Annotated in this window: 33 protein-coding genes, 1 tRNA gene and 1 pseudogene; 11 read left to right on the top strand and 24 right to left on the bottom strand. The window is 51.5% G+C overall.

Going from position 1 to position 40784, the window contains the following annotated elements; genetic code table 11:
• Positions 1–105: 105 nt before the first annotated feature.
• Positions 106–1020 carry a LysR family transcriptional regulator gene (locus tag WIH05_RS09220; protein WP_022272790.1) on the bottom strand — a complete coding sequence of 305 codons (915 nt, stop codon included), beginning with the start codon at positions 1018–1020 and terminating at the stop codon, positions 106–108.
• Between the two features lie 213 nt (positions 1021–1233).
• Between WIH05_RS09220 and WIH05_RS09215 the strand changes: the two genes are divergently transcribed.
• Genes WIH05_RS09215 through WIH05_RS09205 form a run of 3 tightly spaced genes read left to right on the top strand, consistent with a single transcriptional unit; the run spans position 1234 to position 4134 of the window.
• Entirely contained in the window at positions 1234–2667 is a 1434-nt protein-coding gene (locus WIH05_RS09215) for an amidohydrolase (protein WP_337425283.1), read from the top strand.
• 16 nt (positions 2668–2683) lie between these two features.
• Positions 2684–3403 (top strand): DUF5058 family protein, encoded by a 720-nt coding sequence (locus tag WIH05_RS09210; protein ID WP_022272792.1) that lies wholly within the window; start codon positions 2684–2686, stop codon positions 3401–3403.
• Between the two features lie 17 nt (positions 3404–3420).
• The gene (locus tag WIH05_RS09205; protein WP_022272793.1) at positions 3421–4134 is read left to right on the top strand and encodes a hypothetical protein; all 714 of its coding nucleotides are present in this window, start codon (positions 3421–3423) and stop codon (positions 4132–4134) included.
• Between the two features lie 55 nt (positions 4135–4189).
• Here the strand turns inward: WIH05_RS09205 and WIH05_RS09200 are convergent, their stop codons facing one another.
• The 5 genes from WIH05_RS09200 to WIH05_RS09180 all read right to left on the bottom strand — a co-directional run bounded on the left by WIH05_RS09200 (position 4190) and on the right by WIH05_RS09180 (position 8186).
• Entirely contained in the window at positions 4190–4381 is a 192-nt protein-coding gene (locus WIH05_RS09200) for a DUF951 domain-containing protein (protein WP_022272794.1), read from the bottom strand.
• Between the two features lie 31 nt (positions 4382–4412).
• Positions 4413–5405: an aldo/keto reductase gene (locus WIH05_RS09195; RefSeq protein WP_022272795.1), complete on the bottom strand. Its 993-nt coding sequence runs from the start codon at positions 5403–5405 to the stop codon at positions 4413–4415.
• A gap of 28 nt (positions 5406–5433) precedes the next feature.
• Complete coding sequence (locus WIH05_RS09190; RefSeq protein WP_022272796.1) at positions 5434–6156, bottom strand: NAD-dependent protein deacylase; 723 nt, start codon at positions 6154–6156, stop codon at positions 5434–5436.
• Positions 6157–6219: 63 nt separating this feature from the next.
• Positions 6220–7245 (bottom strand): GNAT family N-acetyltransferase, encoded by a 1026-nt coding sequence (locus WIH05_RS09185; RefSeq protein WP_215653700.1) that lies wholly within the window; start codon positions 7243–7245, stop codon positions 6220–6222.
• A complete protein-coding gene (locus WIH05_RS09180; protein WP_022272798.1) occupies positions 7242–8186 on the bottom strand; it encodes a phosphatidylglycerol lysyltransferase domain-containing protein in 945 nt (314 codons plus the stop codon). The genes WIH05_RS09185 and WIH05_RS09180 overlap by 4 nt, the downstream gene beginning before the upstream one ends.
• Before the next feature lie 353 nt (positions 8187–8539).
• Here WIH05_RS09180 and WIH05_RS09175 point away from each other — a divergent pair, with 353 nt between their 5' ends.
• Both WIH05_RS09175 and WIH05_RS09170 read left to right on the top strand, forming a co-directional pair.
• Positions 8540–9499 carry a bifunctional 4-hydroxy-2-oxoglutarate aldolase/2-dehydro-3-deoxy-phosphogluconate aldolase gene (locus tag WIH05_RS09175; RefSeq protein WP_022272799.1) on the top strand — a complete coding sequence of 320 codons (960 nt, stop codon included), beginning with the start codon at positions 8540–8542 and terminating at the stop codon, positions 9497–9499.
• A 14-nt stretch (positions 9500–9513) separates the two neighbouring features.
• Positions 9514–10539: a sugar kinase gene (locus WIH05_RS09170; RefSeq protein ID WP_022272800.1), complete on the top strand. Its 1026-nt coding sequence runs from the start codon at positions 9514–9516 to the stop codon at positions 10537–10539.
• Positions 10540–10640: 101 nt separating this feature from the next.
• Here the strand turns inward: WIH05_RS09170 and WIH05_RS09165 are convergent, their stop codons facing one another.
• The 8 genes from WIH05_RS09165 to WIH05_RS09130 all read right to left on the bottom strand — a co-directional run bounded on the left by WIH05_RS09165 (position 10641) and on the right by WIH05_RS09130 (position 20872).
• On the bottom strand, positions 10641–11321 hold the full coding sequence (locus tag WIH05_RS09165) for a GNAT family N-acetyltransferase (RefSeq protein ID WP_022272801.1): 681 nt from the start codon (positions 11319–11321) through the stop codon (positions 10641–10643).
• A gap of 9 nt (positions 11322–11330) precedes the next feature.
• The gene (locus WIH05_RS09160; protein WP_022272802.1) at positions 11331–13337 is read right to left on the bottom strand and encodes a M28 family peptidase; all 2007 of its coding nucleotides are present in this window, start codon (positions 13335–13337) and stop codon (positions 11331–11333) included.
• A 105-nt stretch (positions 13338–13442) separates the two neighbouring features.
• Positions 13443–14846, bottom strand: coding sequence for a L,D-transpeptidase family protein (locus WIH05_RS09155; protein ID WP_337425282.1), 1404 nt, complete (start codon positions 14844–14846; stop codon positions 13443–13445).
• A gap of 25 nt (positions 14847–14871) precedes the next feature.
• Complete coding sequence (locus WIH05_RS09150) at positions 14872–15750, bottom strand: SseB family protein (RefSeq protein ID WP_022272804.1); 879 nt, start codon at positions 15748–15750, stop codon at positions 14872–14874.
• A gap of 174 nt (positions 15751–15924) precedes the next feature.
• A complete protein-coding gene (locus WIH05_RS09145) occupies positions 15925–16863 on the bottom strand; it encodes a LysR family transcriptional regulator (protein WP_022272805.1) in 939 nt (312 codons plus the stop codon).
• 150 nt (positions 16864–17013) lie between these two features.
• On the bottom strand, positions 17014–18045 hold the full coding sequence (locus tag WIH05_RS09140) for an NAD/NADP-dependent octopine/nopaline dehydrogenase family protein (RefSeq protein WP_022272806.1): 1032 nt from the start codon (positions 18043–18045) through the stop codon (positions 17014–17016).
• A gap of 37 nt (positions 18046–18082) precedes the next feature.
• Positions 18083–19309, bottom strand: a complete 1227-nt coding sequence (locus tag WIH05_RS09135) for a Xaa-Pro peptidase family protein (protein WP_022272807.1) — start codon at positions 19307–19309, stop codon at positions 18083–18085.
• A 30-nt stretch (positions 19310–19339) separates the two neighbouring features.
• Positions 19340–20872: an AbgT family transporter gene (locus WIH05_RS09130; RefSeq protein ID WP_022272808.1), complete on the bottom strand. Its 1533-nt coding sequence runs from the start codon at positions 20870–20872 to the stop codon at positions 19340–19342.
• A gap of 221 nt (positions 20873–21093) precedes the next feature.
• On the opposite strand from WIH05_RS09130, the gene WIH05_RS09125 reads away from it, so the two are divergent.
• Positions 21094–22731: an AAA family ATPase gene (locus WIH05_RS09125; RefSeq protein WP_022272809.1), complete on the top strand. Its 1638-nt coding sequence runs from the start codon at positions 21094–21096 to the stop codon at positions 22729–22731.
• Between the two features lie 72 nt (positions 22732–22803).
• Here the strand turns inward: WIH05_RS09125 and feoB are convergent, their stop codons facing one another.
• Complete coding sequence (gene feoB, locus WIH05_RS09120) at positions 22804–25134, bottom strand: ferrous iron transport protein B (RefSeq protein WP_022272810.1); 2331 nt, start codon at positions 25132–25134, stop codon at positions 22804–22806.
• A gap of 214 nt (positions 25135–25348) precedes the next feature.
• The gene (locus WIH05_RS09115) at positions 25349–26050 is read right to left on the bottom strand and encodes an RraA family protein (RefSeq protein ID WP_022272811.1); all 702 of its coding nucleotides are present in this window, start codon (positions 26048–26050) and stop codon (positions 25349–25351) included.
• Between the two features lie 202 nt (positions 26051–26252).
• On the opposite strand from WIH05_RS09115, the gene WIH05_RS09110 reads away from it, so the two are divergent.
• Complete coding sequence (locus tag WIH05_RS09110) at positions 26253–27221, top strand: LysR family transcriptional regulator (protein ID WP_022272812.1); 969 nt, start codon at positions 26253–26255, stop codon at positions 27219–27221.
• Here the strand turns inward: WIH05_RS09110 and WIH05_RS09105 are convergent.
• Together WIH05_RS09105 and WIH05_RS09100 are read right to left on the bottom strand one after the other, a co-directional pair.
• Positions 27214–28176 (bottom strand): D-2-hydroxyacid dehydrogenase, encoded by a 963-nt coding sequence (locus WIH05_RS09105; protein WP_022272813.1) that lies wholly within the window; start codon positions 28174–28176, stop codon positions 27214–27216. The genes WIH05_RS09110 and WIH05_RS09105 overlap by 8 nt on opposite strands.
• A 19-nt stretch (positions 28177–28195) precedes the next feature.
• Positions 28196–29083 (bottom strand): sugar phosphate isomerase/epimerase, encoded by an 888-nt coding sequence (locus WIH05_RS09100; protein ID WP_022272814.1) that lies wholly within the window; start codon positions 29081–29083, stop codon positions 28196–28198.
• 298 nt (positions 29084–29381) lie between these two features.
• Here WIH05_RS09100 and WIH05_RS09095 point away from each other — a divergent pair, with 298 nt between their 5' ends.
• Positions 29382–30410, top strand: a complete 1029-nt coding sequence (locus WIH05_RS09095; RefSeq protein ID WP_022272815.1) for a hydroxyacid dehydrogenase — start codon at positions 29382–29384, stop codon at positions 30408–30410.
• A 57-nt stretch (positions 30411–30467) separates the two neighbouring features.
• Positions 30468–31793, top strand: a complete 1326-nt coding sequence (locus WIH05_RS09090; RefSeq protein ID WP_215653719.1) for a sodium/glutamate symporter — start codon at positions 30468–30470, stop codon at positions 31791–31793.
• 94 nt (positions 31794–31887) lie between these two features.
• Here WIH05_RS09090 and WIH05_RS09085 read toward each other — a convergent pair whose 3' ends face one another.
• The 4 genes from WIH05_RS09085 to WIH05_RS09070 all read right to left on the bottom strand — a co-directional run bounded on the left by WIH05_RS09085 (position 31888) and on the right by WIH05_RS09070 (position 37832).
• Positions 31888–32712, bottom strand: coding sequence for a hypothetical protein (locus tag WIH05_RS09085; protein WP_022272309.1), 825 nt, complete (start codon positions 32710–32712; stop codon positions 31888–31890).
• 189 nt (positions 32713–32901) lie between these two features.
• A complete protein-coding gene (malQ, locus tag WIH05_RS09080) occupies positions 32902–34401 on the bottom strand; it encodes a 4-alpha-glucanotransferase (protein WP_022272310.1) in 1500 nt (499 codons plus the stop codon).
• Between the two features lie 146 nt (positions 34402–34547).
• Positions 34548–36020, bottom strand: a complete 1473-nt coding sequence (locus WIH05_RS09075) for an MATE family efflux transporter (RefSeq protein ID WP_022272311.1) — start codon at positions 36018–36020, stop codon at positions 34548–34550.
• A 480-nt stretch (positions 36021–36500) separates the two neighbouring features.
• Entirely contained in the window at positions 36501–37832 is a 1332-nt protein-coding gene (locus WIH05_RS09070) for an AAA family ATPase (protein ID WP_337425280.1), read from the bottom strand.
• Between the two features lie 194 nt (positions 37833–38026).
• Between WIH05_RS09070 and WIH05_RS09065 the strand changes: the two are divergent.
• A pseudogene (locus tag WIH05_RS09065) lies at positions 38027–38329 on the top strand (IS110 family transposase); the annotation flags it as partial.
• 193 nt (positions 38330–38522) lie between these two features.
• On the opposite strand, the gene WIH05_RS09060 reads toward WIH05_RS09065, so the two are convergent.
• A complete protein-coding gene (locus WIH05_RS09060; RefSeq protein ID WP_022272314.1) occupies positions 38523–39818 on the bottom strand; it encodes an ATP-binding protein in 1296 nt (431 codons plus the stop codon).
• A gap of 461 nt (positions 39819–40279) precedes the next feature.
• Between WIH05_RS09060 and WIH05_RS09055 the strand changes: the two genes are divergently transcribed.
• Complete coding sequence (locus tag WIH05_RS09055) at positions 40280–40504, top strand: hypothetical protein (protein WP_215653723.1); 225 nt, start codon at positions 40280–40282, stop codon at positions 40502–40504.
• 113 nt (positions 40505–40617) lie between these two features.
• On the opposite strand, the gene WIH05_RS09050 is transcribed toward WIH05_RS09055, so the two are convergent.
• Positions 40618–40688 (bottom strand) — tRNA-Cys (locus WIH05_RS09050).
• Between the last annotated feature and the right edge of the window lie 96 nt (positions 40689–40784).

The following is a 40784-nucleotide window of genomic DNA, read 5'->3' as shown; positions in this document are numbered from 1 at the left end:
CCTTTTTTGTCTTAGGAATAGTTCCTATATTTGCCAATGATAATTATACACTAACCTTCTTGTTTTCCGCAATGTTTTTTCTCTTTCTGCATATTTTCTGTTTTTCTAGCCATCCTCCCCAAAATGCTCCCGTATCCGCTCCTTCAGATGCCGCACATATGCCTCACCTGCTTCTCCTAATCCCCGATCACGGGAATAGATATAGCCTAAGATCAGAGGATCAAAGGGCAGGGGGACCGTCACTACGCCATTGGCCTCGTTATACGCCCTGGAATGGGGAAATACAAGGCTGAAAGCGTTGGTATTGGCCACCAGGGAAATCCGTGAGGCGATGGACTGGACCCGGATCAGCTTGTCCGGATTGACCACGCTGGACCAGGGCGTCCAGTTTAAATTTCCTCCGTTCCCATCTGTATACGCCACATACGGGTAATTCTTGAGCTTCGCAAAATCAAAGGGCGTTTCCCTTAAAAGCGGATGGTTTCTGGAAAGCTGCACGGAAAAAGAGGCCTCCGCCACATCCCTGTACTCCAGGTGAAACAGATTGCAGTACCGGTTAAAATCCGCATAATGGCCTTTGGTGTCGATGGTGACCACCAGATCGCAGAGATCCTGGTGAAGGAGCTCCAGCGTTTTGACCCCGGTACCGGAAGCGCAGGACAGGTTCACCTTGTCGTATCCCTGGTAATCCCTGCAAAGATCCCGGAACGCCTCAAAGGCCGGGTAATACATGGGATAGACCAGACGGAACCGGCAGGCTCTTTCTGTATTTTTCCCCGCATCGGAGATCCCCTTTAAATGCTCCATGATCACCGACGCCTCCTTTGCCAGTCTGGAACCGGCAGGCGTCAGCTCCATCCCGGCAGAGGTCCTTTCAAAGATGGGAAAGCCCAGCTCCTGCTCCAGATTTTTTATGGCGCTGCTCAGATTTGGCTGGGACAGGAACAGGTTTTTTGCTGCCCTGGACGCGGAGCCGCACCGGGCGATCTCCAGAACGTATTGAAGCTGCTGTATGGTCATGATCCATCTCCTCCCTCTGTCTGCTGTGCTTCTTCTATGTACGGCATCAATCTCTTCCTGGTTCCAGCACCATTATATCTGTTTTTCTTTTTAAAGTCCATCGCTGGAATTTATAGCCGCCTATAAATAAAACATATTTGTGATCTATCCATCCAGACAGTATACTTATTTTCAAAATGATACAAGGTTTTATAGGAATAGGAGGTTATTCTTATGGATAATGCACAAATCATCCGCGATGCCGTCCGTGAAAAAGCACAGATCATCACCGGGCTCAACCGGGCCGTATGGGAATACGCCGAGCTGGGCTACCAGGAAACGAAAAGCGCGGCGGCCATCATAAAAGCCCTGGAGGACGACGGCTTTACAGTAACTAAGGAGCTGGCCGGGATCCCTACGGCGTTTAAGGCTGTCTGGGGAAGCGGTTCTCCCGTGGTCGGCATCCTGGGCGAATATGACGCCCTTCCTGGCTTGAGCCAGAAAGCCGGAACCGCCGAGCCTGTGCCGGACGAGGGCCATACCACTGGCCACGGCTGCGGCCACTGCGCCCTGGGAGCCGGAGCCGCAGGGGCCGCCATGGCTGCAAAGGCGTACCTGGAGCAGAGCGGAAAAACCGGCACTCTGGTATTTTTCGGCTGCCCGGCAGAGGAGCAGGGCTTCGGAAAGGGCTTTATGGCCAAGGCCCGCTGCTTTGACGGGGTGGACATGATGTTCACCTGGCATCCGGCAGACCAGAACGTTCCCATGGGGACCCGCATGGTGGCCAACTATAAGGTCCGCTTTGACTTCACCGGCATCTCCGCCCATGCGGGCGCAGCCCCGGAAAAAGGCCGGAGCGCCCTGGACGCCTGTGAGCTGATGAATGTGGGCGTCAATTACATGAGAGAGCATGTGATCAGCGATGCCAGGATCCATTACGCCTATCTGGACAACGGCGGCGAAGCTCCCAATGTGGTCCAGGACCATGCCTCCCTGCTGTATTTTATGCGCGCTCCTAAGCTGGCCCAGAGCAGCGAGATCCTGGCCCGGATCAAAAAGATCGCCCAGGGAGCGGCTCTTATGACTGAGACCGAGGTCAAGGTCAGAGTCCTGGGCGGCTTAAGCGACGTGATCCCCACCCCCACCGCCTTCCAGGTGCTTTCTGACGCCTATGTGGAAATGGGAGGCCCCGAATTTGACGAGGAGGATTACGCCATTGCCAGAAAATTCCTGGCCATCCTGCCGGAGGACGCCAAAAAGGCTATGGTACAGAAAATGGCTGTCCTCCACAAAATGACGCCGGAGGAGTTTGAAAAGCGGCCCTTAAATTCCGTTGTGATCCCTTACAGCCCCCTGATGCGCCAGAAGGTGCTGACCGCCTCCAGCGACGTGGGCGATGTAAGCTACCTGGTCCCCACCGCCCAGCTCACCGCCTCCGCAGCCATCCCGGGCACCGGCCACCACACCTGGCAGTACACCGCTCAGGTGGGCACCTCCATCGGCGGAAAAGCCTGTCTTGCAGCCGCAAAGGCCATTGGACTGGCCTGCACCAGGATCTTTGACGACCCGGCCCTGGCTGACCAGGCCAAAAAGGAGCTGCTGGAGGAGACCGGCGGCGTTTACGTATCCCCGATCCCCGACGACCTTACCTATGTGGACGCCATGTAATGAAGGAGGAACACAGATGACCTTTAATGAAATCATGAACAGTCCCCTGCTCTACGGACTAGTGGGGCTGGGAATCGCCTATATTATCCTGTTTTGTCTGATCACGCTGAAAAAAGCCTACAAACACGCCCTGGAGCTGGGGATCACCAGAGAAAAGCTCAAACTGGTGATCACCTCCTCCGCCATTTATTCTGTCGTTCCGTCCATTTCCATCGTCATCGGCCTTTTCAGCCTGGCGTCGGTCCTGGGCGTACCCTGGTCCTGGTTCCGCCTTTCCGTGGTGGGCTCTGTCACATATGAGCTGATGGCAGCCGACATGGTGGCCACCGGAACCGGCTATGAGTCCGTGGCAGCCTTAAACGCCGCCGGAGACGCCTCTGTGGTCGGCACCGTTATGTTCGTTATGAGCATCTGCATCATGGGCGGCCTCATTGCCATTCTTTTATTCGGCAAAAAGATCCAGATGGGACTTACCAAAGCCAGGAACAAGCACGGAGAGCTGGGGGCCCTGATCACCGGCGTTCTTTCCCTGGCCATCATCGAGGCCTTCCTTCCCATGCAGTTAATGAAGGGCAAGGTACACCTGGCCGTTGTATTTACGTCCTGCATCATCGTTCTGATCCATTTACAGATCATCAAGCGGTTCAAATGCCTGTGGCTCAGGAACTTTGTCATGGCAAACACCCTGCTCCTGGGCATGGCGTCCTCGCTGGTCTGGATCAGGATACTTGGTTAATTTAGGAGGAACACAATATGGATAAAAAATACGAAGACAGTATTCACCGGACCGGACGGATCGGCATCATCATCGGGATCATACTCATGCTGGGGATCCCGGCGGTCATTTCCAGCGTATACGACGTATGGCCGGAAAGCGCGGCCCAGGTCATCACCGCAGGCAGCGGCCTGCTGGCCGTGTTCATTCCCACCTGTATCGCCGAGGTATTCAGCTATACCCCGATCCTGGGCTCCTCCGCGTATATCACCTTTCTGACAGGCAATGTCATGAACCTGAAGGTCCCCGTTGTGGTAAATGCCCAGATCATGTCCGACACAGCCTCCGGTACAGAAGAAGGAGACGCAGTGGCCACCATCGGCGTAGCCGTGTCCTCCATCGTCACCACCCTGATCATCGCCGGCGGCGTGCTGCTCCTGGTGCCCTTACGTCCCATCCTCACCAGCCCCACGGTGCAGACGGCCACCACCTATCTGCTCCCGGCTCTGTTCGGCGGCATCTTTTTAAGCTTCGTGAACAACGACTGCGGCGACTATGTTGCCAAAGGAAAGCCGCTGACCATGATCCTCCCGCTCTTAGTGGTGTTCGGCGTCAACGCCGTGTTCCCTCTGGCAGGAATGGAGGGCTTTGTGGTGCTGATCTGTATGGTCCTCACGGTACTCTGCGCCGTTGTGCTCTATAAGGCCGGGATCATTAAGATGACTCCAAAGGAAAAGAAGAAAAAAGCCTGATGCAAAAGGGGCTGTTGTAAAGCCGAATCCGCGCTTTTACAACAGCCCCTCTTTTTTATTCCTTTTTCTCGGGCTTACGCAGGCCCCTGGTATTTTTCTCCACCAGCCGCCTGGTCACCATGACCATATGGCCGCAGCCCAGGCATTTCAGCCGGAAGTCTGCACCCACCCTCAGGATCTCCCATTCCTGGCTTCCGCAGGGATGGGGCTTTTTTAATTTGACGATATCTCCTACTTCATACTCCATCGGATCCCTCCCTATGTTTCCTGCCCGTCCTTTACTGCCCGAGCGCTGCACGGATCTCCTTCCGCACATCTTCTCCCAGAGGCGGGAGCTTCAGAGCTGCCAGGCTGCTGTCCAGCTGGGCCGTACTGCTGGCCCCGACCAGAACAGAAGTCACCTCCGGCCTCCGTAAGATCCAGGCCAGGGCCATCTGGGCCAGGGTCATGCCGCCCGCTCTGGCAATGTCGTTTAACTTCTTTATTTTTCCCAGCGTCTCCGCATCCAGATATCTGGCTGCCACGGTGCTCCCCTCCCGGGCCGCCCGGGAACCGGCCGGGATCCCCCGGAGGTATTTGTCCGTCAGCGCGCCCTGGGCCAGAGGCGAAAAGCAGATGCAGCCCACGCCATTCTCTGAAAGGACGGGAAACAGGCCGTCCTCCGCCTGGCGCTCCAGAAGGTTGTAGCGCACCTGATGGATCAGGCACGGCGTATGGTTCTCCCTTAAAAGCTTCACTGCCGCAGCAGTCTGCTCCGCATTATAATTGGAGATTCCCACATACAGAGCCTTTCCCTGGCGCACCATATCGCTTAAGGCCTCCATGGTCTCTTCCAGGGGCGTTTCCGGATCTGGCCGGTGATGGTAAAAAATATCCACGTAATCCAGGCCCATGCGCCTTAAGCTCTGATCCAGGCTGGCCATGAGATATTTCCTGGAGCCCCAGTTTCCATAGGGCCCCTGCCACATATCGTACCCGGCCTTGGTGGAGACGGCCAGCTCGTCCCGGTACGGTCCCAGACAATCCTTTAAGGCCCGGCCAAAGTTCTCCTCTGCCAGTCCCCTGGCCGGATGGCCGTAATTGTTGGCCAGATCAAAGTGGGTGATGCCCCGGTCGAACGCATGGCACAGGATCTCCTCCTGCTCCTTAAGAGTCTTTTCAGTCCCGAAATTCTGCCACAGTCCCAGGGACATGGCAGGGAGCTTAAGGCCGCTCCTTCCGCAGCGCTTATATTCCATTCCTTCATAACGCCGTTCTGACGGCTGATACATACCCGGTCACTCCTTTCTGTCCCGGAGCTTAAACTCCGGCCGCGTCTCCCAGGATCTCTCCAATGGGACCGCTGATCACCAGATCCGCCCGGCTGTCCATGGGCGTCACGGATTTATTGATCAGCACCAGCTTTTTTCCCCCATAGTAGTCGATGAGCCCGGCCGCCGGATACACCGTTAAGGAGGTTCCTCCGATGATCAGGACATCGGCATTGGAAATATAATAAACGGCCTTCTGGAGCGTATGCTGGTCCAGCCCCTCTTCATAGAGGACCACATCCGGCTTGATGACGCCGCCGCAGGTACATCTGGGAACGCCCTCTGACTCCAGGACCGCCTCCAGGCCATAAAATTTCCCGCATTTTGTACAGTAATTCCTGAGCACCGAGCCGTGCAGCTCCAGCACCTCCCGGCTCCCGGCCTTCTGATGGAGGCCGTCGATGTTCTGGGTGATCACTGCCCGGAGCCTTCCCTCCTGCTCCAGCTTTGCCAGGGCCTTATGGGCCCGGTTGGGCTCCGCATCGGGGAACAGCATCTTATTCCGGTAAAACCGGTAAAATTCCTCGGTTCTTCTCATATAGAAGGTGTGGCTCAGAATGGTCTCCGGCGGGTATGCATACTGCTGGTTATACAGACCGTCAGTACTCCGGAAATCCGGGATCTTACTCTCGGTGGACACGCCTGCACCGCCAAAAAATACGATATTCTCACTCTCAGAAAGCCACTGCTTCAAAGTTTCGCGTTCTGTCATCTCTGGCACTCCTTTCCCCGGGCTGAACACCCGAAATGGATCCCCCCGGCCCCGGAACGGCCCCTAAACCACCTCGTCCAGAAAAACTCCGTGGAACGGCTCGATATACTGGCCGTAAGGAACGTTTTCCACCTGCTCAGGCAGGGCATACCCGAACAGCCACTGGGTCAGCTCTGCGATGGTGAACACCTCCATTTTTCCCTTGGCAATGAACCGGGATTCCTGGATGATCTCAGAGCCGCTCTTATTTAACTTCCAGATCCATGCGCCCTGGTTCTGGGGAATAAACAGGTCATGGATCCCGATCTCAACGGTCACCTCATCCTCCGGACATGCCTCTGAAAGGCGGATATTTTTTACAAATTCCGGCATACATACGATCCGGGCCATGATGGCCGGCTTTGTACCCGCCAGGGTCCGGTAGCGCTCCCCTGTATACAGATACCGCAGCTCCCGTTCCTTAAGCCCCCATTCGCTTTCCATGCCGATGAACCAGTCGTCCTCATAGATCAGGTTCACAAAGCCGTTCTCACTCTTCAGCTCCTTTTCCATCCGTTCCAGGTAAGCCGGATCCCGGACGGCAAACACCTCATACTGGCGCTTCAGCCAGGCATTCTGCCAGTCGGCCAGCTCCTTATACAGGGCGCTCCCCTCCAGAGGCGTCCTCCGAAGGTCCTTATTGTAGCCCAGGACCCACCGGGGCTGGTCGAAAACAAACCGGAAATCATACGGATAATACAAGGATTCCCGGGCAGGCATCAGAAATGCAAAGGGCATCCGCTCCTCCTGCATGTCCCGCAGCATGGTCAGCAGCAGGCTCCTCATATGGCCCTTGTGACGCTCGCTGACCGCCGTTGCCACGCCTACGATATAGTCGCAGGTCCTCACATCCCCCCGCATGGAGACCGCGTAGGGATTCCTCTGGAGCATGGCCACGATCCGCCCCTCCTCCTCACAGACCAGGATCCGGTTGTCCTTTGTTTTTTCCTTATAATAATAGTCTCCGAAGGATACGGAATCCTCTGGAAACGCCTCGTTCCAGAGCGCTCTTGTCCTTCCTTTTTCTTCTGCTTCCAGATATCGGATCATAACCTGTTTTCTTCCTTCCCCCGGCCCTCCTCCGGCCACAGCTGCCGGATCCTGAATTTTCTGGCGAATTCCATGGGCTCATAGGACAGCTTGGCCTGGCGCAGCGCCGGAAGCCCCATGTCGTCCTCCCGGTTCACGATCTCCGCCTCGGGAAATTCATGGATCAGGAACTGCTGGTTGATGAACTGATAAAGCCCCCGGATCTCCGGATTCGCCTTTTCGATATGGATAATGGCCATTTTTTCTTTTTCGTTGTAGCTGCCGATGGCAAAGGCCTCCAGCCGGCCGTCGATGTAAATGCCGCCCATGTGTACATGGAACGCACTGCAGTTTCTTAATATATCGTGGATCCCTTCCACCTCATAGTCCAGGTGGCCCTCCACCTCCTGTCCCTTCTGGGCTCTCCATTTATCCAGGAACTGCCACACATCCAGACCGTCGGAGCAGCACAGGGTCCTGTACTCATACCGGCCGGCGTACTCTCTTTTTAAATAGTTGATGTGGTTTTTCTTCTTCCCCAGCTTTTTCCCGGATAAAACCTTCAGTGACTCCGCACTATAAATATAATCCCTGGCATCCGGAAGTTCTTCCACCGAATACCGGTCTTCTGGGAGCCTTAAATACTCCACCGCCTCCTCATCCGCCAGAAAGATCTCCAGCGGCAGATGGAGCTCCTCATTAAAATACTGCTCCAGCTCTTTAAAATAATGGGGCAGGTCCTCCAGGCCGCAGACCGGAAGGGCAGCGTAGTCCTTTCCGTCGATGTTCATGATCCAGAGGACAGCTTTTCCATCCCGTTCACAGAAACGGATGTGGTAATAGCCTCCCCAGAGAAAATTGTCCATGATCGTGCTGTCGCAGGTCCGGTCATGGCGCTTTCCATAATATCCTGCCAGCGTTTCCACATGCTCCGCACGGAAATTCTCAAATTTAAGATCCATAATCGTCCTTTCATGACAGCTGCGGCCTCAGGCGTCCGGCCAGTCCGGCCCGCAGCTCCATATATCCCCGGCGCCGGGTCTCCTTCCCCGGCATCCGCATATTCCGGGCGCGGCGGCGACCCCGTCCTCCCGGTTATCTCAGCGTTCATTTTATCACATTTTTCTGTGTAAGGGAAGGATAACAAAATTACTTTTTCCTATTGACTTTTAAAGGCCGGCGAGTATAATTTATTTTAGTAAATATCGCAATACGGAACTGAGTTTCATATTGTGAAACCTTGTACCGCATGACAGAATTGTGACCCGAATTTTTATATCCCTTTCCATTAAATAAAGCAAAGGAGAAACGAAATATGAACGAAGTTTTAGAAAAGATCCAGAAGATCGGTATCGTTCCGGTGGTGGTCCTTGATGACGCCAAGGACGCCGCCCCCCTGGCTAAGGCTCTCTGCGAAGGCGGACTGCCCTGTGCAGAGGTTACCTTCCGCACCGCCGCCGCTGAGGAGTCCATCCGCATCATGGCGAAGGAATTCCCAGACATGTTAGTGGGCGCAGGCACAGTCCTCACCACCGAGCAGGTGGACCGCGCAGTGAACGCCGGAGCAAAATTCATCGTAAGCCCCGGTCTGAACCCCACAGTAGTAAAATACTGTGTCGATAAGGGGATCCCGGTAACACCCGGCACCTCCAATCCCAGCGATGTGGAAATGGCCATCTCTCTCGGTCTTGATGTGGTGAAGTTCTTCCCGGCTGAACAGGCCGGCGGCATCAACATGATCAAGGCCATGGCCGCTCCCTATACACAGATGAAATTCATGCCCACCGGCGGCATCAACGCAAAGAACATCAATTCCTACCTGGCCTTCGATAAGATCCTGGCCTGCGGCGGAAGCTGGATGGTGAAAAAAGATCTGGTTGCAGCCGGAGAATTCGATAAGATCCGCGATCTGACAAAGGAAGCCGTCCAGACCATGCTGGGCTTTGAATTGGCCCATATCGGCATCAACTGTGAGAACGAGGAGCAGGCAGACCAGACAGCCTCTGCCTTCGACGGCCTCTTCGGCTTCACAAAGAAGTCCGGAAACAGCTCCGTATTTGCCGGAACAGCCGTAGAATGTATGAAAGCGCCGGGCCTTGGCGCAAAGGGCCACATCGCAGTTTCCACCAACTCCGTTGCGCGTGCGAAAAATTATCTGGAAATGATGGGCTATAAATTCAAAGAAGAAACCGCAAAATTCAAAGGCGACAAGCTGACCGCCATTTATCTGGAGGATGAGATCGGCGGATTCGCAGTACATTTAGTTCAGAAGTAAAGGAGAATTTTATCATGGCAAAGAAAGTTATTACATTTGGTGAGATCATGCTCCGTCTCGCTCCCGAGGGCTACTACCGTTTCGTTCAGGCCAACAGCTTTGGCGCCACCTACGGCGGCGGCGAAGCCAACGTGGCTGTTTCCCTGGCAAACTATGGCATGGACGCCGCTTTTGTTACAAAGCTTCCGAAGCATGAGATCGGCCAGGCTGCTGTCAACGAGTTAAGAAAATACGGCGTAGACACAAAGGACATCGCCCGCGGCGGCGACCGTGTGGGTATCTACTTCCTGGAAAAGGGCGCTTCCCAGAGACCGTCCAAGGTCATCTATGACCGTGCCCATTCCGCCATCTCCGAGGCTTCCCCGGAGGACTTCGACTGGGCAAAGATCTTTGAAGGCGCCGACTGGTTCCACTTCACAGGCATCACCCCGGCCCTCAACGACACCGTTGCCGGTATCTGCTTAGAGGCCTGCAAAAAAGCCAAGGAGCTGGGACTTACCGTTTCCTGCGACTTAAATTACAGAAATAAGCTGTGGTCCAAGGCCAAAGCCGGCGAGGTAATGGGCGAGCTGTGCAAATATGTGGACGTCTGCATCGCCAACGAGGAGGATGCTTCCGACGTATTCGGCATCAAGGCTGCCAATACTGACGTGACCACTGGTACTGTAAACCATGAGGGCTACAAGGACGTGGCAAAGCAGTTAGCCGACCGCTTCGGCTTCACAAAGGTCGCCATCACACTCCGTGAGTCCCTTTCCGCCAACGACAACAACTGGTCTGCCATGTTATATGACGGAACCGATTACTACTTCAGCAAAAAATACAAGATGCACATCGTTGACCGCGTAGGCGGCGGCGACAGCTTTGGCGGCGGCCTGATCTATGCATGCTTAAACGGCTATGACGCCCAGAGCACCATCGAATTTGCAGTTGCCGCATCCTGCTTAAAGCACTCCATCGAGGGAGACATGAATATGGTTTCCGTGGACGAGGTTACAAAATTAGCCGGCGGCGACGGATCCGGCCGTGTTCAGAGATAATTTCCTTACTTTGCTGCCCATTTGCCAGTAAGGGCAAGTTTATTCCTCAATATATACCTGAAAACCTCCGGGGCCTGCCAGCCCCGGAGGTTTTCCGTTTTCTATCCCTTCCTTGTGTCTGCCCAGGGCAGGTCTCCAGTCTGCGCCTGCTGCGGCTCCCGCACCAGGCAGTACTGCTTCAGTCCCATATCCTTTTCCACGATCCCAAAGGTCTTAAAGCCAAAATGGCTGTAAAAGGACAGGTTCTTTTCATTGTGGGTCTCCAGGGAGATCAGCATCCGGTGGCTCTCTGAGTAGCGGATCACCTCGTCCATGAGGATCTCCGCTACCCCCGTATGCCTGGCCCCGGGGCTCACTGCCAGATAAATGATGTGCAGGCGGTTTTCCTGGTGGAGCTGGGCTGTCCACCGGGAATTCAGATAGTCCCGTCCCCGGATGAAATTCCAGAGGGTCTTTAAGCTCCTGTCTTCTTTGATCAGATACTCGTCTGTCTTTAAGGAGGCCCAGGCCTCTGTCAGATAAAAGCGGATGGGATCGTACTCCTCCGCCTCGTCAGAGACCACCAGAAGACCCTTTAACTCCGGGCTCTCCGCATAGATCTCACAGGTCTCATAAAATTCATTCAGATCGCATTCAAACAGCTCCGGCATCAGCCGCTTCCTGGTTTCCGGATCTGGGATCAGCGTATGATACAGCGGATCCTCCGCAAAGCACTCTGTCAGCATTTTCTGGAGTCTGGGCAGATCCTCTCTCTGTACTCGATACAACGCACTGGTTTCCATAACTCTTTCCTACTCCTCTTTCGCCTTTCTCAAGCCCTCTGTCAGCGTATCCACAGCCTGGATCATATACCGGATATCATCGTCAAAGCAGCCCAATGCCTGGCACTCCATGGCCTTCAATGCCTCCAGCTCTGGCTCCACCCCTGTATTCCTGGTCCGTTCCTTTTCCATAAGGCTGCGGATCTGTTTTGACAGATCCAGATGATGGACGATCCTTCCGGCTCCCCACTGAAGCCGTTCCTTCTCCTGGTTCATCACATATTCAGTGAAATAGCGGTATACTTGATCGTCAAACTGGAAGGCATATTTGTTGTTATCCACCTGGTACAGGGCCTCCAGGGCGCCCCGGACGTTTTTGTCCTCCAGCTGCCGGACCGCCTCACCCAGATACCGCAGATTGGTCTGGGACGCCTCGTGGGGGAACAAAACCTCATCGTGCCAGTTGAGCCGCACAAAATATCCCTGGGCCTTTTTAAAGAGATACAGAAGCTGGCTCTGGAGCCTTCTGTCCCGCTCCGGCTCCCCATTTCCGGCATTGGCCGTCCGCACAGCCTCATAGACCTCCCGGGCCAGCCTCTCTCCCTCCTCCAGCTTCTCCATCAGGGTCTTTAATGCATTTTCGTCTTCCCGCCCGGTCACCGGGCGGACACTTTCTCTCAAGGCCCGGAAGGTCCGTTCCAGGTTCACCGGAGCCACGTTCACCCGGTCCAGGGCCATCAAAAGAAGTCCGTAAAGCTCGTGATGGAACCGGTATGCCGCCTCGTCGTAAAACTCGTCCCGGTCGAACTGGGAATGATAATGGGTCTCCATAAATCCGGCGCTGCTGAATTCATTGACCATGGACGGGATCCCGGAAATAGCCATGGAAAAATCGTCGGACCAGGTCTCGATGGGGCAGTGGACCCGCAGCCCCTGGGGATATACGTTCGTGGGATCCACCGACAGCTTTTCCACAAATTCCTTTAAAAAGTCCTCATATTCATAAGTAGAACGGATGGCGTCCCAGGCATTGTGGGCGTAGGCCGGAAGCTCAAAATTCAGATCCGCAATGACCTTCCCCGGCCAGTCAGGCCGCAGCTTGAAGACCTGCTGCCAGGCTCCCGTGGACCAATCGTATTTGGAATTGACGATCCCCCATTCCTCCGCCGCCATGGCGCAGAACACCAGAGTCTTTCTGGGCCGATATCCGGTTTCCAGAAGAGCCCTGGCGATCCCCAGCATCATGGCCACCGCACAGTTATCATCCTGGAACCCGTCATAATAGGAATCATAATGGGCGCTTAAAAGGATCATGTCCTCCTCTCTCCCAGGGATCGTTCCCCAGATATTGTAGGACTCTGTCTGCTCCAGGATCCGGGAACTGGCGTCAAATTCCACCGTAAGCCGTTCTTCCTTCTGAAGCGCCTCTTTTAACACAGCCGCGTCCTTCTGAGAAATGGAAAACGCCGGAGCATCCTTAGGACCAGCAATGTCCTGGGCGTTCAGCGCCTCTCCGTCGATCTCCCCATAGCCATTGTCCTGGACCGCGATCACTGCTGCCGCTCCTTTTAAATGGGCCTGGTACACAGGGAAGTTGATCCACCACTCGTCCCTCTGGTTAATGTCCACCAGAACCAGACAGCCGCGCACGTCCCGGCCTGCATAGTCCTGGGCTCCTCCCCGCCCCACATAGACCAGCGGAAATTTCTGAAAGCCCCCGGTCAAAAACTGGGTCTGATAGGCCCCCAGCTGGAAAACATGGTTCCTTCCATCTGCGTCCTGAAACCGCAGCACCGCCTTTTCGAACTCCCAGCCATCCAGGCACAGCCGGTCCTTATGGATATCCTTCAGGCCGATGCGTTCCATTTCCTGCCTCAGCATTTCTCCAGTTTCAAACTCTGCCCTGGAGCCGGCGGTCCTGAATCCCAACGCCGGATTGCTTTTTATCCGTTCCATGGACTTGGCCAGACCATAAGAATAAGAAACATCCACTGCCTCCAGATATTTTTTTTCCTGCTCTTTTTCCTTTTCGTTCACCTTGCTGCCTCCTTCGATCCTGTCAGCCGGGAAAGCTTCCCTCTTCCCGTATTTTCTGCAACAGAGGGTGTCCGCAGTTTCCCGCGGACACCCTCTTATTCCCGCTTAATAAAAGCAGAGGATCGGTATTCCTTTGTATACATGCTCGTAGATCACGGCTGCCGTTTTCGGCGGTATATTGATACAGCCATGAGAGCCGTTGTTCTTGTAGATCTCGCCGCCAAACTTACCGCGCCAGCTGGCATCATGGAGTCCGATGCCGCCGTTAAAGGGCATCCAGTAGGACACAGGGCTCTCGTAGGAATACGTTCCGTCCGCCCGCTTCGGCCCGCGCAGCACCCGGTCCCTTTCCTTATAATAAAGGGTATAAAGCCCCTCCGGCGTGGTCCAGCCCTTGGCCACGTTTCCCGTGACAATGGGCGCTTCTGCGATCAGAGTCCCATTCTCATACATGTAGATGTGCTGGAGGCCCATATCCACCTCCACATATGTGGTCCCGAAATCGTTCCCGGTCCGGCTGGCCGCTGTGCGGCTGTATGCCGGTTCCCTGGTCTGGTTGGTGCCGTTCTGCACCATCCTGGTCAGAGCCACCGCTTCCTCTGCCTGGTTGATCTGCCAGCCGTAGTCGCCATTTACAGACACCTGGCGTCCGGACGTGCTGGTAAACGTATGGGGCTTTCCATAGGTATCGTATTTATCAGCCAGGTATTTCACATACTCCGCCACCTTCTGCTGGTTCACCTGGACTGTGGACCCGGAAACGCCGTCGATCCATTTGACTGCCTCCAGTCCCGGCAGGATCTCCTGCTGGTCGCCGAATACATAGGTGATATTGATGTCCTTATACCGGTTTAAATTGGCGCACATCTGGTTCAGATCCGCATTGTCCGCAGTGACCTGGATCGTCTTATAGCAGTCCAGATTCTCCACCTTCAAAAGCCGGGTCTGGGAATTTAAGGCATCCTTCACCGCTGCCATGAGCTTATCCATATCGATCTCCGTTCCCTGGACCTCCGGAACGATGGAAAAGGCTTTTCCCTCCTCATAAGGAGTAATATAGGCGTCGCTGGTGGGAGAGGCGTTCTTTACAAATGCCATATTCTCCAGAAGCGCCCGGAGGGCTGCCTCGTCGTACTTAAGCTCTGCGTCCACCGTATACCGGTGCTCCACGCCGGGGCCGCTGACTCTGCCGCCGTCGTTCTCCTCCTTCAAAATGGTCTCCAGGTCCCCGGTCACGTCCACGGTATAGCCAATGGACGTATCAGTGATCGCCTCCCGGACTCCCTCGGTATCCTCGATCTCCAGGGTATAGCCGCCGTTAAAATACCCCTCTATGTACGCCTCGGCGTCAGCCGTGGTCATTCCAGACACTGGTACGCCGTTGATAATGGTCCCCACCACGAACCGGTGGAAATCCGTGTCCACAGCCGCCATCGATGAAAAGGACACGGCTGCCGTAGTCATAAAGGCCGCCGCCATGGCGGTCAGAAACTTTTCATTTCTCCTCATTAAAATCCTTCCCTTCTGCGGGAGATCATTCCCCGCTGTTTCCCAGGTCCCCCAGCGGAACCTCGGGCTTTTCCGGCTCCCTCAGCGCCTCGGCCACTGCCGCCTCAGCCAGCTTTGCCGGGTCCAGAGGCTTTGCCGGACCCGATGCAGCTCTCTTTGTAATCGGAAGCTGGAGGTTTACTCCCATGGGGTTCACCACCACGCCCCTGGCTCCCTTGGCCAGGGCTCCTGTGATCTTATCCGCCGTCATCACCGATGCCTTAAAGAAATTTTCCCGGTTGAACTTATTGAATTCCAGCATGTCCGTAAAGATCGGCTGGTAGGAATCCCCGTTCTGCTGCTTTAACAGCGGCACGCCGTTTTCCTCATTGAACGGAGCCAGGTAGGTTCCCTTTCCATAATCTGCCAGGATCTCCTCCTGGAGCTCCTGGAGCTCTTTGGGGAGCTTTTCAAATTTCTGTCTGCGGACCTCCTGCATAAAATAAAGCGCCGTCAGATGCAGGCCCGGATTCTCCACCCAGATCTGCCCCTCCTTTAAATTCTGTCCCGGACGGTTCACCAGATCCGCCAGTTGCAGCTTATACTCGTCCTCCATATAGCCGTTGAATACCAGGCAGTTGACGCCCATGGTAAACAGGTTGCTGTAAAAATGCAGGAACTGCTTGTTATCGATCTTTGCGATCTGGAGCGGGATCTTCTGATCCAGGAACCGCTGTCCCTCCCGCTTGATATCTTCCTCTTTCTCATATAAGAAAACCTCATCGTCAAAGGTTTCCGGGTCGCACATTACAAACGGCATCTTCGTGCAGAGGGACATGAGCACAAAAAGCTCCTTTGATGTGCTGAGTTTCTTCATCACTGCCAGTTTCTCCGCTTTTTCCTTGGTCTGCTTGCCCTGATCCATATTGATTCCCCTTCTGTCTTCTTTATTTACACGCCGCCGGAACCAATCGCTCTTTCTGCCCCGCCGCCGTTATATACAGAGACATTATATCGTCTGGGAGAACGGCTGTCAAGAAACAGAGTCCGGCGAAACTCCGGCATTTCCGGCATTTTCTCTTACGAAATTCTGACTTTTTTATCCGCCCTGGATCGCTTTCCCAACTTCTCTGGTCAGGTCGATAAATCTCCTGGCTCCTATGGAAAGATATTTATTTGTCAGGTAGCTAACGGCAATCTGATCGCTCCTTCCCATGGGAAACTTCATCACCTCCGTTTCCATGTACCCTCCACTTTGATTCCGGTATGGATACAGAAACATCTCCGGACAAACGAGGGCTCCCATACCTTCCAGACACAGGGCCAGTACCGTATCACTATTCTTGGATTCCAAGACCACATGGGGCTCTATTTCATCCTCCAGGCAGCTCTGCCAAAACAGCCTCCCCACAGGCATATCCCTCTGTACCGATAAAAACGGACATTTTTCAAAATCCTTTAACGTAACACGGCCTGGATGCTCCATCAGATACTCCTTCTTCTCCGGGATGTACTTCTCGACCACAGAACATGGTACAATCAGCAGGTATTTTTCATGCCATACGATCTCGCTGGTGATTCCCTGAACGCCGCGGGGAGGCATGCCAATGATCAGATCTGCTTTTCCCTCCCGCAAAACGGCTTCCAGTCTGGCAGAACTCTCCTCCACCAGATTGATCCTTACTTGCGGAAAGGCCTCAGCAAATCTCGGAAGCAGCATAGGAAGATAGACAGCGCCCCTGGCCCTGGTTATCCCAATGGTCAGCTCGCTCTTTTTAAAATCTTTAATATCCTGTATCTCCAGCTCCATTTCGTCCATAGAATTGATCAGCTTTTTCGCATGTCTTAAAAAACACGCTCCGGCCGGGGTCAGGGTCATTGGCGGCGTTCTTTCAAATAACGGCGTTCCAAACTCGCTTTCCAGCTTCTGAATATGGTGGCTTAGGGACTGCTGTGTAATGAACAGCCTATCGGCCGCACGGGTAAAATTAAGCTCCTCGGCCGCCACAAGAAAATACTCCAAATTTCTTAAATTCATATTTCCCTCTTTTGATCAATTTTTCCAGATACATTTGTATAAATTATATATTTTTTTGTTTATTCTGTCAATTTGTCCTAAAAAACAGGCCGGATGCCCCGTCTTCGGGCATCCAGCCTGTCTGGCAGTATTTCCTCATACTGTCTGTTATTACAATATCTCCTTCAGATCCACATTAAATTCTGGTCCGTCCAGCTCAGCCTTGTCTGCAAGGAGGTATCTGTACGCCTCCACCAGAAGGTCGATCCTCGGTGTTGGTACTCCATATTTTTTCCCCAGGCGGCTGACCGCCATATATCCGTATGGTACATCCTCTGTCAGGAATCTGTGATACGGCGTTTTAGGAAGTTTTACGCTTTTCAGACTCGGATTTTCCAATCCCAGTTCCTTAATATTGTCATAATCGACCTTCCAGGCCGCATTCATCAGCTCCAGAATGGTTTTCGGTTCGCCTCCAACGGCCTTTACGACCTGACAACGCTCCGCATCTGCCGCCATGGCAAAATCCAGAAGGATTTGGGGCAGGGCCTGTCCATAAAACTGTGTATCCTCTCCATTGGCCATCCGTGTGATATTAAATATACAGAATGGCACATGGACTGGAGGATTTGTATTGTTCAATGACGTATCCAGCACGCTGGACACTGCGTAAAACTCGGGGAATGCCTCCTTCAGATCTTCCACGACCCGGCTTCCGGCACATCCGGGAATCGTGGCAAAGCTCATGCTCTTTTTTGGCGTTTTCATAAATGTGGTAGCCGGATATGTAAGCGTTGGAGACGCTGCAAGGTTTCCGCTGGTTTCACCAATAATGATATCCTTTTCCTTTACCTCGTCCTTTAATACGCTGTAAAATTCATAGGCTCCCCAGTTTCCCGTAATGATAACGATCCTCTGTCCCCGCTGGAGCTTCCCTTTCAGAAGCTCTGCCATGGGTTTATGACCCCTGGACGTTGTGGTGACAACCAGGAATTCTGCCCCATTAACCGCCTCCTCTATATCTGTGGTGGCCCTCACCTTAAAATTCCCTTCAATAAAACCTGTTACTGTGATGCCATATTCATTGACTGCCTTTGCCTTGTCCATATCTCTGGTAAATCCGGAAACCTCAAATCCCCGCTTCACCAGCAAAGCAGCGGTGTTATGGCCAATTTTTCCAAGCCCCAGTACTGCTATTTTCATCTTTCTCATCGCCTCTTTCTTATCTCCTGCCAACACATCAGCGTACCAGACGGTCCTCACCTTCCTGCGGGGATCTGGTCAGTATCTCGACTCCATCCCTGCGCACCACCACCGTATCGGAATGACGTACCGATCCCCATCCGGCAAACACAAGGCCCGGCTCAACCGTAACGACCATACCCTCTTCCAGCACCATGTCATTATTCTTATTCAGGGATGGGAACTCATGCAGACTCATTCCCAGGCCATGGCCGATCCGCCCCGGCAGATAATCTCTAAAACCAGCCTCAATGTACGGGGCAACACCAGCATCATAAATATCCCCGATCTTCACTCCCGCCTTCATGATTTCAAACACATTCCTGCGTCCAGCCAGCATCGCGTCGTATGCCTTTTCATAATGCTCCGGGATTTTTCCGATCATGATTGTGCGTTCATTTTCTGTATGGTATCCGTCAATAGCCGCCCAGCAGACCGGCAGGCACACCTCCCCCTCCAGAGGAACACGGTTTCCCGGGCACTCGCAGCCATAGGGAACACGATAGCCGGAGTTTGAATAGCACCATAATGCCGTAACGATTCCGCCTTCTGTATTTCCAAAGGAACTGATCTCATATTCGCTCAGTTCTTTTGCCCACACTTCCCGCATGGCGATCTCCGCGGCAATACTTGCCTCCGCCTCGCTCCTGCGGATATTGGCAACAGCCGCCTCCATTCCCACATTGGTAAGGCTTGCTGACAGCCGGAGCAGACCGATCTCATACTCATTTTTAATATTTCTTGATTTTTTCAAAAAATCAGAAACATCAACCATTTTAGACGGCTTTACAATGTCCTGTAATTTATTATACTGGTTCAGGGAAAGGAAATCCCCCTCGTATCCCAGGACCTTATGTTTGATCTTGATATCGTCTGCGATTATATCAATAGCCCCGTAAGCGTCTCCAGCAATGGGCTTCTGGTTTGCCCATGCACCGAACAGGCGGATATCCTCAATGGCTGCCTCATCTGCCGAATGCCTTGCCCGCAGACTGTGGACAAGAAGGACCGCCTCTCCCTCTGCCGGTACAAGTACCACCACTGGATGGCTGTAAAGGATCGGATTGAAGCCCGAAAGATAAAAGGTATTCTGCGGTTTAAAGCAGATAATCCCGTCTACTCCCATTTTCTTCATCTCGTACTGCATTTTTGTCACTTTGTCCTTGTATAACTGCTTCCTGTCATACTGCTTTAAATCTTCCTTGATCTGTGAAATCGTCATCATAAATCTTTCCTCCTGAATGGTTATATTTTTTTACAGCATAAATCCAGCACCCGGTCCCAGGGGGATCCTGAAAACGTACCATACGATAAACTGGGTAATGTAGCAAATGAAAAATGCGATGGAATATGGAAGCATGCTGGATATGAGCGTACCAAATCCAAAATCCTTATCGTATTTTTTGCACAGCACCAACAGCATTCCGAAATATGCATACGCCGGGGTGATCGGGTCACTGGCCGCATCTCCGATCCGGAAACACATCTGCGTGACAGCCGGATGATACCCGAGCAGCATGAACATGGGCACAAATACCGATGACATGAGTCCCCATTTTGCAGAAGCGCTTCCCACAAACAGATTCAGAAAGCCGCAGAGGAAAATGAAAAGGATCATGATCGCCAGTGCCGGCAGACCAGAATTCTGAAGGAGAACTGCCCCCTTGATCGCCAGGATTATTGCAAGATTGGACCATTCAAAATATTTTAAAAACTGGGCCATAACAAAGCAAAGGGCTACAAACGGTCCCATATCCGCCATGGCGTTTCCCATGGCCTCGATCAGATCATTGCTGCGTTTAAATGTCCCGCTTTTAAATCCATAGGCAACACCAGGAATAAAAAACAGCAAAGCGATGAAAAATGGAAGCCCCTTCATCAGAGGAGCGGCTGCTATCACCAATCCTCCGCTTTCCGGGTCCCTCAGCCATCCGTCGGTCGGAATGCACATTATGAGGAGTACCGCCGCATAAATAAGAACTGACACCAGCGCTGCCCGGAGTCCCTTATTCTCCTCCGGCGTCAGCACCGCGATCTGACGCTCCGTAAAAACTGCACCGGCGCGTCTCCCAAGTCTCGGTTCCACCACCCTGGTGGTAACAAATACAGAGGCCGCAGTCAGTATAAACACAGAGACTGCCGAAAAAAAGTACGTCATGGCGGGAGATGCCGTAAAATCCGGATCCAGCGTCTGCGCCGCCTCCACAGTAAAGCTGCAATTGACAATGTCCATATTGGTCAGGATCAAATTGGCACAGAACGCGCCGGAAACTGTTGCATATCCGCACAGTGCGCCCGCAACCGCATTCTTACCCAGAGACGCAAATAGCGCGGCTCCAAGAACAGGCATGATCACATACCCGGTTCCTCCGGCGGCATCTGCCAATACAGCCACAAAACAGAAAATAACGATAACTGCCAGATCCGATCCCCGGGAGCTCTCCACGATCTTTTGCAGGATCACACGGAACAGTCCCGACTTTTCGCAGATACTCACTCCGAACATGCAAACAAGCACTGGCCCCAGGACCGATAATGTCTGGAAGTTAGAAACCATGCTGGTCAGCATCTTTATGATTCCATCTCTTGATAAAAGATTGTACACCTCCACAATCTCTCCTGTGGATGGGTTGACTGCACTCACACCCAGCATGGAACAGAGCCACGATGCTGCAATAATGATCACGCAGAACCATACAAAAAAGACCATAGAATCCGGGATCTTATTTCCAACAGCCTCGATCATTCCATAAAAGCCTCTGGTTTTTTTGTTTTCTGTATTCCTCATAGTCAGAAACTTCTCCTCCTTTCATACTCTTTTGGTTATTTTGTATTATCATGTCCCACTGCAGCTGGATTTTATATACACATTATACCAATCCTGCTACAACCTTTTCCAACACGTTTTCTCCTTGTCCTTCACAGGAAAATAGCTGTGACCATCAATTACATCTTCCAAAAACACCCCCATCTGTGCTAAACTATTCCTAGAAAAGGAGGCGGACCCTTATGAAAAAAAGACTTCCCATTGGAAATGATGATTTTGCCGAAGTACGGAAACAGAATCTTTATTTCATAGACAAGAGTTTGATGATCCGGGATTTTCTGGACACTGGAGATAAAGTGACCCTGATCACCCGGCCCAGACGTTTTGGAAAGACTCTGAACATGACCATGCTTCGTGAGTTTTTTGATATTACAAAGGATAGCCGCCAGCTGTTCCAGGGACTTTCTATTATGGATACGGAATATGCCAACCAGATCAATTCACGCCCTGTTATTTTTCTTACGCTGAAAGACTGCAAGGGAACGACCGCCCAGGAAATGCTGCTTCTTATAAAAAAGCAGATTTATCTGGAATATATGAGATATGAAAAAAATATGAAAGGAAAACTGGATGAGTCCAGTCTGCTGGCCCAGGACTTCCGTGCAATGATCGATGTCCTCAGGGATCCTGCTTCCCTGCCCGTCCTGTTCACAGATTCCATCCGGCTGCTCTGCCAGATCATTCGGGAACAGTACGGAGTACCCCCTCTCCTTCTGATCGATGAATACGATCAGCCCGTCATGTCCAGCTATGAATACGGGTATCATGACTCTGTTGGAAACTTTTTTTCCAATTTCTTTGGAAGCGCTATGAAAGGAAATCCCGATCTGGATCAGGCCCTTCTGACCGGAGTGCAGAGGGTTGCAAAAGAGAGTATCTTTTCCCAGTTTAATAACGTCCGCGTCTATACAGTCCTGCATCGTCAGTACGCTTCCTATTTCGGATTTACATCGTCCGAAACGGAAAAGCTTTTAAAAGATTTTGGCCTTTCCTTAAATCAGAAGGTAAAGGGTAAATATGACGGCTATCTGTTTGGCGGAATCGAAATTTATAATCCATGGTCTCTTTTAAACTATGCCGATTCTGGCGAGCTCCATGGATACTGGGTCAATACATCCTCCAATTACCTTATTAAAAGGACTTTGTCTGAGGCTGATAAGAATTTCTGGACCGACTTTGACCGCCTGGCCTCCGGAAACCAGATTCCTGTCTGGCTTACCCTGGAAACCTCTTATGTCGAACGCGGGAGCACGTACAGTCTATGGGGACTTTTAGTAAATTCCGGATATTTAACGGCACTGGAACGGCTGGACGAAAATACCGTGATCGTCCGCATCCCCAATGATGAGGTAATGTCCGAGTTCCAGGTCCTGATCACTGAACTTGGAGGAATGGATGGTCTGGAGCTTCAGCAGATGTTCTCCTGTCTTCTCCACAGGGATACAGACCGTTTTCTGGAACTTTACCGAAAAATCGTCATTTCCTGTACCAGTTACCTGGATGCCAAAGAAAATGCCTACCACATGCTTTTCCTGGGTATGTGCATGACCATGCGCGGAAGCTATAAAGTAACGAGCAATCTGGAAAACGGATACGGCCGGAGCGATATCACTCTGGAATCGCTCCATCGAAAAAATCCTCATGTGATCATTGAATTTAAACAGGGAACCGACCTGGAACGGCTGAAAAATGAGGCTCTGGAGCAGATACTGGAAAAGAAGTATTACGCCCCATTAAAAGGAGAGATCCTCTGTATCGGCCTGGCCCATGACAAAAAGCGCTGTGAGCTGGCCTGTCAACGCCTCCAGGTCCCGGAATAAAGCCCGCTTAAAGCCAAAAGCCCCCTCCGTCCGCCGCATTCCTGTCGGCTTTCGGAGAGGGCTTTTTATGATTTAAAGGAGCAGTGCCGCCTGGTATACGATAAACGCCGCGATCCACGCCAGCACGCACTGGCCGGCCGCCATAGCAGCCGCCCATTTTCCGCCCAGCTCCCGCTTCACCGAGGCGATGGCCGCCACACAGGGCGTATAAAGAAGGCAGAAAACCAGCAGGGAAACAGCTCCCGGAACCGTAAGGGTTCCTTGAAGCGCCTCCATGCTTCCAAACAGCACCGTCAGGGACGAGACCACGCTCTCCTTGGCCATGAAGCCGGAGATCAAGGCTGTGACGATCCGCCAGTCCCCAAAGCCCACCGGCAGGAATACCGGGGCCAGCACGCCCGCCAGAAGAGCCAGGATGCTGTCCTGGGAGTCCGCCACCATGTTAAAGCCCGTGTCAAAGTTCTGAAGGAACCAGATGGCAATGGTAGCCAGGAAGATCACCGTAAAGGCACGCTGGAGAAAATCCTTCGCCTTGTCCCACAGAAGATGGCCCACATTGGCTGCTCCCGGCATCCGGTAGTTGGGAAGCTCCATCACAAAGGGCACGGCCTCTCCCTTAAAGGAGGTCTTTTTAAAGATCAGTGCCATGAGGATCCCCATGAAGATCCCAAGCACATAAAGCCCGATCATCACCAGAGCCTGATGCTCTGGGAAAAAGGCCTCTGTAAAGAAGGCGTAGATCGGAAGCTTGGCCGTACAGCTCATAAACGGCGTCAGGAGAATGGTCATCTTCCTGTCCCGCTCCGACGGAAGGGTCCGGCTGGCCATGACTCCCGGCACCGTGCAGCCGAAGCCCACCAGCATGGGGACGATGCTCCGTCCGGAAAGGCCCAGCTTTCTTAAGAGCTTATCCATGATAAAGGCGACTCTGGCCATATAGCCGCTGTCCTCCAGCAGCGACAGGAAGAAAAACAGTGTTACGATAATGGGAAGGAAGCTCAGAACGCCGCCCACGCCGCCAAAGATCCCGTCGATGACCAGGGACTGGACCACGCTGTTGACGCCTGCGGCTGTCATAGCCGTGTCTGCCATGGCGGTCAGCCCTTCGATCCCCGTCTCCAGGATCCCCTGTAAAAACGCGCCGACCACATTGAAGGTCAGCCAGAATACCAGCCCCATGATCCCGATAAAGGCCGGGATCCCCGTATATTTTCCCGTCAGGAACCGGTCGATCTGGCGGCTTCTGGTACGCGCCTTGCTCTCCCTGGGCTTGATCACTGTCTCGGAACAGACCTCTCCGATGTAGTCGAACCGCATCTGGGCCACTGCGGCCGCCCGGTCCATTCCAGTCTCCTCCTCAGTCTGTCTGGCGATCTCATCCAGGATCCGTTTCTCATTGTCCGTCAGCTTCAGCCGCTCCAGGATCTTTTCATCGCCCTCCATCACCTTGCTGGCCGCAAACCGCACCGGGATCTGTGCCTGGGCCGCATGGTCCTCGATCAAGTGCATGACTGCATGGATCCCCCGGTGGATCCCTTCCTCCTTTTTACAGAAGTCCATCTCCAGAGGCTTTTCCTGGTATCTGGCCACATGGACCGCATGGCGGACCAGCTCCTCGATCCCCTCTCCCTTGGCGGCGGAAATGGGGATCACCGGAACTCCCAGGGCCTCCTCCATTTCGTTGACCAGCACCGAACCGCCGTTTTCCCAGAGCTCATCCATCATATTTAGGGCTACCACCATGGGGATCCCCAGCTCCAGCAGCTGCATGGTCAGATACAGGTTCCTCTCGATGTTGGTGGCATCCACGATATTGATGATCCCCTTGGGCCTTGTCTGGATCACAAATTCCCTGGTGACGATCTCCTCGCTGCTGTACGGAGACATGGAATAGATCCCGGGAAGGTCTGTGATCAGCGTATCATCATGGCCGCGGATCACGCCGTCCTTCCGGTCTACTGTAACGCCTGGGAAATTGCCCACATGCTGCCGGGATCCAGTCAGCTGGTTGAACAGCGTGGTCTTTCCGCAGTTCTGATTCCCCACCAGGGCAAAGGTCAGGGTCTCTCCCTCCGGCAGAGGATTTTCCTCCTTCCGGTTATGGAATTTTCCTCCCTCTCCATAGCCCGGATGATGTTTTTCTGTTTTCTGTGATTTCTTCTGTACATCCACCGGCTGGTGGGGCTCGCTGATCTCAATGTTCTCCGCATCCTCCAGCCGGATGGTCAGCTCATATCCATGGATCCTCAGCTCAATGGGATCCCCCATTGGCGCGTATTTTACAACTGTCACCTCTGTCCCCTGGATCAGTCCCATATCCAGGAAATGCTGGCGGAGCGCTCCGCTTCCGCCCACAGAGAGGATCGTAGCCGTGCTTCCGATCGGCAGTCTGCTCAGCTTCATTTGTATCTCCTTTTATCCATTTCATGGTTCTTTTTGATTAGCATTATCTAACTATTCGGTAAAACGAATGCCCCTGTACGGGCATTTGTAATATAATCTAAATGAGAAAAAAAGTCAATATCTCTTAACATATAAAACCATAAAAACAGACTGCGGCAGGATCCTTTACAGAATCTGCCGCAGTCCGTTTTCTAGGAAGGTTTTGTATGTACTATTATGGCTCGTATACGCCGTCGATGATCTCAAATTCCTTTGCAGCCAGGGTCTTTTCCACCCATGCTCTGTTGGCGGTGCCGTTCTTTGCAGCCTCCAGCTTCTTCTCATCCGCCTCCTGGAACTTCTTAGCGTCCTCCAGGATCTGTGCTGCGTCCTTTCTCGGGATGACGATCACGCCATCCGGGTCCCCCAGAATGATGTCGCCCGGATTTACGCTGATACCGCCGCAGGCAACAGGTACGTTCACCTCGCCCGGTCCCTCTTTATAAGGGCCGCCGGGTGTTGTCCCTGTGGCATATACCGGGAAATCCCACTGGCCGATCTCGTCGATATCACGGATAGGTCCGTCAATGACGATGCCGGCTACCTTTCTGTCATGGCGAAGATAGGCCATCATGATCTCGCCGATCAGAGAACGGGTGTTGTCCTCTTCATTGGAAACCACGACCACATCTCCAGCCTCTGCAATGTTTAAAGCTGCATGAAGGGCCAGGTTGTCTCCGCCTCTTGCCTTGACCGTAAGAGCCGGTCCCACCATCATCTGGGCCTTGGGGCTGCTCACCAGATGGATCCGCGGATTCATGGCCGCGTTTCTTCCCATTACGTCGCAGGTGTTGGAAGCGGGAATCGTTTTAAACTGTTCCATTACTTCCGGATCCGGCATGTTTCTTTTTAAATAGATTCTCTTGCCTACTGCCATATCATTTTCTCCTTGTCTGAAAGCTCTTTTTTTCTGTGCCGGGAGCCGCAGCTCCTTGATCTGGTTTCATTGTAAGACAGAATTATGACAATAGCAAACAATGTATCTGTTTGCTATCCACAAAGAAATATTGTTATTCTTTACTTCTGTTTTTTCTTCTATTATAATGAAAGCAGTATATGTTCAGATCGGAGGTAATTTTATGAACCTGCTGACCCTCTACTATTTCGTTGAACTGGCCAGGGAGCTCCACGTCACCAATACGGCCCAGAAGCTCTACATTTCCCAGCAGAACCTAAGCCAGCACATCCAGCGTCTGGAGCAGTACTACGGAGTCTCCCTGTTCCACCGGAAGCCAAAGCTGGCCCTTACCTATGAGGGCGAGCAGCTTTACGCCGTGGCGGTAAAGATCCTGGCAGAGGAACACGAATTCGTAAACCGCCTGGCAGATATATCGGCCAACAGCATCGGCAGCCTGAAGTTAGGGATCCCCACCTACCGGGGAGAGATCTCCCTTCCCAGCATCCTCCCACAGTTTTATGAAAAATGGCCCAATATCTCCATTGAGCTGTGCGATAAATCCTCCAGCGAAATGGAGGAAATGCTCTGCAACGGAGAACTGGACCTTTTCATCGGCGTCATGTACCAGGACAATCCCAAGCTGGACTCCACGCCTCTTCTCAACGATCATATTTACATGGTCTGTTCCGACCATCTTTTAAAAAAATATTATCCGGACACCTGGAGCGTCCTGAAAAACCGCTCGGAGCGGGGGACAGATCTGAGCGCCTTTCCCGGCCTTCCCTTCCTCCTCCCCCATCCCTCCATGAAGCTCAGGAAAACCATCGACCAGTGCTTCCTGGCCGCCAGGGTCAAGCCGAAGATCTTTCTGGAATCCCAGTCCACAGAGCTCTTCATTTCCCTGTTTCCCTATGATTACGGGGCATTTTTCTGCACGCAGGCAAGACTTCCGGCCTTTCTTTCCGCCTATCCGGAGGCCAACGCCTTTCCTCTGACCCTGAAAAACGAGATCATCGGCCACCGGGTCGTCATCGCCTCCCACAAGGACCGCGTTCTGCCCCAGTATGCCCAGGATTTTATTTCCATTACAAAAGAAGTATTTGCCGGCATCGCGACCGTCCTCCCCGGACGTCCCAGGCCCTTTAATTGACCACGTGGACCGGGGATCCGTCGAGAAATGCCCGGATATTTTCCACTGTGGTATCCAGGATCCTCTCCCTGGATTCCCGGGCGGCCCAGGAAATATGGGGCGTGATGATGCAGTTTCTGGCTCTCAGAAGAGGATTGTCCCCCCGGATGGGCTCTGTGGACACCACATCCAGCCCCGCAGCATAAACCTTCCCGCTGTTCAGGGCATCTGCCAGATCACGCTCCACCACCAACTGGCCTCTGGAATTGTTGATGAGGATCACGCCGTCCTTCATTTTTTCAATGGTATCCCGGTTGATGATCCCCTGGGTCTCCGGAAACAGCGGACAGTGCAGGAAGATCACGTCGGACCGGGCCCAGAGCGTATCCAGATCCACATACTCCGCCAGCTCCGCTCCCTGGGGGCTCTGATGGGCATCATAGGCGATCACCTTCATATTCAGGGCATTTAAAATCTTCGCCGTAGCCTGGCCGATGCGGCCCAGGCCCACGATCCCGGCCGTTTTTCCATACAGCTCGATCATCGGATGATCCCAGTAGCACCAATCCGGATTCTTTTCCCATTTTCCGGCCTTTACGGTTTCGGAATGGTATCCGATGTGGGAACAGATCTCCAGAAGAAGGCTGACGGCGTACTGACCCACGATCTGAGTCCCGTAGCTGGGCACATTGACCACCGGGATCCCTTTTTCCCGGGCGTAAGTATAATCCACAATGTTATAGCCGGTCGCCATGACGGCGATCAGCCGGATCCCCGGGCACCGGTCCATGGTCTCCCTGGACACCGGCGTCTTATTGGTCACCACGATCTCCGCATCGCCGATCTTTTCTGCGATCTCCGGAGACTCCTCATAAGAAATCCTGTCATACACCGTCACCTGCCCAAGCTTTTCCAGCGGCTCCCAGGTCAGGTCTCCCGGATTTTCCGTATAGCCGTCTAAAATAACGATCTTCATCTTCTTTCATCCTCCTTGTTTAAAGCAGCGCCCAGGCGCGGTTGAATGCCCGCTTGGTGCCGGCCAGTACTGCATCCTCAGACTCTCCGTCCATCACGGTTACCTCCATGGACATGGGAAGGGGATCCTCCTCCCGGAAAAAGCCCTCCTCCTTCAGCACCTGTAAAAAGTCCAGCAGCTCTGGAACATCGTTGCAGCCTCCCGGAAATCCCATTCTTGGATGCTTATCTCCGTATCCGGGACATCCCGGCTTCGTAACGGCATTTCCAAAATGCAGGTGAGTCAGATATGGCCGGATCGCCGGAATCACCTCCCTGGCCGTCTCCCGGGTCAGCGGCATATGGGAGTCCGCCAGAAGGCCAAAGTTTCCGCACTGTCTCCTCACATCTGCCGCAAAGGCAGCCCCATAGGAAGCCGGTCCCATGAGCACCGCCTTGTCCACATCATGATCAAACAGCTCCAGCTCCACCTTGAGTCCCTTTTCCTCCGCGTAACGGCAGACCTGGATCGTGGTCTTTAAAAGCTGGCTGTACGCCCGCTCCTTCGTTTTCTCCTCCCATTTTCCAGCCAGAAAGGCCATTCCCCTGGCGCCCAGGTAGGATGCCTCATCCACAGCGTGCTTTAAAAATGTTTCTGCCCTCTGGCGCTCCGCCTCGTCCACGGCATTGGGATTCAGTTTCATAGAGAGAAGGTCCGGATGCGCTCCATAGTAAACGGTCAGATGTGCCTGCTCCAGGACCCTCCGTACCTCCTCCCGTTCCGCGTCATCCCTACAGCTCCGGACCTCTACGGCGGTAAAATACTCATCTGCGGCAACTCTTTTTACAGCTTCCAGCGTTGACAGACTTGGAAACGACATCCAGGTGAGCGTTCCCATCTGGAAATATCTGCTGATCGGTTCCTTCATGGCTTCCCCTCCTATTATATTTATTTAGTTCCAGTATATTTCAAGTATTAACAAAGGAAAAGCAATATATTATTCATATTTTAACAAAATTTTATTGTTTCCTCTTATGTTTCCCCCATGTGTGTTTCTTTTCATCCGTTTTCTTCTATGTGTTAAGAGATGTTCACAACATTTTTTTGTTATATTGCCCAAAACTGCTTGTTTGATTTTGCTTTGCGATTCCCATATAATGACAACCAGAAGGACACACGTCCGTGAAGCACAAAAAAATACACAAAAAATTTTAGGAGGTTATACTATGGCTTGGAAAATTTTACTGCCGCAGGAGATCATGTCCGAGGGACGGAAGCTTTTAGAGGATGCCGGCCATACCATCATCGATGGACGCGGCTTTGAGCCAGAGGATGTTCTGGCAGACTTTAAGGAATACCAGCCGGACGCCATGATCGTCCGCATCACACCGATCTCCAGAGAGATCATTGAATCCAACCCCAACTTAAAGGTCATTGTCCGCCATGGCGCAGGCTTTGATGCCTTAGATGTGAAGGCATGTCATGACAACAACGTCCAGGCCCTTTACGCTCCGGTGGCCAACAGCACCTCTGTGGCTGAGACAGCCATGCTGCTGATCCTGGAAATGAGCCGCAACGTGACCGTTCTCCACAAGACCTGGGTAGACGACTTCTACAAGGCAAAATTAAAGGTAAGAAAGAACACCATCAACGGCAAGACACTGGGCCTCATCGGCTGCGGAAACATCGGAAGCCGCGTTGCAAAGCGCGCCCTGGGCTTTGAGATGAACGTCATGGCCTACGACCCCTATAAGCCGGCCTGTGATTTCCCCGAAGGCGTTGAGGTAGTCCGTGATCTGGACCGGATCTTCAAGGAGTGCGATTACGTTTCCCTTCATTGCCCCAACACTCCGGTGACAAAGAACATGGTAAATAAAGAAAGACTGGCTATGATGAAGCCCACTGCCTTCCTGATCAACACGGCCCGCGGCGGCTGCGTGGATGAGACCGCCCTTTATGAGGCATGCAGAGACGGTATCATCGCAGGCGCCGGCCTGGACGCGATCCAGAAGGAACCGGTGGATCCCAGGAATCCTCTCTTAACCCTGGACAACGTGATCATTTATCCCCACATCGGCGGAAACACCACCGAGGCTGCCCATCGCGCATCCTATTTCGCAGCCATGGGCGTTCAGGAGGTCTACGAGGGCAAGGCTCCCACATGGCCCATCAACGATGTGGACTATAAGACCGCGAAAACCTATACCGACACGAAAAAACCGGATACAAAACCGGCTGGAATGTTTGATTTTTAATGAATGTTTAATCTTTAATAAACATTCAGAAAATACGAAAGCAGAGGGATTTAAGAAATGACTGTTGCATCACTGTGTAATGATATCCTGGTGCTGGCTGTGTTCCTCCTCGTGGGCTTCTTTGTCCGCGAGCTGTGCAAACCGCTCCAGAAGCTGTTCCTTCCGTCGTCGCTGATCGGTGGACTGATCCTCCTTTTACTGGGTCAGCAGATCCTTGGCGTCGTTGAGGTTCCCGAGAGCTTCGGCTCCATCCCCAGCGTTATGATCGACATCGTAATGGCCGCCACCGTATTCGGTGTGACCATTAACAGGAAAAAGCTTGGATCTTACCTGGATTATTCCTGCATGACCATGACTTCCTATGGAATGCAGCTGGGCCTGGGCGTTCTGTTGGGCTGGCTGTTACAGAAGATCTGGCCCGGCCTTCCCGATGGCTGGGGCGTCATGGGTGTATTCTCCTTCCACGGCGGCCACGGAACTGCCGCTGCTGCCGGCGCAGCCTTTGAAAAGCTGGGCATCGAGGGGAACATGGCCGTAGGTATGGTATTGTCTACTCTTGGCCTCATCGTTGCCATGCTGGTAGGCATGATCATGGTCAACTTCGGTATCCGGAGGGGCTGGGGAACCTATGTAAAGGAGCCTAAAAAGCAGCCGGATTACTTCTACGGCGGCGTTCTTCCCGAGGAAAAGCGTGTGGCCTCCGGTCATACGGTGACCACCGGCATCAGCATCAACCACCTGGCCTTACAGGTCGCCTGGCTTCTGACCGCCCTTTTCATCGGCCGCAAGCTCTTTGGCTTCCTTGGCGCTTACATCCCGTTCTTTAACGAGCTTCCCAGCGTACTCCACGGCATCTTCGGCGGTGCGATCCTGTGGCAGTTCTTAAAGGCAACAAAGCTGGAGCGCTATGTGGACTTAAAGACCATTAAGCTGGCCAGCGGCTTCTGTCTGGAGATCACCGTCTTCACAGCCATGGCCACCCTGGATATGGAATTTGTTTCCACCTATATCGTGCCCGTACTGATCTACACCGTGATCCTGGCAGTGCTCACAGTCCCAATCATTTTCTATCTGGCATACCGCTTCTGCCGTGAGGAATGGTTTGAAAAAGCCTGCATGGCCTTCGGCGCAGCCACCGGCAACACCTCCACTGGTCTTGCCCTGGTAAGAGCCGTTGATCCGGATTCCTTATCCAGCGCAGGCGATACCCACGGCGTTTACTCCGCCATCATGTCCTGGAAGGACGTGTTCGTCGGCCTCACCCCCATCTGGCTGACCAGCGGCATCGGCCTCACCTGCGGCGTCGGCTTTGCCATGATGTTCGGATTTGCAGCCTTTGGCTTCATTTTCTTCGCACGAAAAAACAAACGGACTGCCGCATAACTTTTGTTCATACCTTACCCCATAATTATAGAAAGCAGCCGTCCGGCGGGTCATTTCCCAGCCGGACGGCTGCTTTTTCATTATTTTTTATGGATCAGCGGTTTCTCCGGATCCTCTCGTCATTTTCCAGCACTTTCTTGGCAATGGTTATGAAATGGAGCTTGAAATTGTCCTCGGTATCGTTTACATCCAGACCCGTATTGACCTTCACCTGGGCCAGGCTGTTCCTTACCTCCTCCTGGGTCATCCCCAGCTCCTCTGCGGTCAGCGCAGCATCCTCCTTGCATTTATAATATTGGGAAAGGACCCGTTTTTCCGTCTCTCCCAGCTGCCGCAGGACCGTTCTCGTGAGCCGGTCTCCGAAGCTTACCACCATCTGGTTGATGCTGCTGTATATTTCCATGCCCATATATTCCAGGATCACGCGGTCCTTCTTAAAAATCTCTCCAGCCTTTACTGCATCCTGTGCATTGCTGTACGTATGCCGGATGCCCTTGATCCCGCCTTCAATGGTACCGATCCCCACCCGGATCCTCTGGTCGGAAACGATCCTCCCCACCTCTTCGGCGGCCACAGTCTTCACCGCATCCAGGATCCGGCGCATCTCTGCTTTATCATGGGTAATAAGGATTACACATACACCGGAATCACAGGTGATGATCTGCTTTCCCGTGATCCTTCTATTGATCTCCGAAAGCCCGATCACCGCCTGGGCGGCATCCGTAAGCCTTTCCCGGTCCTCCGGTTTTACATTCATATCGGACGGGTACTGGAACGATACGGCCATAAACGTATCCATGTCCACATCAAAGCCCAGCTGTCTGCCAAGCTGCTTTACCAGCGCCTCATCCTCATAATATCCGATGACAATGTCATTGAAATAAGCTGATAATGTGATATCTGTTGTGTTCTTATTCATGATTCATATCTCCTTTTACAAAGTTTTCTGTCAACGGGAAAGCCCTATTATATAAAGTCATTCACACTTTGTCAAGGAGTCATCCTCAGATTTTTCAGATATCGTTATTTTATTCACAATTCCAATAAACCAGGATGTTTTTCCTTCTTCGGCAGTCTCCTGCTGTCCATCGCCCTTCCTGGCGCATCCCTAAAACCGCCCGAAGGTATCCACCAGCCAGGCCAGATGATCCGCATGGCCCTGATTCAGCTCACCGGGGCGCATACGCCATCTCCAGTTGCTCCCCACCGTTCCCGGCGTGTTCATCCTGGCCCAGTTATCCAGCTTCAGAACGTCCTGGGCCTGGAAGATCACCACGCTGGCCACAGATCCGTAGGCCGTGAACATGACCCGGTCCACCACCTGGTCCTGATGGGAAACACCCATGTAATCGGCAATATACTGTAACTCCCACCACTGGCGCTCTTCCGGCTTAAAATATCCCACCAGCGTCTCGTTGTCATGGGTACCTCCATAAACCACGGAATTTGGCGTATACATATGGGGAAGATGCTCATTGAACCGGTCTCCGCTGAAGGCAAATTCGATGATCTTCATGCCCGGATAACCGGTCTCCTCCAAAAGCGCCTTTACCTCCGGTACAAAGATCCCCAGGTCCTCGGCGATGATCTTTGTGTCTCCGATCACCTGGCCGATGGCATCCGTCAGCTTTTTCCCAGGTCCCTTGAGCCATTCTCCCGTCCTTCCATCCTCGGCGCCCGCCGGGATCGCATAATACTGGACCACTCCGATAAAATGATCGATGCGGACCACATCATACAGCCGTCCAGATGCCTTCATCCGTTCCTTCCACCAGGCAAAATCTGTTTTTTCCTGTACATCCCAGCGGTACAGGGGATTTCCCCACAGCTGCCCGGTCTCGCTGAAGGCGTCCGGCGGGACCCCAGCCACCTTAAGGGGCGTCAGGCTTTCCTCGTCCAGCAGGAACAGCTCCGGATGGTTCCAGACGTCTGCGCTGTCCAATGCCACATAAATGGGAATGTCTCCTATGATGGAGATCCCCTGGCTATTGGCGTATGCCCTTAATTTTTTCCATTGCTGGAAAAATTTATACTGTAAGAACTTCCAGAAATCGATCTCTTCCTTCAGCTCCTCTTTGTACCGCTCCACCGCGTCCCTTTTCCGGAAGCGGATATCCTCCGGCCAGGCCAGCCATTCCTGGTTGTCAAAATGGAATTTCAATGCCATATACAGGGCATAGTCGTTGAGCCAGTACCAGCTTTCCATACAGAACTTCTCATAGCCCTCTTCCTCATGGAATTCGCTGCGGGCATGGGCTTTCTTCAGCAGAGGGAACCGGTACCAGAATACGGCATCGTAAGCCACCTGGGTCTCATCGCACCCCCAATAGCAGGCGTTGATCTCCTCCCGGGTCAGCAGCCCCTCCTCTGCCAGGGTATCCAGATCGATAAAGTACGGGTTCCCCGCAAATGCAGAAAACGACTGGTAGGGGCTGTCCCCATAGCTGGTGGGCCCCACCGGAAGTACCTGCCAGTATTTCTGCCTTGCTTTCTTTAAAAAATCCACAAACTCGTAAGCGGCCTTTCCAAACGTACCGATCCCATAAGGAGACGGGAGGCTGGAAACCGGCATCAGAATGCCTGCGCCGCGGTCCAACATAGTCTTCATACTCATCCTGTCCTTTCTATACAGATAACAGTTTTATTATACATCACACGGCTGGATTTGAAAAGCGGAGCCGCTGCAAAAGGAGGTTCAGAACCTTCTCTTTTGCAGCAGCCCCGCTCTTTATGAAATCTTAAGCTGTATCCGGTCTACACCTCGTTCCGGAGCCGTATGGTCTTCCATTTTCCGCTCTGGTATCTGGCAAGGACCAGGGCCGACCGGAGAAGCTGGTCAGCCGCCAGGGCGTACCAGGCTCCGTAAAGGCCAAGGCCCATGCGGATCAGGATGATGGCAAATACAGGACGTACCAAAAGCACTGTGACGAAGGTGATCATGGCCGTGGTCCTGGTGTCTCCTGCACCCCTCAGTCCACCGGCAACGATGAACTGGGAGCTCTGGAACGGCTGTAAAAAGGCCACGATCAGCATGATGTGCCCGCCGATCCGTATGATCTCCGGATTGCTGTTGTAGAGGCCAACGATATTGCCGCCGAACAGGACAAATATGGCGGCCAGGATCAGGGAGAACAAAAAGCCGACGGTCCTGGTGCGGCTCGTGTAGGCCTGGGCCATATCGTAGCGGCGTTTTCCCAGAGACTGCCCCATAAGGGTCGTGGCCGAAACGGCAAACGCCTGTCCTGTCATAAAGGACAGGGCCTGGATATTCATGCAGACCTGGTGGGTCGCATACGCCACAGTTCCCAGGGACGCCACAGTCTTTGCGTAAATGATGATCCCCGCGCGCATCAGAAGCTGCTCCACCATAGCCGGAAGACCGATGTTCAGGATATCTCCCAGGACTCCCCGGTCCGGCTTAAAGCCCTTCCGGAATTCCAGCTTCAGGAATCCGTTCCCCTTAAGGATCACAGAGATCGCAATGGCAAAGGCCACGAACTGCCCGATCACCGTCGCAATGGAGGCGCCGGCAACGCCCAGGGCCGGGAAGCCCAGGTTTCCGTAGATCAAAAGCCAGTTAAAGCAAACGTTGACGCCGTTGGCGATCATGTTGTAGATCATACACGTTTTTGAATCCCCCACTGCCCGCAGCGACGCCGTTATGGTACTGGTCAGCGCCATGGTGAGGAAACCGGCCATCTGGATCTGAAGATACTGGGTGGCCCATATGGTTACCGTCTCCTCGGTGGAACCCATAAATATCACCATTGGCCGGGCAAATACGACGCCCAGGATGGACATGAGCACCGTTGCCCAGAAGGTGAACAGAAGTCCCTGGCGCACCACCAGGTTGGCCTTTTCCTGGTCTCCCCGGCCTCGGTTTCTGGCCACCAGGGCCGTGACGCCTGTATTCATAGAAACAAATGCGGCCATCAGCAGGAATTTAGGCTGGGTGGTCAATCCCACGGCCGCCAGTGCCTGGGTCCCCATTTCCAGATTCTCCGTCCCGCCCATGGAGCCCACCATCATCAGGTCTACCATGGACGTGAGCTGTGTCAGCAGGAGCTCCACAAAGCTGGGCCCGGCGATGCGGACAATGTCCTCGTACAGTTCCCGGGACCGGACGCCCTCCGGGAGTTTTTTGCTTACCTTCTGGTCCTCCGGCATGCCTTCCGGCCCGTAGGGCAGGCGGTCCAGAGTCGTTTGCAGTCGTTCTTTTGTCTTCATGTAGTTGTAATCCCCTCCCTCAATATGTCTATTATAAAATAAAATTAGAGGGATGGGAAGAATAAACAGAAAAAATTGAAAAATAAAAGCAAAGGTGCCGCACAATCATTAAATATGATACATTGCGGCACCTTTATAAAATTTCTTACTTTACTTCTTTTGTGTATCTTTTATTCTAAAGATCCAATAAATGCATACCGAACATAATCCTATCAATGATGTGATACCTAAAAGCCCCCATAGCCATGCCCGGTTGGCGTCTCCGTTTTTAGGTATTTTAACATTCTCTGTTACATCTGATCCGACAGGCATATCCGTAATTTCCACCACATCCATTTTTTCCGGAAGATTTACATTTTCCTAAACGTCTGCTCGAACAGATTCATATGGCCCCTCCAGATGGATCTGTTATATAGCCATCTGTATTCGCATCTAACTCAGTCACCGTATACTCGGCCCCTTCCGGTAACCCTGTAAGAATCACACTCCCTTATCAAACCTGATTCTGCCAGCCAGGTAGAGCGGTACTGTCTGGACTTTTCCATCCTCCGTAATTTCACCGTAGGTATTACCTTTTAGATGATACAGGAAATCCAGTAAGCCTGCTTCCAATAAAGTGGATGCTGTATTTCCTGCGCTCTTTCCTGCTTTTACTTCCAATCCGTAATTCTTATAATCCAGCAGACTTCTGACATAAAAATCCAGTACTCCACCCGTCTGCTGGTATACGGCAAACCATGGCACGGTTCCTGCAATACTGTCTGTGTTCCTCAACCGATTCAAAAGTTCCAAATACACAAAGTTTTCGCATAGAATTCCTTTTGTAGCTGTATCTGATTCTCCGGTCTTTCTCAGAAAATAAGCAGCAACTCCCAAATCCATATAATAATATCTGCAGTTATCTACAATGCTTAAATGGTCGCAATTAATACTTTTGCTGCAATAACCGATTACGTGAGATAAATACAGCCAGCTTCTGGCATGATTTATCATCTTCTTAGAAACCCGTCCACTTTCTTCTTTAAAGACGATTTTGGATAAGTCTGTTACCAGATCTTCCGTACCTCTCTTTTCCTTTAAAAGCATAATTGCGATTGCCTGAAATAACTGCCCGAATATCTCAATATCCAGTTCGGATTCAAAATATCTGGATGACTCCTTGATAAAAATATCGATAATCCGCTCCACCAGCCTCCGGCTTTGGCTCAGATCTCCGGTTTCCAAATAGTTTTGGACAACTCTTGGATAACCGCCAAGCTGGCAGTATAAATCAAAATAATCCTTGATTTCATCATACCTGGCATGATCGTCCTTCCCGTCCAGAGTAAGGGTCTCATACAGATCCCTTTTTCCAAATGCCCCCAAAAACTCTGGAAAAGACAGAGTCCCCATAACCAGGGTATCCGTATCTCCAGCAGAAAGGAAAAATTCTTTTTCCCGTGTCTTTCCCAAATAACTTCCTGTTACAATAAAATCGCAGGAAAAATCCCTGGCAAATTCGCGGATTCGGCTGTAGATCACCGGAGACTCCTGTATCTCATCAATAACAACGATTGTCTCCCTGCTGTCTACAAAGTCAGAAGCATACGTCTTCAGTACTGCGGCCATGCCCTTTTCTGCCTCGTCCTGTACATTTCTTCGATGATACGCCTTTTCGTAACATTCCAGAAAATATTCTCCTGATTCCCCAATCATATTAATATAAATATACTGCTGATACTGCTCTCTTGCAAATTTATCCAAAATATAAGTCTTGCCAACCTGTCTGGCTCCTTCCAGTTCCAAAACAAGTCCTGAACTTCGTTTTTCCATTTAAGCAGTTCTTCGTATATATCCCGTTTTAACTCTATCTCCATAGATCCCCCTACCATTCCTAATACGACTTTTTTATAGTATAGCATAATTAAATTAGTTTTTCCCAGGCGGTCATCCTCATAATCCACATCGGAAAAGTCCACCAATTCCTCTGTTTCGTCATCATCTTCAGTATTAATAGAAACAAAAGAAAAATCCATATGTCCAAACGCGGTTCCAACCTTGCCAGACGGGTTCTTTACATGGTCACACTCAATAACGTAAAGGTTGATAAAGGGAGCGGCACACCTGTGAATCCTGTAGTTTACGACTACTACACCCGGAAGTGCTCCGGCAAGAAAAGACCGGCAGCAATGGGCTCTGTCATGCATAAGATCTGCAACATCATCTTTGCCATGCTTCGGGATAACAAACCTTTCGAGATCATCACCCCGGAAGAGCACTGCCAGCAATTCGCTGCGGAGCATCCAGACAAGATACTGCAAGCCGCATAATCAACACGGCACTCTCAATATTTCGTTCGCGACCAATCCAATATATCGGAATGGTCTGTTAAGGTTACCCTTTTTTCATATCACCTCTTGACATTTCTTAGCTGGACTTTACTTTTGTGATTTCATTGTACCTAATACTATCAAGTAACTCCACCACATCAGCTTTACATCCCGCAACATGAGTTTACATTGTTTATTTTTCAAGAATCTGCGGATCAAGAAGGAAGTCATAAATGTTCACAGTCAAAATACCATACTCATCGTAGTGTGGCTGAACGATGTCTTTGGTAACAACAATCTTTTTGAAAGAATCATCAATCTTTCTGAACGGTCTGATTTCCTGAGTACGCTTCGCTTCATCAGGAAGTGAATATGCTGACTGGATATAGTATCTGAAAGAACCAAGATTGCATACAAAATCAACTTCAAGTTGTTTGCGGATAACCTTACCTTCCTGATTGCGTTCCGCAATCGGTATTACACCTACGTCCACGCCGTAGCCACGCATACGAAGTTCGTTATAAATTACATTCTCCATAGAATGGGTCTGCTCGAACTGTCGGAAATTGATTCTGGCATTGCGAAGTCCAAGATCGGAAAAGTAATATTTCTTTGGTGTTTCAATATATGCTTTTCCTTTAATGTCATATCTTTGCGCTGATTCAATCAAGAAAGAATCCTCAAAATAATCCAGATATTTCTTAATGGTAGCGGAAGTAATTCTGGATTTCTTTACCGTCTTGAAAGTATTCTTCAATTTTTCAGGATTGGTCGGCGAACCAATGGCAGAGGAAAGAATGTTCAGAAGATCTTCCAGTTCTCCAATGTTCTTTACTCTGTTACGCTTGGTAATATCTCGAAGATAAATCTCATTGAACAGATTCTGCAATACAACTGCCTTATCGTTTGCTCCCTCTCGAAGAACAACCAGAGGGATACCGCCATATAGCATATATTCAGATAATCCCATATACTTATCACCGTTGTAAATAGTCATAAACTCGGCAAAGCTCAGGGGATACATATGAACCTCGTCACCACGACCGGCAAACTCAGTGGCTATATCTTTGGACAGGAGTTTTGCGTTACTTCCGGTCACAAATACATCCATATTAGCTTTACGAAGGTAACCATTCAGAACAGCTTCAAAGCAATCCAACATCTGAATTTCATCAAGCAGCAGATAATACATTCCTTCACCTACAACTTTGGAACGGATATATGCCATGAATTTTTCAGGATCAACTCCACGCTTTTCCTTTTCAATCTGAATTAGGCTTTCGCCAATCATATAAAGATCCTCAGCTGAGTCAAAGGCAAAACGGATAATGTGGTCTGTATCAACTCCACTTTCCAATAAGTGATGATAAAACAGATTATTCAACAAATAGGATTTTCCACATCGACGAATACCTGTAATTACCTTAATCATTCCATTATTTTTTCTTTTTGTCAGTTTATTCAAATAAAAATCTCTGCGAATTTCCATCTTAAAACCTCCTTGCGAAAGATTTTTGCAATATGTTGCATTTTTCTATTCCATTATATCCAGATAGACTTCAAAAATCAATATATCAGCGGGAATCGGAATAGATTTTTGTGAATTGTTGCATTTTTCTATTCTACAATCACATTATATGCTTTAGTAGCAATTATTATCCCGTGTTTTAATCATGTTCTTATTAAAAAAGCAGCCACACACCAAAATGCATGACTGCTTAATAAGCATATATTATTTTTTGACAAGAGTTAAAGTTGTAGAATTATCAAATTACAATCTCATATAAACATCATAAGTTCTGTTCATATGTATTTTCTCTTTTAATGCGTAGATATCCTCTTCTTTTAACAATTCTACAGATTGTAATTTCTTTAAAAATTTGTCATTTTCCTCGATGATAGCACAACTATGAAATGAAGCAATTAGCATAGACTAAAATAACGAGGGAGTTGCGTGGTATCGCAAGAAAGAGTGCTCCAATCAATGTAATTGTCCATTATCCTAAAACCATAGAAGGTCAGCGTGAATTGGCAGAGCGTGTTGCCGGTGTCCACACAAGTTTGGTCAATCAGCATATTAAAAAACTGAATTGTCCTTCCGACCAGAAGGTACAGCTACTGGATGCGGTTATCAAATCCTCATCCATAGAGAAAGCAGATGAACAAACTCTCTAAAATTTGAACACCTGCTCTTATCTATACCTTTATCTTTCGATTTATAGTGTACCAACTTGTTCCAAAACGGCTCTTTCCACTAAAAAGGAACCACATTTCTGTGATTCCTCAAGAGGCGCGAACCGGATTTGAACCGGTGATCAGGGTGTTGCAGACCCACGCCTTACCGCTTGGCTATCGCGCCATATTCTATTGTATGCACTGGAACACTAAATATTCCAGGAGTGACCCCAACGAGATTCGAACTCGTGTTACCGCCGTGAAAGGGCGATGTCTTAAC

It is taken from the genome of Alitiscatomonas sp., from assembly GCF_037242085.1.
Taxonomy (GTDB): Bacteria; Bacillota; Clostridia; order Lachnospirales; family Lachnospiraceae; genus Alitiscatomonas; species Alitiscatomonas aceti.
The sequence above is the reverse complement of the archived record's forward strand: the minus strand, read 5'-3'. Positions and strand labels throughout refer to the sequence as shown.

Bases quoted from the DNA above. Each gene is read 5' to 3' on its own strand.
- WIH05_RS09220 (WP_022272790.1), bottom strand. From the start codon at position 1,020: ATGACCATACAGCAGCTTCAATACGTTCTGGAGATCGCCCGGTGCGGC.
- WIH05_RS09215 (WP_337425283.1), top strand. From the start codon at position 1,234: ATGGATAATGCACAAATCATCCGCGATGCCGTCCGTGAAAAAGCACAG.
- WIH05_RS09210 (WP_022272792.1), top strand. From the start codon at position 2,684: ATGACCTTTAATGAAATCATGAACAGTCCCCTGCTCTACGGACTAGTG.
- WIH05_RS09205 (WP_022272793.1), top strand. From the start codon at position 3,421: ATGGATAAAAAATACGAAGACAGTATTCACCGGACCGGACGGATCGGC.
- WIH05_RS09200 (WP_022272794.1), bottom strand. From the start codon at position 4,381: ATGGAGTATGAAGTAGGAGATATCGTCAAATTAAAAAAGCCCCATCCC.
- WIH05_RS09195 (WP_022272795.1), bottom strand. From the start codon at position 5,405: ATGTATCAGCCGTCAGAACGGCGTTATGAAGGAATGGAATATAAGCGC.
- WIH05_RS09190 (WP_022272796.1), bottom strand. From the start codon at position 6,156: ATGACAGAACGCGAAACTTTGAAGCAGTGGCTTTCTGAGAGTGAGAAT.
- WIH05_RS09185 (WP_215653700.1), bottom strand. From the start codon at position 7,245: ATGATCCGATATCTGGAAGCAGAAGAAAAAGGAAGGACAAGAGCGCTC.
- WIH05_RS09180 (WP_022272798.1), bottom strand. From the start codon at position 8,186: ATGGATCTTAAATTTGAGAATTTCCGTGCGGAGCATGTGGAAACGCTG.
- WIH05_RS09175 (WP_022272799.1), top strand. From the start codon at position 8,540: ATGAACGAAGTTTTAGAAAAGATCCAGAAGATCGGTATCGTTCCGGTG.
- WIH05_RS09170 (WP_022272800.1), top strand. From the start codon at position 9,514: ATGGCAAAGAAAGTTATTACATTTGGTGAGATCATGCTCCGTCTCGCT.
- WIH05_RS09165 (WP_022272801.1), bottom strand. From the start codon at position 11,321: ATGGAAACCAGTGCGTTGTATCGAGTACAGAGAGAGGATCTGCCCAGA.
- WIH05_RS09155 (WP_337425282.1), bottom strand. From the start codon at position 14,846: ATGAGGAGAAATGAAAAGTTTCTGACCGCCATGGCGGCGGCCTTTATG.
- WIH05_RS09150 (WP_022272804.1), bottom strand. From the start codon at position 15,750: ATGGATCAGGGCAAGCAGACCAAGGAAAAAGCGGAGAAACTGGCAGTG.
- WIH05_RS09145 (WP_022272805.1), bottom strand. From the start codon at position 16,863: ATGAATTTAAGAAATTTGGAGTATTTTCTTGTGGCGGCCGAGGAGCTT.
- WIH05_RS09140 (WP_022272806.1), bottom strand. From the start codon at position 18,045: ATGAAAATAGCAGTACTGGGGCTTGGAAAAATTGGCCATAACACCGCT.
- WIH05_RS09135 (WP_022272807.1), bottom strand. From the start codon at position 19,309: ATGATGACGATTTCACAGATCAAGGAAGATTTAAAGCAGTATGACAGG.
- WIH05_RS09130 (WP_022272808.1), bottom strand. From the start codon at position 20,872: ATGAGGAATACAGAAAACAAAAAAACCAGAGGCTTTTATGGAATGATC.
- WIH05_RS09125 (WP_022272809.1), top strand. From the start codon at position 21,094: ATGAAAAAAAGACTTCCCATTGGAAATGATGATTTTGCCGAAGTACGG.
- feoB (WP_022272810.1), bottom strand. From the start codon at position 25,134: ATGAAGCTGAGCAGACTGCCGATCGGAAGCACGGCTACGATCCTCTCT.
- WIH05_RS09115 (WP_022272811.1), bottom strand. From the start codon at position 26,050: ATGGCAGTAGGCAAGAGAATCTATTTAAAAAGAAACATGCCGGATCCG.
- WIH05_RS09110 (WP_022272812.1), top strand. From the start codon at position 26,253: ATGAACCTGCTGACCCTCTACTATTTCGTTGAACTGGCCAGGGAGCTC.
- WIH05_RS09105 (WP_022272813.1), bottom strand. From the start codon at position 28,176: ATGAAGATCGTTATTTTAGACGGCTATACGGAAAATCCGGGAGACCTG.
- WIH05_RS09100 (WP_022272814.1), bottom strand. From the start codon at position 29,083: ATGAAGGAACCGATCAGCAGATATTTCCAGATGGGAACGCTCACCTGG.
- WIH05_RS09095 (WP_022272815.1), top strand. From the start codon at position 29,382: ATGGCTTGGAAAATTTTACTGCCGCAGGAGATCATGTCCGAGGGACGG.
- WIH05_RS09090 (WP_215653719.1), top strand. From the start codon at position 30,468: ATGACTGTTGCATCACTGTGTAATGATATCCTGGTGCTGGCTGTGTTC.
- WIH05_RS09085 (WP_022272309.1), bottom strand. From the start codon at position 32,712: ATGAATAAGAACACAACAGATATCACATTATCAGCTTATTTCAATGAC.
- malQ (WP_022272310.1), bottom strand. From the start codon at position 34,401: ATGAAGACTATGTTGGACCGCGGCGCAGGCATTCTGATGCCGGTTTCC.
- WIH05_RS09075 (WP_022272311.1), bottom strand. From the start codon at position 36,020: ATGAAGACAAAAGAACGACTGCAAACGACTCTGGACCGCCTGCCCTAC.
- WIH05_RS09070 (WP_337425280.1), bottom strand. From the start codon at position 37,832: ATGGAAAAACGAAGTTCAGGACTTGTTTTGGAACTGGAAGGAGCCAGA.
- WIH05_RS09060 (WP_022272314.1), bottom strand. From the start codon at position 39,818: ATGGAAATTCGCAGAGATTTTTATTTGAATAAACTGACAAAAAGAAAA.